Source organism: Gluconacetobacter entanii, assembly GCF_003206495.1.
Taxonomy (GTDB): Bacteria; Pseudomonadota; Alphaproteobacteria; order Acetobacterales; family Acetobacteraceae; genus Novacetimonas; species Novacetimonas entanii.
The window spans coordinates 115,344-171,986 of the sequence record NZ_NKUF01000003.1 but is presented as its reverse complement, the minus strand read 5'-3'; the positions used below and the strand labels follow the sequence as shown (position 1 = coordinate 171,986).

The 56,643-nt window shown below is 64.1% G+C and carries 55 protein-coding genes, 2 tRNA genes and 1 pseudogene (1 of these 58 cut by a window edge); 27 read left to right on the top strand and 31 right to left on the bottom strand.

What is annotated here, in order from left to right:
• Positions 1-330: 330 nt before the first annotated feature.
• The 3 genes from CFR72_RS02825 to CFR72_RS02815 form a co-directional block, all read right to left on the bottom strand.
• The gene (locus CFR72_RS02825) at positions 331-855 is read right to left on the bottom strand and encodes a DUF192 domain-containing protein (protein ID WP_233044456.1); all 525 of its coding nucleotides are present in this window, start codon (positions 853-855) and stop codon (positions 331-333) included.
• 32 nt (positions 856-887) lie between these two features.
• A complete protein-coding gene (locus CFR72_RS02820; protein ID WP_110912527.1) occupies positions 888-1,556 on the bottom strand; it encodes an MBL fold metallo-hydrolase in 669 nt (222 codons plus the stop codon).
• An 81-nt stretch (positions 1,557-1,637) separates the two neighbouring features.
• Positions 1,638-2,018: a baeRF12 domain-containing protein gene (locus CFR72_RS02815; protein ID WP_110912526.1), complete on the bottom strand. Its 381-nt coding sequence runs from the start codon at positions 2,016-2,018 to the stop codon at positions 1,638-1,640.
• A gap of 147 nt (positions 2,019-2,165) precedes the next feature.
• Here CFR72_RS02815 and CFR72_RS02810 point away from each other — a divergent pair, with 147 nt between their 5' ends.
• The 4 genes from CFR72_RS02810 (at position 2,166) to CFR72_RS02795 (ending at position 5,454) form a co-directional block, all read left to right on the top strand.
• Entirely contained in the window at positions 2,166-3,263 is a 1,098-nt protein-coding gene (locus CFR72_RS02810; RefSeq protein WP_110912525.1) for an XdhC family protein, read from the top strand.
• On the top strand, positions 3,260-3,898 hold the full coding sequence (locus CFR72_RS02805; RefSeq protein WP_110912524.1) for a nucleotidyltransferase family protein: 639 nt from the start codon (positions 3,260-3,262) through the stop codon (positions 3,896-3,898). Before CFR72_RS02810 ends, CFR72_RS02805 begins: the two co-directional genes overlap by 4 nt.
• A gap of 104 nt (positions 3,899-4,002) precedes the next feature.
• The gene (locus CFR72_RS02800) at positions 4,003-4,353 is read left to right on the top strand and encodes a RidA family protein (protein WP_110095492.1); all 351 of its coding nucleotides are present in this window, start codon (positions 4,003-4,005) and stop codon (positions 4,351-4,353) included.
• A 327-nt stretch (positions 4,354-4,680) separates the two neighbouring features.
• On the top strand, positions 4,681-5,454 hold the full coding sequence (locus tag CFR72_RS02795) for a CHAP domain-containing protein (RefSeq protein ID WP_110912523.1): 774 nt from the start codon (positions 4,681-4,683) through the stop codon (positions 5,452-5,454).
• Positions 5,455-5,607: 153 nt separating this feature from the next.
• On the opposite strand, the gene CFR72_RS02790 is transcribed toward CFR72_RS02795, so the two are convergent.
• From CFR72_RS02790 to rfaD, 14 genes are all read right to left on the bottom strand, one after another.
• Positions 5,608-6,063 (bottom strand): 23S rRNA (pseudouridine(1915)-N(3))-methyltransferase RlmH, encoded by a 456-nt coding sequence (locus tag CFR72_RS02790; RefSeq protein WP_193714028.1) that lies wholly within the window; start codon positions 6,061-6,063, stop codon positions 5,608-5,610.
• A 16-nt stretch (positions 6,064-6,079) separates the two neighbouring features.
• Positions 6,080-6,535 (bottom strand): ribosome silencing factor, encoded by a 456-nt coding sequence (gene rsfS / locus CFR72_RS02785; protein ID WP_110912521.1) that lies wholly within the window; start codon positions 6,533-6,535, stop codon positions 6,080-6,082.
• Between the two features lie 124 nt (positions 6,536-6,659).
• On the bottom strand, positions 6,660-7,286 hold the full coding sequence (locus CFR72_RS02780) for a nicotinate-nucleotide adenylyltransferase (protein WP_110912520.1): 627 nt from the start codon (positions 7,284-7,286) through the stop codon (positions 6,660-6,662).
• A 19-nt stretch (positions 7,287-7,305) separates the two neighbouring features.
• Positions 7,306-8,574, bottom strand: a complete 1,269-nt coding sequence (locus CFR72_RS02775) for a glutamate-5-semialdehyde dehydrogenase (protein ID WP_110912519.1) — start codon at positions 8,572-8,574, stop codon at positions 7,306-7,308.
• Between the two features lie 91 nt (positions 8,575-8,665).
• Positions 8,666-9,760 (bottom strand): redox-regulated ATPase YchF, encoded by a 1,095-nt coding sequence (ychF, locus tag CFR72_RS02770; RefSeq protein ID WP_110912518.1) that lies wholly within the window; start codon positions 9,758-9,760, stop codon positions 8,666-8,668.
• Between the two features lie 5 nt (positions 9,761-9,765).
• Entirely contained in the window at positions 9,766-10,338 is a 573-nt protein-coding gene (gene pth, locus CFR72_RS02765; RefSeq protein ID WP_110912517.1) for an aminoacyl-tRNA hydrolase, read from the bottom strand.
• A 32-nt stretch (positions 10,339-10,370) separates the two neighbouring features.
• Entirely contained in the window at positions 10,371-10,991 is a 621-nt protein-coding gene (locus CFR72_RS02760) for a 50S ribosomal protein L25/general stress protein Ctc (RefSeq protein ID WP_110912516.1), read from the bottom strand.
• A 265-nt stretch (positions 10,992-11,256) separates the two neighbouring features.
• On the bottom strand, positions 11,257-11,847 hold the full coding sequence (locus tag CFR72_RS02755; protein WP_110912515.1) for a histidine phosphatase family protein: 591 nt from the start codon (positions 11,845-11,847) through the stop codon (positions 11,257-11,259).
• 123 nt (positions 11,848-11,970) lie between these two features.
• The gene (locus CFR72_RS02750) at positions 11,971-12,954 is read right to left on the bottom strand and encodes a ribose-phosphate pyrophosphokinase (protein WP_110912514.1); all 984 of its coding nucleotides are present in this window, start codon (positions 12,952-12,954) and stop codon (positions 11,971-11,973) included.
• A 199-nt stretch (positions 12,955-13,153) separates the two neighbouring features.
• Positions 13,154-14,527 (bottom strand): hypothetical protein, encoded by a 1,374-nt coding sequence (locus CFR72_RS02745; protein ID WP_110912555.1) that lies wholly within the window; start codon positions 14,525-14,527, stop codon positions 13,154-13,156.
• A gap of 7 nt (positions 14,528-14,534) precedes the next feature.
• Positions 14,535-15,341: a peptidoglycan editing factor PgeF gene (pgeF, locus tag CFR72_RS02740; RefSeq protein WP_167400282.1), complete on the bottom strand. Its 807-nt coding sequence runs from the start codon at positions 15,339-15,341 to the stop codon at positions 14,535-14,537.
• Between the two features lie 5 nt (positions 15,342-15,346).
• Positions 15,347-16,420 carry a class I SAM-dependent methyltransferase gene (locus tag CFR72_RS02735; RefSeq protein WP_110912513.1) on the bottom strand — a complete coding sequence of 358 codons (1,074 nt, stop codon included), beginning with the start codon at positions 16,418-16,420 and terminating at the stop codon, positions 15,347-15,349.
• Positions 16,417-17,277 carry a prolipoprotein diacylglyceryl transferase gene (gene lgt, locus CFR72_RS02730; protein ID WP_110912512.1) on the bottom strand — a complete coding sequence of 287 codons (861 nt, stop codon included), beginning with the start codon at positions 17,275-17,277 and terminating at the stop codon, positions 16,417-16,419. Before lgt ends, CFR72_RS02735 begins: the two co-directional genes overlap by 4 nt.
• Positions 17,278-17,488: 211 nt before the next feature.
• Positions 17,489-18,469, bottom strand: a complete 981-nt coding sequence (gene rfaD, locus CFR72_RS02725; protein ID WP_110912511.1) for an ADP-glyceromanno-heptose 6-epimerase — start codon at positions 18,467-18,469, stop codon at positions 17,489-17,491.
• Positions 18,470-18,675: 206 nt separating this feature from the next.
• Here rfaD and CFR72_RS02720 point away from each other — a divergent pair, with 206 nt between their 5' ends.
• The 6 genes and pseudogenes from CFR72_RS02720 to CFR72_RS02695 all read left to right on the top strand — a co-directional run.
• On the top strand, positions 18,676-18,969 hold the full coding sequence (locus tag CFR72_RS02720; protein ID WP_110912510.1) for an accessory factor UbiK family protein: 294 nt from the start codon (positions 18,676-18,678) through the stop codon (positions 18,967-18,969).
• Positions 18,970-19,218: 249 nt separating this feature from the next.
• Entirely contained in the window at positions 19,219-19,722 is a 504-nt protein-coding gene (locus tag CFR72_RS02715; RefSeq protein WP_110095508.1) for a type III secretion system chaperone family protein, read from the top strand.
• On the top strand, positions 19,722-20,552 hold the full coding sequence (gene proC / locus CFR72_RS02710) for a pyrroline-5-carboxylate reductase (protein ID WP_110912509.1): 831 nt from the start codon (positions 19,722-19,724) through the stop codon (positions 20,550-20,552). The genes CFR72_RS02715 and proC overlap by 1 nt, the downstream gene beginning before the upstream one ends.
• A gap of 124 nt (positions 20,553-20,676) precedes the next feature.
• On the top strand, positions 20,677-21,333 hold the full coding sequence (locus tag CFR72_RS02705; RefSeq protein WP_110912553.1) for a TetR family transcriptional regulator: 657 nt from the start codon (positions 20,677-20,679) through the stop codon (positions 21,331-21,333).
• A gap of 107 nt (positions 21,334-21,440) precedes the next feature.
• A tRNA-Gln gene (locus CFR72_RS02700) sits at positions 21,441-21,515 on the top strand.
• A 785-nt stretch (positions 21,516-22,300) separates the two neighbouring features.
• Positions 22,301-24,817: pseudogene (locus CFR72_RS02695) on the top strand (EAL domain-containing protein); the annotation flags it as partial.
• Positions 24,818-24,889: 72 nt separating this feature from the next.
• On the opposite strand, the gene CFR72_RS02690 reads toward CFR72_RS02695, so the two are convergent.
• Positions 24,890-25,933 carry an alpha-E domain-containing protein gene (locus CFR72_RS02690; RefSeq protein ID WP_110912507.1) on the bottom strand — a complete coding sequence of 348 codons (1,044 nt, stop codon included), beginning with the start codon at positions 25,931-25,933 and terminating at the stop codon, positions 24,890-24,892.
• A complete protein-coding gene (locus CFR72_RS02685) occupies positions 25,915-27,387 on the bottom strand; it encodes a circularly permuted type 2 ATP-grasp protein (RefSeq protein WP_110912506.1) in 1,473 nt (490 codons plus the stop codon). The genes CFR72_RS02690 and CFR72_RS02685 overlap by 19 nt, the downstream gene beginning before the upstream one ends.
• 297 nt (positions 27,388-27,684) lie before the next feature.
• Between CFR72_RS02685 and CFR72_RS02680 the strand changes: the two genes are divergently transcribed.
• The 3 genes from CFR72_RS02680 to CFR72_RS17090 all read left to right on the top strand — a co-directional run bounded on the left by CFR72_RS02680 (position 27,685) and on the right by CFR72_RS17090 (position 30,159).
• Complete coding sequence (locus tag CFR72_RS02680; protein ID WP_110912552.1) at positions 27,685-28,524, top strand: transglutaminase family protein; 840 nt, start codon at positions 27,685-27,687, stop codon at positions 28,522-28,524.
• 100 nt (positions 28,525-28,624) lie between these two features.
• Complete coding sequence (locus CFR72_RS02675; RefSeq protein WP_110912505.1) at positions 28,625-29,701, top strand: zinc-binding metallopeptidase family protein; 1,077 nt, start codon at positions 28,625-28,627, stop codon at positions 29,699-29,701.
• A gap of 194 nt (positions 29,702-29,895) precedes the next feature.
• On the top strand, positions 29,896-30,159 hold the full coding sequence (locus tag CFR72_RS17090; protein ID WP_146220639.1) for a hypothetical protein: 264 nt from the start codon (positions 29,896-29,898) through the stop codon (positions 30,157-30,159).
• A gap of 82 nt (positions 30,160-30,241) precedes the next feature.
• Here CFR72_RS17090 and CFR72_RS02665 read toward each other — a convergent pair whose 3' ends face one another.
• Positions 30,242-31,168 (bottom strand): LysR family transcriptional regulator, encoded by a 927-nt coding sequence (locus tag CFR72_RS02665; RefSeq protein ID WP_110912503.1) that lies wholly within the window; start codon positions 31,166-31,168, stop codon positions 30,242-30,244.
• 102 nt (positions 31,169-31,270) lie between these two features.
• Here CFR72_RS02665 and CFR72_RS02660 point away from each other — a divergent pair, with 102 nt between their 5' ends.
• From CFR72_RS02660 to CFR72_RS02650, 3 genes are read left to right on the top strand one after another with little or no spacing between them, the layout of a single operon-like run.
• The gene (locus CFR72_RS02660; protein WP_110912502.1) at positions 31,271-32,014 is read left to right on the top strand and encodes a (Fe-S)-binding protein; all 744 of its coding nucleotides are present in this window, start codon (positions 31,271-31,273) and stop codon (positions 32,012-32,014) included.
• Positions 32,011-33,417, top strand: a complete 1,407-nt coding sequence (locus tag CFR72_RS02655; RefSeq protein WP_110912501.1) for a lactate utilization protein B — start codon at positions 32,011-32,013, stop codon at positions 33,415-33,417. The genes CFR72_RS02660 and CFR72_RS02655 overlap by 4 nt, the downstream gene beginning before the upstream one ends.
• Entirely contained in the window at positions 33,414-33,998 is a 585-nt protein-coding gene (locus CFR72_RS02650; RefSeq protein ID WP_110912500.1) for a LutC/YkgG family protein, read from the top strand. Before CFR72_RS02655 ends, CFR72_RS02650 begins: the two co-directional genes overlap by 4 nt.
• Positions 33,999-34,079: 81 nt before the next feature.
• Here the strand turns inward: CFR72_RS02650 and CFR72_RS02645 are convergent, their stop codons facing one another.
• From CFR72_RS02645 to CFR72_RS02635, 3 genes are all read right to left on the bottom strand, one after another.
• Positions 34,080-34,349: an HU family DNA-binding protein gene (locus CFR72_RS02645; protein ID WP_003617455.1), complete on the bottom strand. Its 270-nt coding sequence runs from the start codon at positions 34,347-34,349 to the stop codon at positions 34,080-34,082.
• Positions 34,350-34,792: 443 nt separating this feature from the next.
• A complete protein-coding gene (locus tag CFR72_RS02640) occupies positions 34,793-36,244 on the bottom strand; it encodes a hypothetical protein (RefSeq protein ID WP_146220638.1) in 1,452 nt (483 codons plus the stop codon).
• 162 nt (positions 36,245-36,406) lie between these two features.
• The gene (locus CFR72_RS02635; protein WP_110912551.1) at positions 36,407-38,452 is read right to left on the bottom strand and encodes an NAD(+) synthase; all 2,046 of its coding nucleotides are present in this window, start codon (positions 38,450-38,452) and stop codon (positions 36,407-36,409) included.
• Between the two features lie 235 nt (positions 38,453-38,687).
• On the opposite strand from CFR72_RS02635, the gene CFR72_RS02630 reads away from it, so the two are divergent.
• Positions 38,688-38,864 carry a DUF1328 domain-containing protein gene (locus tag CFR72_RS02630; RefSeq protein ID WP_003617451.1) on the top strand — a complete coding sequence of 59 codons (177 nt, stop codon included), beginning with the start codon at positions 38,688-38,690 and terminating at the stop codon, positions 38,862-38,864.
• On the opposite strand, the gene CFR72_RS02625 is transcribed toward CFR72_RS02630, so the two are convergent.
• The 7 genes from CFR72_RS02625 to CFR72_RS02595 all read right to left on the bottom strand — a co-directional run bounded on the left by CFR72_RS02625 (position 38,821) and on the right by CFR72_RS02595 (position 43,482).
• Entirely contained in the window at positions 38,821-39,306 is a 486-nt protein-coding gene (locus CFR72_RS02625) for a disulfide bond formation protein B (RefSeq protein ID WP_110912498.1), read from the bottom strand. The genes CFR72_RS02630 and CFR72_RS02625 overlap by 44 nt on opposite strands.
• Before the next feature lie 27 nt (positions 39,307-39,333).
• Entirely contained in the window at positions 39,334-40,686 is a 1,353-nt protein-coding gene (locus CFR72_RS02620; protein ID WP_110912497.1) for an alpha,alpha-trehalose-phosphate synthase (UDP-forming), read from the bottom strand.
• Positions 40,674-41,426, bottom strand: a complete 753-nt coding sequence (gene otsB, locus CFR72_RS02615; protein ID WP_110912496.1) for a trehalose-phosphatase — start codon at positions 41,424-41,426, stop codon at positions 40,674-40,676. Before otsB ends, CFR72_RS02620 begins: the two co-directional genes overlap by 13 nt.
• Positions 41,427-41,533: 107 nt before the next feature.
• Complete coding sequence (locus tag CFR72_RS02610; protein WP_110912495.1) at positions 41,534-42,217, bottom strand: DUF2155 domain-containing protein; 684 nt, start codon at positions 42,215-42,217, stop codon at positions 41,534-41,536.
• A complete protein-coding gene (locus CFR72_RS02605; protein WP_110912494.1) occupies positions 42,214-42,444 on the bottom strand; it encodes a hypothetical protein in 231 nt (76 codons plus the stop codon). Before CFR72_RS02605 ends, CFR72_RS02610 begins: the two co-directional genes overlap by 4 nt.
• A gap of 2 nt (positions 42,445-42,446) precedes the next feature.
• On the bottom strand, positions 42,447-43,055 hold the full coding sequence (gene mlaD, locus CFR72_RS02600; RefSeq protein ID WP_110912493.1) for an outer membrane lipid asymmetry maintenance protein MlaD: 609 nt from the start codon (positions 43,053-43,055) through the stop codon (positions 42,447-42,449).
• A 58-nt stretch (positions 43,056-43,113) separates the two neighbouring features.
• The gene (locus CFR72_RS02595) at positions 43,114-43,482 is read right to left on the bottom strand and encodes an NADH:ubiquinone oxidoreductase subunit NDUFA12 (protein WP_110912492.1); all 369 of its coding nucleotides are present in this window, start codon (positions 43,480-43,482) and stop codon (positions 43,114-43,116) included.
• Positions 43,483-43,768: 286 nt separating this feature from the next.
• On the opposite strand from CFR72_RS02595, the gene CFR72_RS02590 reads away from it, so the two are divergent.
• From CFR72_RS02590 to CFR72_RS02570, 5 genes are all read left to right on the top strand, one after another.
• Positions 43,769-45,337 (top strand): TSCPD domain-containing protein, encoded by a 1,569-nt coding sequence (locus CFR72_RS02590; RefSeq protein WP_233044468.1) that lies wholly within the window; start codon positions 43,769-43,771, stop codon positions 45,335-45,337.
• Between the two features lie 37 nt (positions 45,338-45,374).
• The gene (locus CFR72_RS02585) at positions 45,375-45,842 is read left to right on the top strand and encodes a RidA family protein (protein ID WP_110912490.1); all 468 of its coding nucleotides are present in this window, start codon (positions 45,375-45,377) and stop codon (positions 45,840-45,842) included.
• A 75-nt stretch (positions 45,843-45,917) separates the two neighbouring features.
• Positions 45,918-47,090 carry a GNAT family N-acetyltransferase gene (locus CFR72_RS02580; RefSeq protein WP_167400281.1) on the top strand — a complete coding sequence of 391 codons (1,173 nt, stop codon included), beginning with the start codon at positions 45,918-45,920 and terminating at the stop codon, positions 47,088-47,090.
• A 126-nt stretch (positions 47,091-47,216) separates the two neighbouring features.
• Complete coding sequence (locus tag CFR72_RS02575) at positions 47,217-48,203, top strand: zinc-dependent alcohol dehydrogenase family protein (protein WP_110912489.1); 987 nt, start codon at positions 47,217-47,219, stop codon at positions 48,201-48,203.
• A 293-nt stretch (positions 48,204-48,496) separates the two neighbouring features.
• Positions 48,497-50,269 (top strand): DEAD/DEAH box helicase, encoded by a 1,773-nt coding sequence (locus CFR72_RS02570; protein ID WP_110912488.1) that lies wholly within the window; start codon positions 48,497-48,499, stop codon positions 50,267-50,269.
• A 150-nt stretch (positions 50,270-50,419) separates the two neighbouring features.
• Here CFR72_RS02570 and CFR72_RS02565 read toward each other — a convergent pair whose 3' ends face one another.
• Positions 50,420-50,815 carry a hypothetical protein gene (locus CFR72_RS02565; RefSeq protein WP_227744598.1) on the bottom strand — a complete coding sequence of 132 codons (396 nt, stop codon included), beginning with the start codon at positions 50,813-50,815 and terminating at the stop codon, positions 50,420-50,422.
• A gap of 468 nt (positions 50,816-51,283) precedes the next feature.
• Between CFR72_RS02565 and CFR72_RS02560 the strand changes: the two genes are divergently transcribed.
• The 5 genes from CFR72_RS02560 to CFR72_RS02540 form a co-directional block, all read left to right on the top strand.
• Complete coding sequence (locus CFR72_RS02560) at positions 51,284-51,499, top strand: hypothetical protein (protein WP_110912549.1); 216 nt, start codon at positions 51,284-51,286, stop codon at positions 51,497-51,499.
• A 1-nt stretch (position 51,500) separates the two neighbouring features.
• Positions 51,501-52,166 carry a helix-turn-helix transcriptional regulator gene (locus CFR72_RS02555; protein ID WP_110912486.1) on the top strand — a complete coding sequence of 222 codons (666 nt, stop codon included), beginning with the start codon at positions 51,501-51,503 and terminating at the stop codon, positions 52,164-52,166.
• A 96-nt stretch (positions 52,167-52,262) separates the two neighbouring features.
• Entirely contained in the window at positions 52,263-54,068 is a 1,806-nt protein-coding gene (gene lepA / locus CFR72_RS02550; RefSeq protein ID WP_110912485.1) for a translation elongation factor 4, read from the top strand.
• 132 nt (positions 54,069-54,200) lie between these two features.
• Positions 54,201-54,291 (top strand) — tRNA-Ser (locus CFR72_RS02545).
• A 726-nt stretch (positions 54,292-55,017) separates the two neighbouring features.
• Positions 55,018-56,643, top strand: the 5' portion of a protein-coding gene (locus CFR72_RS02540) for a lytic transglycosylase domain-containing protein (RefSeq protein ID WP_244182139.1). The gene runs 54 nt beyond the window's last position; only the first 1,626 of its 1,680 coding nucleotides appear in the window; its start codon is at positions 55,018-55,020; its stop codon lies off the right edge, out of view.

Genomic DNA, 56,643 nt, shown 5'->3' with positions numbered 1-56,643 from the left:
GTCACCCAATCCAACCGCACCTCCACCGCATCTACTCAACGCAGACACAGCAAAACGCCGCCAACATATCCCTTCCAGTCTCTATTCTATTGTCAATGAACCCCGGTCACCTAAACCGTCAACCCAACCGGGCCAAACACTCTAGAAAACCAGCCCGCTAAACTCAAGAACTTTCTGCCCCCGAAGCGGTGAACGGGGATATAGGCCCCTCACCAAAAACCGTCAATCCAAAAATGAAAAAAAGCGGCTTCTTTTTTCACATCGCCAGACAAAATCAGGAAGAAACAGCGGGAAACCGCCATTTCTTTTGATTTTCATAAAGTTGGCGAATCAGGGGGCGGCGTTTTTCGTATCTGACAGGGCGGCAGATTCGACCTTGTCCCCCACAACGATTCCCAGCTTTTCCGTCAGGCCACCCTGCAGTTCCAGCGTCGCGCGCACCGGCCCATGGCTGCTGATATGCGCAAGGCTGAGCGGGACGGCATTTTCAACGATGGAGGAAATCTGGTTATCCGCGCCGATAAAGACGATGTCGAGCGGCACAAGCGTGTGCTGCATCCACATGTCGCTCTGGCGTGGAAAGGACCAGACAAAGATCATGCCGCCATCCGCGGGCACGGATTTGCGATACATCTCCCCCACCTGCTGTTCGCGTGGGGTCATGGCCTTTTCCACTGAAAAGACATGCCGCACATTGTCATGGCCCGTGATGGTCAGTGCGACCTTGGGCAATTCCGCCTGTGCGTGGGTGGGTTCGCCCGTTTCCTGCGCATGCGTGGCAATCGGACCGCACAGCAACAGCCCACACAGACACGCGCCGACAATCCGGGCGGGCGTCATCACGGATGACTTCATCAATTCTCTCTCCAGCAATCGGTCCCTCCCGATCAGCGCAGAAAGAGGTTGCCCTGCCGTTCCGCCCCGATCGTGGTGGTCGGTCCATGACCGGGCAGGATCGTGACATCATCGCCAAGTGGAAGCAATTGCCGCACGATGGCTTCCTTCAGCACATCCGCATCGCCATAGGGGAAATCGGTGCGCCCGACCGATCCCTGGAACAGCGTATCGCCGACAAAGGCGAAGCGGGTCTGCGGATTGAAAAAGACGACATGCCCCGGCGTATGGCCGGGCACGTGCAGCACCCGGAATTCATGCCCGAGCAGTTCCAGACGTTCCCCATCGGTGACGAAACGATCGACATGGGCGTCATGCATGCCCTCCACGCCAAAGCGGGCGGCCTGCTGCGTTATGCTTTCAAGCAGGAACTGGTCGCGTGCATCCGGCCCGATCAGGGGAACCGTCTCCCCTCCCTGCCGCTCGCTGAGGGCTTTCCGCAGGGCATCGGCACCACCGGCATGGTCAAGGTGACCATGGGTCAGGATGATCGCATCGACCGTCAGGTTCCGGTCCGCGATCACCTGCAGCAGGCGGGGCACATCCCCCCCCGGATCGACGACAACCGCATGGCGCGAGCGCCGGTCCCACAGGATGGAACAGTTCTGGGCAAAGGCCGTAACCGGGACGACCTCCAGCGCAAGTGACGATGGCTGCGACATCTCGGGGCTACTCCTGTGGATCCATGTTGAGTGGATGGTCCCGTCATTGAGCCATAAACAGGCCGACGGGACCACCGTTTATCAGCGGATCTTGGGCAGCGGCCACCCCGTTGCGGGAATATCGAAGTGGGACGCCAGATTGTGATCGGGGATGTTGGTCAGATCCTTCTCCAGCTTTGCGACCACGGCGGGACGCGCCTCGACATCCAGATGGGCGATGATCTGGTGCATCACTTCGCCCGGCGCGGCGATGGCGAGGCCCGGGGCCTCCTTCTTGCGCACGGCGTCGTTCAGGTACGCCGCGATCACATTGCCATAGGCACCGTCATGGGGCGCCGTGGGGCCTTTCGCGTCATCGCTCTTGAGATGGGCGATCGTCGCAAGCCCATGTTCGCCATGCTTGAGGATACGGGCATGCAGGCTGTCGGCGACGACGTACCAGACGGGATCAACATAATTCATGAAATATCAACTCCTTGATATGGAACAAAACGCAGAGGACATGAAACCTCACGCCAGTGCGAGCGCACAGGCACGAACATGGAGACGAACGCAGGATATTTCCAGCAGGTGACGCCCCCGTATCCGTGCTGATAGAGTAGCCCTGCCATGACACAGACCCTCACCTCCCATGATCCGCTGGACCTCGCCATTGCGTGGGCCCGCACCGGACAGGCCACCGCCCTTGCCTGCGTCACCTCCACCTGGGGCAGTTCCCCGCGCCCCGCCGGCAGCATGATGAGTGTCAGCGCCACCGGCCGCATCGAAGGATCGGTCAGCGGTGGCTGCGTCGAAGGGGCGGTGATCGAGGAAGCGCGCGAGGTCATGCGCGACGGCCTGCCGCGCAGCCTGTCCTATGGCGTCAGCAGCGAGGACGCATGGTCCGTGGGGCTGGCCTGCGGCGGCCTGCTCGACGTGTATGTCGAATCGGTACGCACGCCCGAACATCCCGTCGGCACCCTGTCGCTCGACCTGCTTGAACAGATTTCCACCCTGCGCCGCGCGCGCCGGTCCATCATCCTTGCGACACGCCTGTCGGATGGGCGGCACATCATCCTGACCCGCACGGCCGATGGCGTGGAGGCACCCGATGCGTTGCCTGAGGATGCTGGTCATGTCGCCTCCCTGCGTGAAACAGCACGGCAGGCCTTCCACGCCGGCCGCAGCCTGCGTCATACCGACGCGCAGGAGGAGGCATGGTTCCTCCACCTCATCCCGATGCAGCCGCACCTGATGATCGTGGGCGCGGTCCATATCGCGCAGGTGCTGGCCCCCATGGCGCAGGCGGCGGGCTTTGCCGTGACGGTCATCGACCCGCGCACGCAACTGGCTACAGTGGAACGCTTCCCCGGCATCGCGCTGGATACACAATGGCCGGACGAAGCCCTCGACCATCTGCGCATCGACAACCAGACCGCGATCGTCACCCTGACGCATGACGCAAAGCTCGATGACCCGACGCTGCGCCATGCCCTGCGCGGGCCGGCCTTCTACATAGGGGCGCTGGGGTCGCGCAAGACACAGGCATCGCGGCTGGCGCGGCTGAAGGAAGACGGGTTTTCCGAGGACCAGGTCCGCCGCATCCATGGTCCCGTCGGGCTGGCCATCGGGGCGATCGGGGCGGCGGAAATCGCGCTGTCCATCCTGGCGGAAATCGTCGCGGTCCGCCGCAACGCGCCGCTGGGCCGTCATCCCGGCTGGGCATGATCGCCGACGCGCCCTGCGCCACGGACGCCGTCGTCCTTGCCGCGGGGCTGTCACGCCGGACATTTCCACGACACAAGCTGCTGGCCCGCGATGCGAATGGCCGCCCCATGATCGCGACGACCATCCGGCGCATACAGGCCAGCACCGTGCGGCGCATCATTATCGTGCTGGGCCACCGCGCGGATGAAGTGCACGACGCGCTCATGCCATGGCTGGATGCGCACCGTCCCCTCCCCCACCTGATCCATGCGCCTGATCATGCACGCGGCCTGTCCGCCAGCCTGTGCGCCGGGATCGAAGCCGCGCAGGCGGGCAGGGCGGATGCGGCGCTCATCTGCCTTGCCGACATGCCGCTGGTGCCGACGGGACTGCTGGACCGCATGATCGCGACCCATGCCGCCTGCCATCCATCCGCCGTCACGGTCATGCATGACGGGCGGCGCGGCCATCCCGTCCTGTGGGACCGGCGGATGTTTCCCGACCTGCTGCGGATTGATGGAGACCGTGGCGCGCGCGACCTGCTGCGCCGGATGGGCCACGGACTGCTGCAACTGGAGGCCGGGCCGGAAATCCATGAGGATTTCGACACGCCCGCACGGCTGGAGCGATTCTCCACCCTGTCGCCCGTTTCCTGAACACCCCGCTGCTCTCTTGACCTCGGGCGCGCGCATGGCACACAGGACGGGCGAGCGGGCGGCCATTCAGGCGATCGCTCCTTCACCACCCAGGGAACAGAACCATGAGCAAGATTATCCGCAGCGATTCGAACGACATCCTGTCCAAGGTCGTCGAATATCACGGCTTCCTCTTCACGCAGGGATTCGTGGCGCGCGACCTGTCCGCCGACATCACCGGGCAGACCAAGGACGTGCTGGAACAGATCGACGCCGCACTTGAGGCACACGGCACCGACAACACCCGCCTGCTGCAGGCCCAGATCTGGGTGAAGGACATCACCGAGCGCGACGCCCTGAACAAGGTCTGGAGCGCATGGCTGCCCAAGGGTGGCGCCCCGGCCCGCGCCTGCGTCGAAGCCAAGATGGCCCATCCCGACGTGCGCGTCGAAATCATGATCATCTGCACGAAATAATCCGTTCCGGCGGACCATGGCGAAGGGTGGCGGGGCACGAATCAAGTGTCACATTTATGCCACTCTTCGTCTCTACATGCTGATCTTCCCGTAGTGCGAATCAAGACATAAAGCCGTGAAAAGTGGCGCTGAAAGCAGATGTTTTTAGTCCTGTTAAGGAATATGTTCCTATTTTTTGGTTTCTGAGAGGCTTTTCTGCGAAAACTTGCGCACTCGTGATCGAGATGCGCCGCACAGGCTTGTCAGGATTGCAAACAGCTTGCTACTTCACATGGGCGGGATGCAACGACCCCTACGGCATAACCCAGAGGCGGAGACTTTAAGAGAATGCGGATCGGCAGTCTGAAGCGTGGCTTTTACCTATCCGCCTTTACAGCCTCTTTCGGGTTGCTGATATCGGGCACCACACAGGCCCGCACCGTTCGCCATGCCGCATCCCATCACACGGTCCCGCATGTCACGCATGCCGCAACCACGCATCGCAGCAGCATGTATCATGCGACCTACCGCACCCACCGTCATGAAACCGGCCACGTCATCCAGTGCGTTGCCTTCGCCAAGAGCGCGTCCAACGTCATGATCCGCGGCAACGCGGCCGACTGGTGGCGTAACGCCGCAGGCCGCTATGCCCGTGGCAACACGCCCGAGGAAGGCAGCATCCTGAACTTCCGCGCCACGCGCCGGATGCCGCTGGGCCATGTCGCCGTTGTCCGGCAACTGGTGGACAGCCGGACGGTCATCATCGACCAGTCGCATTGGGGACAACGCGGCGTCAGCCGGAATGTTTCCGTCATCGACGTCTCCCCCAACAATGACTGGTCCGCCGTGCGCGTTGCACTCAACAGCCGCAACGGCGCATTCGGCAGCATCTATCCCACCTATGGCTTCATCTATGGCCGCCCCGAAGGCAGCGGCCGTGGCAACACCAGCCAGCAGGTCGATATGATGACCGCCTACCAGCAGGTTGACCGCCAGCCCATCGCCACCAGCCGCAAGGGCCATCATGCGGTGACCGAAATCGCGGAAGCCCCCGAACCCGTTTCCACGGATTCGTCCTCCCTCGCCTTCGAAGACGACGCACCCAACCGTTCCTGGGAATAACCGGGAACGCGGCAGCGCTGGCGCGCCGCACTTCGACGTCGGGTCAGGATATAGCCTGAAGTCATGAAAGTTTCTGGATGCCGCCTTTTTTAAAAAAGGCGGCATTCTTTTTAAAGCTTTTACGACGTCATCAGCCGAATCAAGCGATGGCTGTCACACACCGGGCCGTCCGGCCCGGTGATAGGGATGGCCGGTCGCGATCGCCCGTGCACGATACAACTGCTCCGCCAGAAGCCCCCGCACCAGCATGTGCGGCCATGTCATCGCCCCCAGCGACAGGGTTTCATCCGCGCGTTCGATGACGCAGCCATCAAGCCCTTCCGCCCCACCGATCAGGAAACAGATGGGACGTGACAGGCCCATCCAGCGTTCCAGCGCCCGGGCGAAGGACAGGCTGTCATAGGTGCTGCCGCCCTCATCCATCGCCACGACCTGCGCACGCGCGGGCAGCGCCGCCAGCAGCGCCTGCCCCTCACGTCGCTTGGCCTCTCCCGCCGCACCACGCCCTTCGGGCACTTCCGTCAGCTTGAGGCGCGGGGAAAGACGTTCGGCATAGCGGTTGAACAGGTCCTTTTCGACCCGGTCCTTCATCCGCCCGATGGCAATCATGTGCAGCAAGGCTGTATCAGCCCAGCGGATCGACAGGCTCTTCGGGGGGGGTATCGAGTTCCTTGCCCCACATCCGTTCCAGGCCATACATCTCGCGCGCTTCGGCCTTGAACAGGTGGACGATGATGTCGCCTGCGTCGATCAGGACCCAGTCGGACCCGTTGGCCCCCTCGATCAGCACGCGCTTGAGCCCGACTTCGCGCAGCTTGCGCTCGATATGCGACGCCATGGCCGTGATCTGGCGGTCCGCAACACCGGTGGCGATCACCATGCGATCGGCAAAGGCCGCGCGCCCGCGCAGGTCCAGCACGACGATATCCTCGCCCTTGTCATCGGACAGGCTGTTCGTGATGATCTCCAGATAGGTCTCGACCTTCGGGTCGATCACCGGTTCGCGCTGTTCCGATGCGGCAGGGCCGGCGACGGCGGCTTTCTTGCGCGGGGTGCCCGGCGCGGTGACCGCACTGCCCAACGGGGCGACGGATGCTGCTGCGGTCTTGGTGCCCGTACGGCGTTTTGCACCCGTTTCGGCTGAAGGCTTCCTGATGATGGCTCTCACTCCTGTCGGGGTGCCCGCGCATGCCCGGCAGGCATGGTCAGGCCGGGCGGTGGCCAGATGCACGTATTTCTGTCGCTGATATAGCGTTCTGCGGCGCGGGAAGAAAGACCCATGCGCATCCGCCATATCGTGTCAGGACCGGCGCTTCACGCGCGGGACGGCGCGCCGACGCCATATAGCGCGCGACCAGCCCCCGCAATGCCGCCGGATTATAGCCCGGGCGCGGCAGGATCGCGACCGGCACAAGCTGCATGATCCGCCGCCACTGCCGCCAGCGCGCCATCTGCGCCAGGCCATCCGCCCCCATCAGCCAGACAAAGCGGGCACAGGGAAAACGCCGTCTCAACTGCGTAATCGTATCAACCGTGTAACGGGTTCCCATGCGGCTTTCGATATCCGTGGCGATGATCCGCCGCCCGAACGGGGCGACACGCCTACGGGCCTGTTCCAGCCGCTGCTTCTGCGGGGCCATGCCCGCCACGGGCTTCAGCGGATTCCCCGGCGACACGAGCAGCCAGACCTGATCAAGAGCCAACTGCCGCAGCGCACGGCAGGCCAGTTGGATATGTCCCTCATGGATGGGATTGAACGACCCGCCCAGCAGCCCGATACGCGTCCGGCGACGATCCCCGCGCACGGGTATGGTGGAAGAAGCCTCCGTCATGCCACAGACATCGCGCGTTTCAGGGACGGACCTGTCCGGTGCCGATCACCTCGTAACGGAACGTGGTCAACTGCTCCAGCCCGACAGGGCCGCGGGCATGGAAACGCCCGGTGGCGATGCCGATTTCCGCCCCGAACCCGAACTCCCCCCCGTCACAGAACTGGGTGGAGGCATTCCACATGACCACCGCGCTGTCGGTTTCATTCAGGAAACGCGTCGCGACAGCAGCATCTTCGGTAATGATGGCCTCGGTATGGGAACTGCCATAACGCACGATATGGGCCAGCGCGTCATCAATCCCGTCCACCACGGCAACCGACATGACCGCATCGAGCCATTCGGTGGCGAAATCCTGCTCCGTCGCGGGCGGCAGGTCGGGCACGATGGCGCGTGCGCGTGCATCGGCACGGAACGTACAGCCCTTCGTCGCCAGGTCCTCCACCAGTCCGGGCAGAAGCATCGGGGCGATCGCGCTGTCGATCAGCAGCGTCTCCGTCGCACCACAGATGCCCGTGCGCCGCATCTTGGCGTTAAGCACGATGCGCCGCGCCATTTCAGGGTCGGCGGCGGCATGGATATAGGTATGGCACAGCCCTTCGGCATGGGACAGGACCGGCACGCGGGCTTCGCGGCACACGCGCTCCACCAGTGACTTGCCCCCGCGCGGGATCAGCAGGTCGATCAGGCCGGATGCCGCCAGCATGTCGGCCACATGGCGGCGGTCGGCATCGGGAGGGATCTGCACCGCATCCACCGGCAGGCCGGCCGCCCGCAGGCCCGCCTGCATCGCAGCGTGGATCACGCGCGCGCTGTTGAGGCTGTCGGACCCGCCGCGCAGGATCACCGCATTGCCCGACTTGATGCACAGGGCGGCGGCATCGGCCCCCACGTTGGGGCGGCTTTCGTAAATCATGCCGATCACACCGACCGGCGTTGCGACACGGCGTATTTTCAGCCCGTTGGGGCGGCTCCATTCCGACAGCACGCGGCCGACCGGATCAGGCAATTGCGCGACATCTTCCAGCCCCTTTGCCATCGCCTCGATCCGTGCATCATCAAGGGTCAGGCGATCGCGGAAGGAAGCCGCGCCGGAAAACGCCGCCACGTCGCGCGCATTGGCCGCCAGCAGTTCGGCGCGCGCCGCACGCAGCGCCGTCGCCGCATGGCGCAGGGCCGCATTACGCTGCTCCGTCGGGCTGTGGCCCAGCATACGGCCCGCAGCGCGGGCGCGCCGGGCCATGTCGGCCACAACCGTGGGCGCGCTCTCGGGAACCGGGGCATGATCCATGGATGTGGACGTGGTGGAAGTCGTCATGCCCGTGGGTTTCCCTGTCATTTACTGCAGGATGCGGATCACCGGACCCCCATCCCACCCTGCCTCAGACGTTGAAGCGGAACAGCAGGACGTCGCCATCCTGCACCACATAGTCACGTCCTTCGATTCGCAGCTTGCCGGCCTCTTTCGCGCCAGCTTCGCCATTGCACTGGATATAGTCGTCATACGCAACGGTTTCGCAGGCGATGAAGCCACGTTCGAAATCATTGTGAATGACGGCGGCGGCCTGTGGCGCGCGCATCCCGGCCGTAATCGTCCACGCCCGCGTCTCCTTCGGGCCGACCGTGAAGTACGTCCGCAGGCCCAGCAGGCGGTACCCCGCCGCGATCACGCGATCCAGTCCGCTGTCACTCAGGCCCAGCCCTTCGAGGAATTCGGTGCGGTCCTCGGCGCCCAACTGGCTGACTTCCGCCTCGATCGCGGCGGAAACGACCACCACGGCCGCCCCTTCGGCCTCGGCACGGGCGCGGACGCTGTCGGAAAATGCATTGCCGGTCGCGGCCGATCCCTCGTCCACGTTGCAGACATACAGCACCGGCTTGGACGTCATCAGGTTCAGGCGGCGCACCGCTTCTTCCTGCCCCTCGGGGATGGCGCTGCGGGCGGGCCTGCCCTCACGCAGGGCGGCGATCAGCGGTTCCATCAGTTCGACCTGGGCCGCCGCCTCACGGTCGTTGCCGCGCGCCTTCTTCTGCAGCGCGACGATCCGCTTTTCCAGCGACTCGAGGTCGGCCAGCATCAGTTCCGTCTCGATGATCTCCGCATCGCGCAGCGGATCGACCCCGCCCTCGACATGGGTGATGTCATCGTCCTCGAAACAGCGCAGGACGTGGATGATGGCGTCAACCTCGCGGATATTGGCCAGGAACTGGTTGCCCAGCCCCTCGCCACGCGATGCGCCACGCACAAGGCCCGCGATATCGACGAATTCAAGGCTGGTCGGCAGGATCTTCTGCGACTTGCCGATACGCGCCAGTTCCGCCAGCCTCGGGTCGGGCACGGCGACACGCCCGACATTCGGCTCGATGGTGCAGAAGGGATAATTCGCCGCCTGCGCCGAGGCCGTTTCGGTCAAGGCGTTGAACAGCGTGGACTTGCCGACATTCGGCAGCCCCACGATCCCGCAGTTGAAGCCCATATCCCCTATTCCCCCGTATGGCTGGCCATTCTGGTCATGAACAGTTCCGGCTGCCCGTCCGCAAGCAGCGCCGCCGTATCCGACAGCGCATCAAGCATGGGGTCGAGCCACAGCCGGTCATCGCGCGAAAAATCGCCCAGCACATGCCCCGTCACCCTCTCCCGGGAGCCGGGATGGCCGATACCGATCCGCACACGCCAGTAATCCTGTGTGCCAAGCATGCGGTCCATGGACCGCAGCCCGTTATGTCCTGCCGCCCCGCCACCGCGCTTGACGCGGATACGGCCGGGGGCAAGGTCAAGTTCATCATGAAATGCCGTGATGGCATCGGCCGACAGCTTGTAGAAGGCCGCCGCCTGCTGAACACTCTCACCCGAGAGGTTCATATAGGTCTGCGGCTTGAGGAGCATGACCTTGTGGCGGCCGATATGCCCTTCGCTGACCTCGCCGCGAAAGCGCTTGCGCCACGGGGAGAACCCGTGGCGCTCGGCGATCCGGTCAACGGCCATGAACCCGACATTGTGGCGATTCCGGCTCATCCCCGGTTCGGGGTTCCCCAATCCGGTCCAGAGGAGCATGGCGTCTCTCCAGTCGTGTCAGGTTCGCGTTATCAGCCAGCGGCTTCCGGGGTCTCGGCTTCCGCAGCCTCTTCCTCGACATCGACGGTCGGCGCGGCGATCGTGGCAATGACGAAGTTCGGGATGTGCTGGACCGGCACGACATGTTCCGTGCCCTTGAGGTCTTCCCAGCGCACGTTGTCATGGATGTCGAGCTTCGACAGGTCCGCGCTGAAGCCTTCGGGCATGTTGGCGGGGTCGGCCACGACGTCCACGGTGTGACGCACGATGTTCAGCACGCCGCCGCGCTTGATGCCGGGGGAGGTTTCTTCACCGGTGAAGGTGATGGCCACTTCGACATGCACCTTCTGCCCTTCGGCAAGGCGCTGGTAGTCAACATGCAGCGGGGCATCGGACACCGGGTGCAACTGGATTTCGCGCAGCAGCGCGTGCTCCGTCTTGCTGCCGTCGATGGAGATGTCATAGATGCGCGAACGCCAGCCCGGCTTGTGCAGTTCGCGCGCCACGATGCGCGGATCAAGCGCGATCAGCGCGGCTTCCTGCTTGCCACCATAGATGACACCGGGAACAAGCCCGGCACGTCTCGTCGCCCGCGCTGCCCCCTTACCAGCCTTCGCGCGCGAAGAAACATCGATTTTCGTGAATTTGGTCACTTGTCTGCTCCTGAAACACAAGGCGCGCCGGCCTCCAGGGGTGCCAGCGCGTGCGCGGCCTTTAACGGAAAAAGCCGCCAGATGCAACGCCAGCCCGCATTTTCACGCCATCCGGCCGGGCAGTGCGTTTCAGGACATCTTTCAGACCAACCACTTGATAAAAATAACAGTTTCCGGGCACCGCCTTTTGATCGAAAAAGGCGGCATTCTTCGAAGCTTTCTGAAAAAAGCTTCACCGGAAACTTCTTTACGATTTATCGGGCCTTCAGGAAAACGCCGTCAGTTCCCACGGCTTTCCCTCGCCCTCGGGCTGTGCCCACATCGGCGTGGCGTTGGGCAGGCGCACATTGGGCTTCAGCCCCATTGCCGCGCGCAGGGCGCGGAACATGCCGCCATGACACACGACAAGCGGCACACCGGGCGCCTGTGTGGCGCGATTGATGGCCGAGACCGCGCGTTCACGCAGTTCGGCAAAGCTTTCGCCGTCGGCGGGGGTATATTTACCGGCAATCCAGCTATCGTACCAGTCCCCCATCGGCTTGCCTTCCTCCGCGCCGAAGCAGACTTCCTTCAGCCCGTCGTCAAGCTGCACCTCGAACCGGGGTGCGCCATGCTGCGCCAGCACCTCCGCCACGATTTCGGCCGTGCGCCGGGCACGGCCCAGCGGGGAGGAAACGATACGCGCGATCGGATGTGCGCCCAGATGCCGCGACAGCACCAACCCGGCCTGCCGCGCCTGCTCCACCCCCCGGGCATTGAGCGGGATGTCGGTCCGGCCCTGTGAACGCCCTTCGGCATTCCAGTCCGTCTCCCCATGTCGCAGATACCAGTAGGGCCGTGCGAGCAGGTCCGTCATCAGCAGGTTCCTTCTTGAGTGGCTCTGTGGGCGATAGCCTCCACATGGCTGGGGGTCAATTCAATCCCCCGACACACTATGAAATAAATCTGTCCCGGTCAGTGACGCCGGTCAATGGCGGCATCAGTCGAACAGCGACGACACCGAACTTTCATCGGACACCGCGCGCATCGCGCGCGACAGCAGGTTGGCGGTGCTGATCTGGCGGATATTGTGCGACTGGCGCACGTCTTCCGTCTTGGCGATGCTGTCGGTCAGGGTCAGCATCTGCAGCGGCGACTGCCCGATGCGGCTGACCGCCCCCCCCGTCAGCACGCCATGGGTCACATACGCCTCCACCGCCGCGGCGCCATGGCGCATCAGCGCTTCGGCCGCATTGCACAGCGACCCGCCGCTATCGACGATATCGTCCACAAGGACGCAGTACCGGCCGCGCACGTCACCGATCACGTTCATCACCTCCGACACGCCCGCGCGCTCACGCCGCTTGTCGATGATGGCAAGATCCACGTTCAGGCGCTGCGCCAGCTGGCGCGCCCGCACCACGCCGCCCACGTCGGGGGAGACGATCATCAGGTTGTGCGGGCCGCCGGGGATGTTGAGATCCGGCGCTTCGTAAGGCAGCGGCGCCTCCTGCCCCATCCGGCCCTTGATGTCGCGGGTGAACAGCGGGGCGGCATACAGGTTGTCCACGGGAATGTCGAAGAACCCCTGGATCTGCATGGCGTGCAGGTCCATCGTCAGGATGCGGTTGGCCCCGGCTTCGACCAGGATGTTGGCGACCAGTTTCGCGCTGATGGGGGTGCGGGGGCCGGATTTGCGATCCTGCCGGGCATAGCCGAAATAGGGCATGACCGCCGTGATGCGCCGGGCCGAGCCACGACGCAGCGCGTCGAGCATGATCAGCAGTTCCATCAGGTTGTCATTGGTGGGCGAGCAGGTGCTCTGGATGACAAACACATCCTCGCCACGCACGTTCTCATGGATCTCGACAAAGATTTCCATGTCGGCGAAGCGACGGACGGTCACGTCGCACAAGGGCATCCCCAGTTCGACCGCAACTTTTTCAGCAAGGGGCAGATTACTGTTACAGGCGACGATTTTCATCTTGCGACGTTCCCGGACGACGTGAGGCGAAGCGGCCGTGGCAGGCCACTTCCGTTTTCATGGATCGGCCGGGTTCTAGCAATCGCGCCAGTCCCTGTCACCACCGCACCCCCCGAAGATGGGCCTGAACACATCAACGCGGACCTGCGTCGCGAACACGCCTGTCCATCGTGGCGTGGCGGCCACACTCCGCCCGCCATTACCGCGTGGGCGGAAGCGTGACCCCAGGCAGGCGCCGCGCGGGCGCGGCCTGGGTGGGGGCGGCCGGGGCGGGGGCGACCGGGGCGCTCGGGGTGGTAACGGGGACTGTCGTGGCGGGCGCTGCCACCGCAGGCGGCGTCGTGACGGTCGGGGTAACGGGCGCGGGGGCCACCGGCATGGCAGGTGCAGGCGTCACGGGCGCAGACGGCATGGCGGGCGCGGGTGTTGCCGGAGCAGAGGCCACGGGTGCTGCCTTTATGGATGTGGGCGATGCGGAAGCAACCGGGGTCGTTGCCACCGGGACCACGGGCGGCTTTGGCGCGACCGGGGCGGAAGCCGCCGGCACGGTGGGCGCGGTAGCGGGCGCCCCTGCCGTGACGGGCGGAACGACGCGCGTACGGCGCGTCACGGCGGGATGTGTGGCAGCACCCGCCGGGGGGGCACCAACGGGGACGTTGGCTGGCGCGGCACTGGCCGACAGCGGCGCATTGTCGCGCCCGGAATAACGCGTGATGATCTGCCGCACGCCACCGGCCGCTTCCTCGCCCGCAGCTTCGGCGGCGTCGCCCCATTTCCCGTCGAGCGTATGCGCGGCGATATCATGGATCTGGGTCGCCGCCCCGGCTTCCTTGCCGTGCGGGTCGGTCACGCGCCATGTCAGCGTCAGGCGCTGGCGTGCCGGGCCCGTGGCGGGCAACTGGGTCACGACCACGGTGCACAGGACGGTGAAATCGGCACCGCCCTGCGTATGCTGGACCTGGTCATGCGCATCGCGCAGGGAGGCGGAAAAGGCACGCGCAAGGGCCGCATCCCCATCGCCCGGCGCGCCCCGGACCCCCTGGAAGAACACATGGGCGGGCCGGTTCTTCAGGCTGTTGGGATCCTTCTGCATCTGGGCGGCCTGAATACCGGTCAGCAGGGCCGCAACCTCCGGCGCGGCCTGTGCCGCGGACGTCTGCATCACCGCGTCGGACCCGGCGGACCATGACGCGGCGGGCACGGGCGCGCCACTGGTCTGGCCCCGTACTTCGCCCTTGGGGGTAATCACGGCATAGGTCGGGACGACCACGTTTCCCTGCAGGCTCGCGGTCATGCGCAGCCACCAGTCCCCGGCCTTTGCAGGTTGTCCCACGGCGGGAACCGACTGGTCCAGCATGGCGGCGACCATGTCCTTCTGCCATGTCTGCGCGGCCATGTTGACCAGCAGCGCCTGCGTCGGCAGCGGTACCGCAAGGCGCGCCGGCGGTGCATTCGCAAGCTGCGACTGGCCCGCGCCACGGAATGGATGCGGCACGTCGAGACACCCGGCAAGAAGGCACAGGCCCGACATCGTCAGGGCCCTTACGCCATGCCTGAAAAACTTTACCCTCATGACGGCATCATACATGGGGTATGGTGATTACTGAAATCTGGTGCCCGATCTTTCCCCCACCGGCCAGCGTGCGGCGGCGATGGCTGAAGAACCGCGCCTCGTCCGTCAGGGTATCGATACCCAGCGCGTCGGCCTGTCCCACACCCGCACGGTGCAGGCGCGCCACGCAATAGCCGGCCAGGTCGAACTGGTAATGCCCCTCCCGCCGTGCGGGGGTGAAGAACATTTCCCCTGCGCCATCAAGCGCCAGCACGGCGTCGCGCATGTCCGCGCCCACCTCGTAACTGTCACGCGCAATGCACGGGCCGACAACGGCGCGGATGTCCATGGCGCGGCTTCCCAGCGCGCACATCGCGGCAACCGTCGCCTCCAGCACGCCTGCCGCCGCCCCGCGCCATCCGGCATGCGCCGCCCCCACCACATGCCCCCGCGCATCGGCGAACAGCACCGGCGCGCAATCGGCGGTAATGACCCCCAGCGCAAGGCCCGGGCGGGCACAGACCATGGCATCGGCCCGCGCGCCCTGCCCTTCTTCCCATGGGGCAGTCACGCTGACGACGTCATTGCCATGCACCTGCGTCACGCCGAGGAGGTTTTCGGCCGCGACCCCGACCGTACGGGCGACCCGCGCACGGTTTTCACGCAGGGCGGCAGGATCGTCACCGCTGCGCATGGAGCAGTTCAGCGATGCATACGGTCCCGTCGAAACCCCGCCAAGGCGGGTGAAAAACCCGTGCGGCACGTGATCGAGCAGTCCGGCACGCACGACCGGCCCATCCAGTTGATCCTGTCCCAGTTGACCTTCCCCCTCCATGCGCGTCATCCGCCCTTTCCCATGTCCGCAGGCGACGGCGCAATGGGCGCGCATCCCTCGAACCCCGCCAGTTCCGTCATGCCGGGCGGTGTCATCGCCATGACGCGGAACAGGCCACCCATGCGGTCCGGGGCGGCAAGGCGCTGCGCGGCCTCGCTGACCTGTCGCGCGACCTCGGGCGACTGGTTGCGCGCAAGTTGCGCCGCACGGGGAAACAGGCCCAGCGCGGACAGGAACGCACCCTGCGTCACGCTGCCCCATGTGGCGCACCCGCCCGCGCGGGCCGCTGCCCCCAGCGCCGCGAAATCGACATGCGCCGTCAGGTCCGCCATGCCGGGGCGGGCCAGCGGCCAAGCCGGACGCCCGTCACGCAGCGCCTGCAGCGTATCGCCCCATCCCGGCCCGTCATATCCGTAATCGATGAACAGGGCGGCACCTTGCCCCTGCGCCAGCCGCCGTCCCAACTGGCGCGCAATCACCAGCGCGCCTTCGCAGGTTTCCAGCACCTCGCCTTCCGGAACGTCGCGTGTCGCAAGCGGGCCGCCAACGGGCAGGTCGGTGGCCGGGGCGGTGACGAACACCTCGCCCACAACACTGCGCTCGTCCCATCCCTGTGCGGTGCGCACGAACTGCCGGATGGGCAGCGCGTCAAGGAACTCATTGGCCAGCAGGATCATCGGCCCCGGCGGCAGGTCGGCCACCGCGTCGCACCAGACAGGGGTGACAGCATCGGCATGGGGCGCCAGCGCCGTCGCCTGCGCGTCACGCAGGCGGGGGGACGTTTCGACCATGTGCACCCGCGCCGCCGCGTAACAGGCCGGGGCCACGCGCGCCAGCAGGCGCAGCGCATCGGCCATCAGCGTCCCGCGCCCCGGCCCGGCCTCCGCCAGCACGAAGGGCGCGGGCGCACCCATGCCCTGCCATGTCACCGCCACCCATGCCCCCAGCAGTTCGCCAAACATCTGCGAGATTTCGGGCGCGGTGATGAAATCGGCAAATGGGTCGCACCCACTGTAATAGGCCGCATTGGCGCGCGCCATGAACCGGTCCAGCCTGACAGGCGTGGCGGGGGCGGTCATCGCGCGGTGTCCCCGTCCTCCAGTTCCGGGGCATCGGGGGGCATCAGTTCCGTGCGCGCGGGACGCAGGCAGGCATTGAGCATCAGGCCCAGCCCGCCGATCGCCATGGGCACGCACAGGACCTGCCCCATGGTGACGCCAAATGGCAGGAATCCGATGAAGGAATCCGGTTCGCGGAACAGTTCGCACACCGTCCGCGCAATGGCGTAGCCGAACAGGAACAGCCCGGCGAGGAAGCCGGGATGCTCACGCACCTTCTGGCTGCGCGAGACCAGCCACATCACGCTGAACAGCACCAGCCCTTCGGCGAAGGCTTCATACAGTTCGGAAGGATGGCGTGGGATCGGGCCCGCGTCGGGGAAGACCATCGCCCATGGCAGGGAGGCCGGGGCCTCGCGTCCCCACAGTTCGCCATTGATGAAATTGGCGATCCGCCCCAGCCCGAGCCCGATGGGCACCACCGTGGTGATCCGGTCCGAAAAGCCGAGGAAGCTGAGATTGTTGCGCCACGTAAAGACGATCAGCGCGATAATCACGCCCGCCGCCCCGCCATGGAACGACATTCCCCCATGCCAGACCTCCAGGATCGCCTGCGGGTGGGTGATGTAATATCCCGGCTGATAGAACAGGATGTAACCCAGCCGCCCCCCCAGCACCACGCCCAGCGTCGCCCATGTCAGGAAGTCATCGACCTGCAGCGCCGTGGCCGCGCGCGGCGGCAGCGCGACAAGGCGGCGCGCCACCCGCCATCCGACCACCAGCGCCACGATATAGGCCATCGCATACCAGCGCAGGCCGAACGGCCCGAAATGCACCATGACCGGGTCAAATTGCGGAAACATCAGGACAGGCAGCATGCAGCGACTTTCGCGATCAGGAATTGACGGGCGCGGGAGGTGACTACGCCTTAAGGCTTTGAAATAATCCGCCGATCAGAAATTCCAAAAGTTTCGGGGTGCCGTCTTTTTTCCAAAAAGGAGGCGTCCGCTGGAGCTTTTTGAAAAAAGCTTCACCAAGAACTTTTATACTCTTCGGGATGTCATTGTGGACGACTTTTCAGGCAGTCTCTTAAAGATAGGGATCAGCGGCGGCAAGATAGTCGCGGACATAGTGTTTCACCCCCTGTGCCAGCGGTGTGAAGGGCTGCGCATATCCCGCCGTGCGCAGGCGCGTCATGTCGGCGCAGGTATAGGACTGGTACTGTCCATGCAGGGCGGCGGGCATGTCGATGAATTCGACCCGCCGCGCGACACCTGCGGCATCGCACACCGCATCGACAAGTTCGAGGCAGGTCCGCGCCACCCCGGTCCCGCAATTGAACAGCCCATGGACATGCTGATGGTCCAGCAGCCACAGCATGACCGACACCACATCGCCCACCCATATGAAATCGCGCGCCTGATGCCCGTCGGCCACCTCCGGCCGGTCGGAACGGAACAGTCGCGCCGGGCCACCTGCATGGATCTCGGCATATTTGGCATAGACCAGCGAGGCCATGGCCCCCTTGTGATATTCATTGGGACCATAGACGTTGAACAGCTTCAGCCCCGCCCATGACAGCCCCTGCAGATCCCCCTGCGCCAGGCGGCGCTGCAGCAGGCAGTCGAAGGCATGCTTGGACCATCCATACAGGCTGGTCGGGCGCAGCGTGGCCAGGTGCGCCGGGTCATCGGAAAACATCCCCGGCCGGTCCGCCGCGCCATAGGTCGCGGCGGAGGAGGCATAGATGAAACGCGCTTCCTCCCGCGCGCACCATTCCAGCAGCCGCAGCGACAGGTCCACGTTGGTGCGCCATACCCGATCGCCATCGGCGGCAGTGGTGTCGTTGATCGCGCCAAGGTGGAAGACCGCCGTCACGTCGGGGCGACTGTCGAGGAAAGCGTCAAGCTCCCCCGGCGCGATCAGGAAATCCGGCACGTGCTTGCACAGATTATGCCACTTCCCGCCATTTCCCAGCGAATCGACAATGGCTGTCTGTTCCCCGCGCGCCTGCAATGCCTGATGCAGGCACGACCCGATGCACCCCGCCCCGCCCGTGATGATGATCATTGAACCACAAAATCCCATATGCCCGCGAACACCGCGACACCATGCCACAAACCGCAACAAAGACACCCCCCATGTCGGCATGGCGCGTTCCCCGCCGCCATGGCGCACGGATGACTTCGCGGCGGGTATGGGTCTATACTTGTGCCCTGCACGCCGCGACCCGGCGTGCCCCACCCATCCGGCCCATGCCTTAGGAGTTACGCGCGATGTCCGCCAGACCACGCATTTTTGATGATCTTGCCGGTGTTGCCGGCGGTGCCTTTTCCGCCCTCTCCGGCGTGCGCGAGGAAATCGGCGCCATGGTCCGCGCCCGCGTTGACGAGGCGCTGGCCAACCTGAACCTTGTCCGTCGCGACGAATTCGAGGTCGTGCGTGAAATGGCGACCCGCGCGCGAATCGCACAGGAAGCCATGGAAAAGCGGGTCGCGACCCTTGAAACCCGTGTCGCCGACCTCGAAGCCAGCATGACCACGCCCGCCGCCACCTCCTATCGCGGCTGAGAGCGACCGGCCATCCGACGTGGTACGCGCCATCGCGGGCGGCGCGGCCCCGCGCGGCGGTTCCCCACGGGCCATGCGCCCGGCCATGCACACGCCGCCGCGTCGTCACAGGCTTGCCACCACGCCCATACCGGCAATAGGGTGAAAAGACGTCCCCGCGCTTCCATTGTGGCGGGGGACGGGTTGCAGACGCTCGGGATCCAGCAGAGATGCCGGATTCCCTCCACGACGGCTTCGGGGAGTCCCACAATGCCTGCCTTGAATTTCACGACAACGCCCAAGGACTCCAACCCGCTCGATCTGATGGAACAGATCGTCGGCGGGTATGAATGGGCATTCGACCGGCGCAATGATTCGGAAATGGCGGCCGAGGCACCGGGCAAATGGTGCGATTACGGCCTGTTCTTCTCCTGGTCGCGCGAAGTCAGTGCGATGCATTTCACCTGCACCTTCGACCTGAAGGTGCCGCATGCACAGAGGCGCAACCTGTTCGAACTGGTCGCGCTGGCGAACGAACGCCTGTGGATCGGGCATTTCGGCATGGACCTCGACAATGGCATGCCCCTGTTCCGCCATGCGGTGCTGCTGCGCGGCGCGCCGGGTGCTTCGGTCGAAAGCCTCGAGGACATGATCGACATCGCCCTGACGGAGTGTGAGCGTTTCTATCCCGCGTTCCAGTTCGTGCTGTGGGGGGGCAAGTCCCCGGCCGAGGCGCTCGAGGCGGCGATGCTCGACTGCGCGGGAATGGCGTGATGGCGGACGCGCAGGCCCCTTCGCTTCCGCCGGTCCTGCTGGTGGGATGCGGGAAGATGGGCGGTGCGATGCTGGAGGGATGGCTGGCGGAGGGGCTGGCCCCTTCCGTCGTCGTCGATCGGCATCGCGACACGCTGCCCGCGCCGCACCGCCTCGTCCGTGACGTGGCGGAGCTGCCGGCGGATTTCCGCCCCGGCCTGATCGTGCTGGCCATGAAACCGCAGAAGGTGGCGGCGGCAATCGCCGCCATCGCGCCGTTCGCCACGCACGCACCGGTGCTGTCGGTGCTGGCGGGCAGGACGGTGGGCGGCCTGACGGACGCCCTGCGCGCCCACATGCCCGCCGGGGCGCAACCCGTGGTCATCCGCGCGATGCCCAACACCCCGGCGGCGGTGGGCGAAGGCATGACCGTCTCCTATGCCCCGCCCTGCGCCACGGCGGCGCAGCGCAGCCTGTGCGACCGTGTCCTGTCGGCGATCGGCCAGACCGCCTGGGTCGAACGTGAAGACGAAATCGACGTCGTGACCGCGATCTCCGGCAGTGGTCCGGCCTACATCTTCCTGCTTGCGGAACTTCTGGAACAGGCCGGCGTAGAAGGGGGACTGCCCCCTGCCCTTGCCCGCCAGATCGCGCGCCAGACGGTTTCGGGAGCGGGCGTACTGATGCAGCGCAGCGGACTCGACGCGGAACAGTTGCGCCGCAATGTCACCAGCCCCAATGGCACCACGGCGCAGGCGCTGTCGGTGCTGATGGCCCCGGACGCATGGCCCGCCACGCTGCGCGCGGCGATCCGGGCGGCAAGCCAGCGGGCGCGTGAACTTGCATCCTGAGACACGCGCAATATAACGACGGCAACCCGGCGGAACCTTTCGCCATTTCAAACCGGCGTCCGGCCCGTACCGTGCGGACATGGCGCGCCCTGGCAAACAAGACATCCGGAAGATCGTAATTTCCATGGACAACGACCAGTTTGACGATGCCCTTCTCCGCTCCGCGATGGAGCGTGCCGCCCTTTATGGCTGGCGGCGACTGACGGTTGTCGATGCCGCACGCGATGCGGGACTGAGTCTGGATGTCGCGCGCAAGCGCTTTCCGTTCAAGGCGAATATCCTGCTGACGCTGGGCCGGCTTGCGGACGAGGCCGCGCTGGTGGATGACGGGTCAACCGGTACGCCGCGTGAAAAGCTGTTTGACCTGCTGATGCGGCGCATCGACGTGTTCCAGCAGTACCGCGCCGGTGTGCGTGCCGCGCTGCGCGCGCTGCCGTTCGATCCGCCACTGGCGCTGCTGCTGGGTGGGGCGACGGTCGAGAGCATGAAATGGATGCTCAGCGCCGCGGGCCTTGAGGTCGGCGGACTGGCGGGAGCGCTGCGCGTGCAGGCGCTGCTGGGGGCATGGACCGTGACGCTGCGCGCATGGGACAAGGATGACAGCATGGACATGGGCACCACCATGGCCACGCTGGACAAGGCGCTCGACAAGGCGCTGCGTTTCAGCGCGCTGCCCGGTGGGGCGAAGGCCGCAGGCGCGGCGGAAGGCCTTGGCGGTCTGGGCGGACAGGATTTCTCCACGGATCCCAGCGTGGACCTGCCGCTGGAACCGTCTGTCTGAAACCGCTCCTGAAACGCCTTTCCTGTGGATGTATGCTGTTGCCCCTTTACGCGAACCCGCTTCGCGCTCTAGAAGGGCGACAGCACTGACGAATCGGTCGTAACGATTGGGGCGTAGCCAAGCGGTAAGGCAGCGGATTTTGATTCCGCCATGCGGAGGTTCGAATCCTCCCGCCCCAGCCAGCCGGTTTTCCATGAAATGAATATCCCCCGCAGGATCGGGGATACGCGCCCTGCCTGCCATGGCCGGATCATGCTGACCGCAGGCTGCCTCCTCATCAGGACGGCGGCGTTTTTGAAGCTTTTAAAAAAGCGTCACCAAGACCTTCCCCGTAATTGTGCGACGCCTTCCCTGCCCCAGTCCGCCATCGGGCCGCACGATCCATCCGCAGGGTAGCCAACCGTATGGAAAACGCGGGCGGCGCTGTTTGCGGTCCCGTATCGAATCGCGCGCAATGGCAGGCCATCGCCACTTCGCTTTGCGGCGCAATGCCATTGGGGATGCAGGAAACAGGACTTTTCCGGTACCAATTTTCTTATGTCTGATATGCACCTACCGCATTGATCTTACAGGTGTTCATATTTCACGCTGCCCCACATACACGATCGGGACAGGCAGAAAATATCCCACAAGACTGCCGCCCATCCATGACATGCCCGTCCTGTCCGCAGGCATCGTGCGGTCATGTCCCGGCCATGTGCAGCAGGATATTCAGGACATGATGTAACAGCGTCACAAGATTGTGATTTAATCTGCCCGGAACACTTATTAAGCTTTTTTAAACTTATAAAGCAGATCATAAGTTTTTGATATTATTTCACGAATTTACAAGTCTACTTCTGGTGCCATGACAAAATCAGACTGTTGGATGCCGCTTTACGGCAATCAGTATCTTATTGGCCTTTTACAGCACCATGACCGTCCGTGCCGGGTCGGGTCCTGCGACCTGGATACGGACCCATGATGGCCTGCCCTTGAACAGACCATTCTGGGGGTCGTCCTTATTGATGAGACCAACACGGTCACATTCTTCAACAGCGCGGCCGAACGGCTGTGGAACTGCACGCGCGCGGATGTCCTGGGCCGCAACGTCAACGTGCTGGTCCCGCGCAAGATCCGCTCATCCCACGACGACCTGATCAAGCATAACCGCGACACCGGCATCAACAAGATCGTCGGCACCTCGCGCGAAGTGCAGGTGGAACGCTTCGACGGCACCAGTTTCTGGGCGGAACTGTCGCTGTCGCGCACCTCCGTCAGTGGCAAGATCGGCTACATGGCGCTGATCCGCGACATCTCGCAGGAGGTGGCGGACCGCGAGAAGATCCGCCTGCTCTCGCTCGTGGTACGCGAAACCGACCGTGGCGTGGTCATCCTCGATCCCGAATTCCGGCTGATCTACGTCAACCGCGCCTTTACCGACATGTTCGGCTATGAACCCAGCCACGTCATCGGCCATGGGCTGTCGGTCATCCTTGCGGGGGACACGACGGACATCAGCACGCTGAACCAGCTTCATAGCGGCGCGCAGAATGACAAGGGGTTCAACCTCGACATCCGCGCGCGGCACAAGAACGGGCGCGACATCTGGGTTTCGGCCACGATGAACCCGGTGTTCGAGGACCACGGCGATATCGAGAACATCGTCGTCGTGCTGACGGACATCACGGAAAACCACTTCCTCGAGACGCTGCAGCGCGATGCGCTCGAGGCGATCTCCAGCGATCTCAGCCTGCGCGAGATCATGGATTTCATCTGCCGCCGCATCGAAAACAACGGCCTCGACGTGATGCCCGCCATCTTTACGGTGGACAACAATTCCAAGCTGAAATGCGTGGGCCGCGCCAGCCTGCCGATGTCGCTTGTCGAACTGTTCGATTCCCTGGAAATCGGGCCGGATGTCGGCAGCAGCGGGGTCGCCGCCTATACCGGCAAGAGCATCACCTCCCCCGATATCGAGATCGACCCCAAATGGCTGACGCTGCGTTCGGCGGCGATGCGCAATGGCATCCGCGCCGCATGGGCCACGCCCATCGTGCTGCGTGGTGGCCGGGTGGCCGGGGTGTTCACCCTGTATTTCCGCACCAAGCGCCAGCCGCAGGCCTGGTGCCAGAAGGCCGTCAATGCCAGCCTGCATCTGTGCACGCTGGCGCTGGAACGGTACGAGGCGAAGGAACATATCGCCAAGCTGTCGCATTTCGATACGCTGACGGGCCTGCCGAACCGGCTGTGGCTGCGCCAGCACCTCGACAAGATGCTGCGCCGTCCCACGCGCGGCAATTTCATGCTGCTGTCGCTGGGGCTGGATAATTTCAAGAACATCAATGACGTGTTCGGCCATGCGGCGGGCGACGACCTGATTTCCTACATCGCGACGCAACTGCGCGATGCGATCGGCATTGACGACACCATCGTGCGCTCTGGCGGGGACCAGTTCACGATCATCACCAGCGGCATCCAGCAGCATGCATCATCCCTGTCGGACATGATCCTGCGCCTGCTGTCACAGCCGATGCAGGTGGGTGATGTCTCCGTCACATTTTCCGCCAGCATCGGGATCAGTGTCTATCCCGAAAATGGCGAGACGGGGGAGACGCTGCTCAAGCATGCCGAAACGGCGATGTTCCAGGCAAAGGCGCATGGCGGGGGCAATTACTGCTTCTTCAGCCCCAAGATGAACCAGCAGGCGACCGATCGTCTGATCCTTGCGGCGGCGCTGCGCGATGCGATCGCCCATGACCGGCTACGCCTTGTCTATCAGCCACAGGTGCATGCCCGCACGGGCAAGATGTACGGGGTGGAGGCCCTGTCGCGCTGGAACGACCCGACGCTGGGCTTCATCTCGCCCGCGCGCTTCATTGCCGTGGCGGAGGAAACCGGACAGATTGAGGCAATCGGCAAGTGGTCGATGCGCGCGGCATGCCGCCAGATGGCCGAATGGATCCGCAACGGGATCGACATTCCCACCGTGTCGGTCAACCTGTCGCCGCTGCATTTCCGCGATGAGAAACTGCCCGAATTCGTGGCCGAAGTGCTGGAGGAAACGGGAATCCCGCCGGCACGCCTGATGGTGGAAATCACCGAAAGCACGATGATCGACAACTATGACCGCACCATCAAGGCCGCGCAGGCGCTGCGTGAACTGGGGGTGGGCATGTCGATGGACGATTTCGGGACCGGGTTCTCCAGCCTGTCGAACCTTGCGGGCCTGCCGGTCAACGAGGTGAAGATCGACCGCAGCTTCATGAACGGACTGGAAACCGTGGACAAGGTCCGCTCGGTCGTCACTGCGGTGATCCGCATTGGCCAGAGCCTTGGCATGACCGTGGTGGCCGAAGGGGTGGAGCACGAGGAACAGCGCCAGATCCTCGTCAACATGGATTGCGATGTGCTGCAGGGCTACATGTTCTCCAAGCCCCTCGCCTCCGAAGACCTCATCACATGGCTTGCCAGCTATACGCCCAAGGAAATCGCCCCGACCTGAGGGGAACTGGATAACGGATCAAAGTTTTTTGGGCGCCGCCTTTTTTCCAAGAAAGGCGGCGTCCCGCCGGGGTTACTGCGCCTGCCCCTGCGCCATGCCGACCGGCATGGGGGCCGCGGGCCAGTACGCCTGCACGATTTCCTCCTGGATCTGGCGCAACTGGCACTGGATCCATTCCATGTATTCATGCAGGCCGCGACTGATGATCTCCTCGGCGGTCTGTTCCGCCAGGGTCACGCGCAACTCCTCCACCCGTTCAAGGATGTGGCTGCCATGGCGCAGGCGGTATTCCCCCGCCAGCAGGCCCAGCGCGGAATGGACCTGACGCAGGCTGGTGGATAGCGAGCGCGGGAACCCGTCATTCTTGAGCAGGAACCCCACGATGTTCACCGGCGTCATCCCCGATGGCAGCACACGGCGGAATGCGTGGTAGGCCGCGGCCGACCGCAGGACGGAGGTCCACTGGCTGATATCAATGTCCGACCCGACATCCGCCCCACGCGGCAGCAGCGTGTGGTATTTGATGTCCAGCAGGCGGGTGATCTGGTCCGCGCGCTCAAGGTGCTTGCCAAGGACATAGAACAGCCACGCCTGATCGCGGTACAGCGTGCCTTCGGTAATGCCGAAATGGGTCTGGCATTCCTGTTTCAGGCGCGTGCAGATGCCAGACAGGCTGCCCGCACGGATGTCGGTCGGCGTCAGGTCACGCACCCATTGCGTAAAGACGTTGAGGTGCATCCACATTTCGGTGGAAATCAGCGGCCGCAGCGCGCGGGCATTTTCGCGCACCGCATGCGCCATCCCGGCGATGGAGCCGGGATTGTCGCGTTCGGTGATATAGAACCCCACCACCGCATGTTCCGATGCCTGTTCATGCATGGCGAAGAACCGGGCTTCGTCCGCGTTGATCTGCAGCACGGAATCCCATCCCGCATGGCCATTGCGCGGGCGGACAAAGGTGCCCGTGACCTCGATCAGGCGGGCAAGGTTTTCGATGCGCTCCATATAACGCGCCATCCATGTCATGCTCTCGGCATAACGTGACAGCAGGTTATGCAGCCCTGGCAGGACGGGCGTGGGAAAAACCGAAAGATTTGTCATGACGCAAGCACCCATGTGTCCTTTGACCCACCCCCCTGGGAGGAGTTGACCACCAGCGATCCCTTGCGCAGCGCCACGCGCGACAGGCCACCGGGCAGCACCCATGTCTCCTTGCCCGTCACGGCGAAGGGCCGCAGGTCAACATGTCGCGCCTCCAGCCCCGCCGGGCACAGCGTGGGGGAGACCGACAGGTTGATGACGGGCTGGCTGATGTAATTCGCGGGATCGGCCTGCAGGCGCGCACGGAAATCCTCAAGCTCGGCCAAGGTGGCGTGCGGGCCGATCAGCAGGCCATACCCACCGGATTCCCCGACCGGCTTGACCACCAGTTGGTCCAGATTCGCCAGCGTGTAGTCCAGTCCCGCCTTCTCCGCACAGATATGGGTCTCCACATTGTCAAGGATCGGGTCCTGGTCCAGATAGTAGCGGATGATGCGCGGCATGTAGGCATAGACCGCCTTGTCATCGGCAACGCCCGTCCCGATGGCGTTGGCAATGGTGACGTTCCCCCGGCGATAGGCGTCCACCAGTCCCGGCACGCCCAGCAGGCTGTCGGGATTGAAGACCTGCGGGTCGAGGAAATCATCATTCAGGCGGCGATAGATTGTATGGACCGGCGACAGGCCGGCGACCGTGCGCATGAAGACGCGGCCCTCGACCACCACGAGGTCGCGCCCCTCCACCAGCGGGATGCCCATTTCACGCGCAAGGAAGACATGTTCGAAATACGCGGCGTTATAGATGCCCGGCGACAGCAGCACGACCTGCGGGTCGGCCACGCCATCGGGCGCGGTCTCCGCCAGCGCGCGGTGCAGGCGCAGGCCGTATTCGTCAACCGGGCGGATATCCAGCCCGGAGGCAAGGTCCGGCATCATGCGCAGCATCATATGCCGGTTTTCAATGACATAGGACACACCCGACGGCGTGCGGGCATTATCTTCGAGGATCAGGAAACGCCCGGCCGGATCACGCACGAGGTCGGTGCCGTTGACATGGACATAGACCCCGCCTGGCACGTCAAGCCCCACCATCGCGTCGCAGTAATTGGCGTTGCCCAGCACCATTTCCGACGGGATGATCCCGTCACGCAGGATATGGCGGTCATGGTAGATGTCCCACAGGAACAGGTTGATCGCCTGCACGCGCTGGCGCACGCCGCGTTCCACATGGTCCCATTCCGCCGCCGTCAGGACGCGGGGCACCACGTCGAAGGGCAGGATGCGGTCGATGGCCTGGTTGTCGGTATAGACGGTAAAGGTGATGCCAAGGCGGTAAAGCTGCGCCTCCACCGCTGCGGTGCGACGGCGCAGTTCATCGAGGTCGAAATGCGCCAGCCGGTCACGCACGCAGCGCAGGCCGGGAGTGGCAAGGTCGGCACGGTTCATCAGTTCGCAAAAGGACGATGGCACGTCATATGTCGCAAACAGCCCGGCACCCCGTGTCTGGGTGCGTCCTACCGTATCATTCATGCCCCTGCTCCCGTACCCATGGCGGAAGGAGGATCAGGCGTGACGGAAACATGCCCACCCACCTGCCATTTCGTTACGCTGGTGACTTAGCGGAGCAAGAAAACACGTCCTTGCCAAGGTAAAATCTGCATTCCATTTTCTTTTTCGCCATTCCATCGACGAAATGACCGCCGCGTATGGCGCTGGCCGCAAACTCATGCAATGCATGGGGATCGCATGCCTGATACACGGTGCATGGCGGCCCGGGAACATGATGCCTTTGCTTGCACGACCTGCTTTCATGAAAGCACCCCTGTGATGAACCGGCCCGTTACGCTGGTTCACCGGACAAGCTACCGTTACGACCGCCCGGTTTCCCTTGGCCCGCAGACCATCCGCCTGCGGCCGGATGCGACATGCCCGACACCCATCCTGTCCTATGGCATGGACATCCAGCCCCACGGCCACCAGCGGACATGGCGGCAGGATGATTTCGGCAATCACGAGGCCTGCGTCACGTTCGACCGCAAGGTCCGGCATTTCGACATCACGGTACGCCTGACGGCGGACCTTGCCCCCGTGCCCGCACCTCTGCACACCGATGCGCGCCCCGCCCCGCCCGTGGCCTTCACACAGCCGCTTCCCGCAGGCCCGTACCTGCGCGCCCTGCTGGCCGAGATGGCAGGGATCCGGCATCCCGACCCGCTGGCGCGGCTGGAGGCGATCAACCGGATGATCGCCGCGCGCATCACCTACCGCACCCGCATGGAGGCCGGTGTCTGGGATGCGGAGGAAACCCTGACCCGCCAGACGGGGTCATGCCGTGACAGCGCGTGGCTGTTCATACAGGTCCTGCGCCATATGGGCATCGCCGCGCGCTTCGTGTCGGGATACCTGATCCAGCCCGATATCGACGACGCGACCTGCGACCTGCATGCTTGGGCACAGGCCCATGTCCCCGGCAGGGGATGGGTCGGATTCGACACCACATCGGGACTGCTGGCGTCACAGGGGCATATTCCCCTTGCGGCGGCGCTGGAGCCGGGACAGGTCGCCCCGGTCTCCGGACTGCTCGACAGTTGCAACGCGACACTCGACGTTTCAATGACGCTCCATCATGGCGACGACACGAAGATCACTGATCTTAAAGGTCAATGAGATATAAGGGCTGTCAGGACCCACACGGGAATGCCATATCCTGACTTTCCCCATGGGGGTATGGCACATGCCCCCTTCGCGTTACGGAAAGCAAACAGCCGTGCAACTCTTTTCCTGCCAGTCCTGCGATCAGGTCCTGTTCTTCGAAAACACGGCCTGCGAACGCTGCGGGCACAAGCTGGGCTATATCCCGACCATCAACAGCCTGTCCGCGCTGACACCCGCCGATGATGGCCATGCATGGCATGCACTCGACCCACAGGCGGATGACGGCCCCTACCGTTTCTGCGCCAACCATGCACATGACGCCTGCAACTGGCTGATCCCCGCCAGCCAGCCCGGGCAGGAATTCTGCATCGCGTGCCAGTTCAACCGCACCATCCACAACCTGTCGGTGCCTGGCAACCTGGAACGGTGGCGCAAGATCGAGGTCGCGAAGCACCGGCTGTTCTACACGCTGCTGCGCCTGCACCTACCGATGCACACCCGGCGGCAGGACCCGCGCGACGGTCTGGTCTTCGATTTCCTGGATGATGTTCCCGACGGCGCGCCGGTCATGACCGGGCACCAGAACGGCCTGATCACCATTGCCCTGCGCGAAGCCGATGATGCGCAGCGCGAGAAGATGCGCATGGAAATGGGGGAGCATTACCGCACGCTGCTGGGCCATTTCCGCCACGAGATCGGGCATTATTACTGGAACCTGCTGGTGCGCGACGGGCCGTGGCTGACGGAATGCCGGGCCATTTTCGGCGATGACCGCATGGATTACCAGCAGGCGCTGCAACGCCATTACGAAAACGGGCCACCGCAGGGATGGCGCACGCAGTATGTCAGCGAATACGCCACCTGCCACCCGTGGGAAGACTTCGCCGAGACATGGGCGCATTACCTGCACATCGTCTCCACGCTGGAGACGGCATGGGCCTATGGCATGACGGTGCGCGAACAGCCCGGCAATCCGCAGTCCCTGCGGGCGATGATGACCGACAACCCCTATGACGTGGCGACATTCGACATCATCGCGCAGGGATGGCTGCCGCTGACCTATGCGGTCAACAGCCTCAACCGCTCCATGGGGCTGGCGGATTTCTACCCGTTCGTGCTGACACCGGCCATCCTGCGCAAACTGGCGTTCATCCACCAACTGGTACATGCCGCCCGCACGGAACAATAGAATGGGACCATTAAAAAAAACAGGGCAGGAATATCTGCCGTGCATAGCTAAGAGCCGCTATTGATGTCAGATTTATTAAAATAATGTGAAAGCAGTTTTTTGATTGCATCCATCTGTAACATTTGTACACATTAAAGACACTATAAGGTCGCGTTCGCAATGCCTTATTGTGTCGTAAACAGGAGGTACATTTTATGAAGTTCACACGTTTTCTGATGATTGCCGGTGTTGCTGGTGCCCTCGGCGCGTATGGCGTTCCCGCAATGGCGCAGGACAACACCAACAACAACGATCATCATGAATATCATCATGACGAGCAGGGTGATCACGGCGAACATCGCGATCATGAAGGCGAAAATGGCAATGAACACCGCGAAGGTGAGCACCATGAGGGTGAACACCACGAAGGCAAGCATCGCCATGGCCACCATGGTCACGACGAAAACAAGAGCAACTGATATGGCATGACCCCGCCCACCGGCGGGTCATGACTGACGGTGAAGGGGGAACTTCCTTATGGGGGTTCCCCCTTTTGCTATTTCAGGGACCGGTTTCATCCCCGGCAGGCAATTGCATGTCACGGCAGGCATCGCGCAGGATCGCCACGAAATGCGAAATCAGCGGGGAATGCTGCCCCGCGCGCATGGCGATCGCCAGGTCCGCCTTTGGCGCCTTCGGCCCGAGCGAGTGATAGGTCACCCCCCCCGAATGGATCTGGTGCAGCGATTGCGGCACCACGGAAATGCCAAGCCCCGCCGCGACAAGCGGCACGGTGGAGGCGATCTGCGGCGCCTGCTGCCCCATGCGCGGGGTGAACCCCGCATTCTGGCAGGCCGACAGGATGGCGTCATGAAATCCCGGCCCGAGTTCACGCGGGAAGATGATCAGCGGTTCATCGGCCAGCATCTCAAGCTCCAGACGCGGGCGGGAGGCCAGCGCGTGCCCCTTGGGCAGCGCCACGACCGTCGGTTCCGCCAGCAGGGGGGACACGATCAGTCCCTCCCCCCCGTCGGGCACGGGCGGGCGGACGATCGCGATATCTATGGCCCGGTCATGCAGCGCCTTGCGCAGGGCAGGCGTATTGCTTTCCTCCAGCGAGATGGTGACATCGGGCCATTCCTCGCGGAAGCGGCGCACGGTCTGCGGGATCAGCGGCAGCAGCGACACCGCCCCCGCCAGTCCGACCCGCAGGTGCCCGCGCTCACCACGGGCAAGGCCGGTCGCAATGGACAGGAACTGCTGCTGCATGCCAAGAATGGCCTTGGCCTGGTCCATCAGGACAACCCCCACATCCGTCAGGCGCACCCCGCGCGTCAGGCGCTGGAACAGCAGCACGCCAAGTTCATTTTCGAACTGCTTGATCTGCTGGCTCAGGGGGGGCTGTTCTATGCCCAGCTGTTCCGCCGCGCGTGTGAAACTGCCGTTTTCCGCGACGGCGACAAAATAGCGAAGGTGTCTTAGATCCATTTGGCATATAAATAATATATGGAAACCTAGTTCAATATATATTTGACGCCATAACATACCATGCGCCACGTTCCCCCATCTGCTAAGGATGAGTGCTCCCTGATGAAGATTGGCCTGTTTATCCCCTGTTATATCGATGCTTTCTACCCGCAGGCCGGCATTGCCACGCTGGAGTTGCTGGAAAAGCTGGGACAGGATGTCGAATATCCGCTGGACCAGACATGCTGTGGGCAGCCGATGGGAAATTCCGGCTGCAATTCCGATGCCGCCGCCGCCGAAGCGCTGTTCGTGCGCAACTTCGCCCGGTTTGACAAGATCGTCATGCCGTCCGGCAGTTGCACACATCACGTACGCGACAATTTCGACGCCATCCCCCAGACCGACGAAGTCCGCCATGTGCGCGAAAACACCTATGAACTGGTGGAATTCCTGCATGACATCCTGAAGGTGGAGGAATTCCCGTGGGCGGAATTCAACCACACCGTCGGCCTGCACAACAGTTGCGGCACCCTGCGCGCGCTGCGCACCGCAAGCATGTCGGAACTGGGCGAAAAGCCGTTCTCCAAGCCGATGGACCTGCTGACGAAGGTCAAGGGCATCCGCTTCGTCACCCCGAAGCGGCCTGACGAATGCTGCGGCTTTGGCGGCACCTTCTCCGTCACGGAAGAGGCGGTGTCCGCACGGATGGGCGTGGACAAGGTGCGCGACCATTACCAGGCGGGCGCGGATTACATCGTTTCGGCGGATTCGTCATGCGTCATGCACCAGCAGGGCTGCGCCGAACGTGCCGGTATCCCGATCCGCTTCATCCATATCGCACAGATCCTGAACGGAGCACGGTCATGAGCAACAGGCCGGTCAACCACGCCAGAGCCGCCGAAAAGTTCCTGGAAGACGCCCCCCACCTGAAGTTCCATGACGAACGCCTGTGGGACATGCGCCAGAAGCGTGACGACCAGATGCACATGCTGCCCGAATGGCAGGAACTGCGCACCGAGGCGTCACGCATCAAGGAACACACGCTCGCCCGCCTGCCCGAATACCTGGAGCAGTTCGAGGAAAACGCCAAGAAGAACGGTATCCACGTCCACTGGGCGCGTGACGGGGCGGAACATAACCGCATCGTGGGCGAGATCCTGCAGGCGCACAATGCACGCAGCCTGATCAAGAGCAAGTCGATGGTCACCGAGGAATGTGACATGCGGCCCTATCTTGAAAAGCGCGGCGTCACCGTCACCGAAACCGACCTTGGCGAACGCATCCAGCAGCTTGACGACCAGCTTCCCAGCCACATCGTCGTGCCCGCCGTGCATAAGCTGACATCGGATGTCGCGCGCATCTTCGCCAAGGATTACAAGACCGATCCCGGCATCCGCGACCCTCACCTGCTGGCCGAGGCACAGCGCCAGGCCGCGCGTCCCGTGATCCTGCATGCCGATGCGGGCATGACCGGCGGCAATTTCGTCGTTGCGGAAACCGGCACCTTCGTCGTATGCACCAACGAAGGCAATGCCGACCTCAGCGCGACCGTGCCCAACCTGCATATCGCGACCATCGGCATCGAACGCCTCGTGCCGCGCATGGCCGACCTTGGCGTGTTCATCCGCCTGCTGTCACGCAGCGCGCTGGGTTCGCCGATCACGCAGTACACCTCCCACTTCCGCGGGCCGCAGAAAGGCGGGGAGATGCATGTCATCCTCGTCGATAACGGGCGTTCGGCGCGACTGGGGATGAGCGAGTTCTGGACCTCGCTCAAATGCATCCGCTGCGGGGCGTGCATGAACACCTGCCCGGTCTATCGCCGTTCGGGCGGCCTGTCCTATGGCGCGGTCTATTCCGGGCCGATCGGGGCGATCATCGACCCGACCTTCAACGAACGCAAATACAGCACCCTGCCCTATGCCTCCACGATGAACGGCAGTTGCACCAATGTCTGCCCGGTCAAGATCAACATCCACGAACAGCTTTACAAATGGCGCCGCGTGCTGGTGCAGCACCATGAAATGCCGTTCGTCAAGCGTGAGATCATGCACATGGCGGGCAAGCTGATGGGGCAGCCGAAGCTGTACCGCGCCGCCATCAACGCCACGGAAACATCGCTGAGCACGCTGCCGCGCTTTGCGCTGTACAACTGGCTCAACCCGTGGGGCAAGCACCGCGAAAACCCCCATCCGGTCAAGCAGACGTTCCATTCGTGGTACAAGGCCAACCGGACGAACAAGGCCAGCAAGACCGAGGAAACACGATGAGCGCGCGCGATACAATCCTTCAGGCCCTGCGCACCAACCGCCCCTCCCCCGAGCAGTATCCCCTGCCGCCGGTCGCGACCCTTGGCGACCTTGACGCCAGCAGGGAACGCTTCATCACCTCGCTGAAGATCCTCGGCGGTGACGTGCTGGAACGCCAGGGAGATGAAACGCTCGACGCGGCGATCGCGCGACGTTTCCCCGATGCGAGGAATGTCTGCTCCGCCGTGCCGGAAACCAACGGCACGATGCGCGCGGAAACGCTGAAGACCCCGCAGGACGCCAAGGATGTGGACATTGCCGTCGTGCGCGCGGCCTTCGGCATCGCGGAGACGGGATCAATTTTCCTGAGCGAGAAGCAGTTGCCCCTCAATTCGCTGGCCCATCTGGCGCAGCATATCGTCATCCTGCTGTCGCCGGAGGAAATCACGGCGAACATGCACACGGCATATCAGAAGCGCCCGGAATTCCGCAGCGCGAATTATGGCGTGCTGATGAGCGGCCCCTCCGCCACGGCGGATATCCAGGGGGTGCTGATTCGTGGCGCGCAGGGCGTGCGCAGCCTGAGCGTCTGGTTCTGCTGAACCGGGCGTCCGGCCCTGCCGGAAGGAACATGACCGCCCGCCGGTTCCCCATTACGGGGCAATCGGCGGGCGGAACTGTATTCAGACAGCCTTTTTCAGGTTGGGGCTCGCCTTGAACCGGACGGTCTTGCCCGCCTTGACCTTGACCGGTTCACCGGTGCGGGGGTTCAGCGCCTTGCGCGCCTTGGTTTTCTTGACGGTAAAGGTACCGAATGACGGCAGGGTGAAACCACCTTCGCGCTTCAGTTCCTTGATAATGGCTTCCATCAGATCCGAAGCAGCCTGGTTGGCGGCCACGCCAGTGCAATCGATCGAATCCTGAATCACGGCGGCAATAAAGGCTTTGCTCATCGAGACTGTCTGCTCCTTTCAAACCATGCTGTATAAAATTAGGACATATCCTGATCCCACCCGTAACGGTGCATGAACCATCAGGCCGGGCGGTCGCGGCTTGTAACGCAGCAGATAAACTTACGCCAGCGAATTTTTGTCATTACATGCCAAATCTTGCTGTCCAGATCAGCAAAAGCTCCGTCCCTTGCCTAAGTGGCCGATATGATACCAACTTTGGCGAAGATGGAATGTTTTATATCGAATCTGTATCATTATTTCACATGCCTGTCATCTTCGCCGGCATGAAAACCATCGCAAAAGCCCTGATATGACGGGCAGGATGGCGAAACCGTTTTACCCGCCACCTTACCGGATCACGGATATGAAAAATCCGCCCCGGCCACATCCGGGGCGGATCATATATGGATCGGCGGACAGGCGCGGGGCCGTGTCAATCGCCCCTATGCCTTGAAATTCTGCGCGCCGAGGTCGGTCACGCCCACGAATGTCACGCGCGTATGGTCCGACAGGGATATTGTCGTGTTGCCGCCCGTCACGGTAGCGTTGGCAAGCATGTCCTGCAGCGACGCCTGCGTCATGTTGTAGCCGCTGAGTTCGACAACATTGGCCGAGGACTTGCCAAAGTCCTTGATGATGTCCTGGCCGCCCGCATGGCCATTGATGAAGATGAAATCGTTGATGCCATTCGCACCGGACAGGGTGTTGTTGCCACTGCCACCGATCAGGGTGTTGTTGCCGCTGCCACCGACGGCGTCGATGTCGCCCGTCGAATTCGCGCCATCGAACACCTCGTTGCCCGATCCCTGGCTGCCGTCGAAATCGGTATAGGTATCATCGCTGGCGGTGATGTTCAGGTCATCCGTCCCCGCGGAGCCATAGATGGTGCTGCGCCATGCGCTGACGGTGGCGGTGCCGCGGGCATTGAGGAACCGCAGGCAGCCATCGACACTGACATCGCCGCCGGTCGGGTCATTGATCGTCACGAATCCGGTGGCGGAAATCGTATCGCCCGCCTCGCTGTTCATCGTCTGCGCCTCCAGCAGGTCCTCAAGCCCGTACAGGCCCTGCTGGTTCATCAGCGTCACGCTGTCATCCGTGCCGCCGGTCACCGTGCTGCCACCATGCACGGTCATGCTGTTGCCGCTGCCGGTATCGGTCACATGCGACTTGGCGCCGAGGTCGAGGCTGGCGCTGCCGGAGACCGAACTCCTGGTCTCGAGCGTGACATCCTGCGCCGCACGATCGGCGCCATAGACCGTATCCGCGCCCTGCAGGTCCAGCGTGTTGTTCGCGGCGGCGAGGTAGATCGCGGCGGCGCCGATCCCGGCATTGATCGTGTCCTGCCCGGTCCCGGTGCTGATGGTATCGCGCCCCGCACCCGTATTGATGACGTAATCGCCCGACCCGCCGGAAAAGACATTGTTGCCCGCTGCCGCCGTGAAAACCCCGGACTCGCTTCCGGCGGTATAGGTGACGCCGCCAAGGTCGCCTGCAATCACGTTCACCGGCGTCGTGACGCCCGTGGCGTTGACCGACACCGCCTGGCTGAGTGACTGGCCATTCAGGCCGCCGATGACGATGCCCGTATCGCTGCCATCAAGGGTATAGGTCCCGCCCGACGTGATATCGACAAAGGTGCGCGCGGCGCTGGACTGGTCCGTGCCGGGCGTCCCGGCGACCATGGTGTCGCTCGACAGCGTCGCGGTCACCTGCTGCGCATACTGCTGGGCAAGGGTATTGGTAAATGTGCTGTCCGTGGCGATGGATACGGTCGTACCTTGCGCACCCGTGATGCTTACAGCCTGCATGCTTTCCGCTCCCTGTTCCGTGTTGCGGACATGGGCCATGCGCGCCCCGCCACCAACCAGTTCCAACCTGCGGGGGGCCTGCATGCGCCGTGGACCAACAACCGCCTGCATCCCACCATGGAAGGGACCGCCGCCATCACCGGCACGGCACGTCCGATCCCGCACGCAGGAATAGACAGAAGGAAGTTAACAATTCTCCAAGACGGGCGGCCTGCGCGATGGATTACGCGCATTGTCCGCCATGCGTCACTTCAGGGGCACGGACCGCTCGATTTCCTCGATCCACAGTCGCGCATTCCCGTCCGATGGCGCGCGCCAGTCCCCGCGCGGCGACAGCGCGCCGCCCGCCAGAACCTTGGGACCGTTGGGCATGGCCGAACGCTTGAACTGGCTGAAGCCGAAGAAACGCTCGACAAAGACCAGCAGCCAGCGGCGTATCTCCTCCAGGGGATAGGCGACCTTGCGCTCCTCGGGGAATCCGGGGGGCCATGCGCCGTGCGCCGCGTCACGCCATGCATGATGCGCCATGAACGCGATGCGCGACGGGCGGAAGCCGTGGCGCAGGACGTAATACAGGTTGAAATCCTGCAGGGCATAGGGGCCGATTCGCGCCTCCGTGCTCTGGACCGGGTGGCCTTCATGCGCGGGGATCAGTTCGGGCGAGATCTCGGTCTCGAGGATATCGCGCAGGATGGCGCAGGTCCGCGCCTCCTCCCCGCCACTGGACATGACCCAGCGGATCAGGTGCTGGATCAGCGTCTTGGGCAGGCCCGCATTGACGTTGTAATGCGACATCTGGTCACCCACGCCATAGGTGCACCACCCCAACGCCAGTTCGGACAGGTCGCCGGTGCCGATCACGATGCCGCCCGACTGGTTCGCCAGACGGAACAGGAAATCGGTGCGCAGCCCGGCCTGCACGTTTTCAAACGTGACGTCATAGACCGCCTCCCCATCTGCAAAGGGATGGCCCATCTGCTCCAGCATCATCCGCGCGGTCGGGCGGATGTCGATTTCCGCCGCCGTAACGCCCAGCGCCTCCATCAGCGCCAGCGCGTTCGTGCGCGTCCCCGCCGTGGTGCCAAAGCCGGGCATGGTGTAGCCCATCACCACATCACGCCCCAGCCCCAGTTCATCGGCCGCCCTGACCGCGACCAGCAGCGCATGCGTGGAATCCAGCCCCCCCGAAATGCCGATCACCATGCGCCGCGCGCCCGACGTGCGTATCCGCTGCTTCAGGGCGGACACCTGGATGGCGAACGCCTCGTAACAGTCCTGCTCAAGCTGGGCGGGGTCTGACGGCACGAAGGGAAAGCGTGCGATGTTACGCCGAAGCCCGAGGTCGCGCATCGGCGGGTCAAGGACAAAGCCCACGCGCCGCCATGCCCCGTCATCAGCCGTGGCGCGGCGGTTGTCGCCAAAGGTGCCCATGCGCATGCGTTCCTGGCGCAGCAGGTCAAGGTCGATATCCGCCACCGCACGGACGGGACCGGTCGGGAAGCGGTCGCTCCGTGCAAGGACGACGCCATTTTCAAACACCGAGACCTGACCGTCCCATGCAAGGTCGGTGGTCGATTCCCCCTCCCCCGCCGCGGCATAGACATAGGCGCACAGGCACCGCGCCGCATGGGCCTGACACAGCAGGGTGCGGGTCTGCGCCTTGCCCACGGTGATGTCGCTGGCGGACAGGTTGGCGATCACGCTGGCCCAGGCCAGTGCGGCGCGGGTGCTGGGAGGCTGGGGCACCCACATGTCCTCGCAGATCTCCACCCCCAGCGTCAGGCCCGCGACGTCGCGCGCCTCGAACACAAGGTCGGTGCCGAACGGCGCCTCCTGCCCGCCCACGCGGATATGCGCGCCGCGCACGCCCACACCGGGGGCGAACTGCCGTGCCTCATAGAACTCGCGGTAATTGGGCAGGTAGGATTTGGGCACCACACCAAGGACCTGCCCACGATGGATCACGACGGCGCAGTTATACAGTTCGTCGCCATGCCGCAGCGGCGCGCCCACGACCAGCACCGGCAGCAACCCCGCGCTGCCCGCCGCCAGTTCGGCCACCGCCGCGTCCACACGTTCGAGCACGACATCCTGCTGGCGCAGATCCTCGATGGCGTAGCCCGAGAGGCCGAGTTCGGGGAACACGGCAATCGCAACCCCGTCCGCATCGCAGACCTGCGCCTGCTGCAGGGTGCGCAGGACATTGGCCTGCGGGTCCGCCAGCGCCACCGGCAGCGTGCAGGCCGCGACCCGCGCGAACCCATGACGATAGAGTGCGTCAAAATCCGTCATGAAACTGCCTCCGCCTGATGTCGCGACCCGGCCACGCATCGCCCCCGGGGAACGCCGCATGCACGGATCGCCTGATGGTCAGATGTACTCCCACATCCCGTCCGCCACAAACCCCGCACCTTCACGATCTGCCCATCGCGATGAACTTCGCCGGACGTGAAACATTTACATTACACGCATGGACGCCAGCGGCCGACAGGCCCCATGCGACACACCAACTGAAGGAGCGCAAGATATGGACCTGTTACGCTGGACCATCACCTTCCTCGTCCTGGCCCTGATCGCTGCGGTTTTCGGGTTTGGCGGGATTTCATCGACCTTCGCCTATTTCGGGAAGGTCCTGTTCTTCATCTTCATCATACTGTTCGTCATTGGATTGTTTTTCGGCCGCGGCCGCGGAAGCGTCCCTTGACCTTCAGCCCACGTGGCACAAGCCACAGCAGCATGAAGGCATAAAGGCCGCTTAGCGCGGTCATGGAGACCGGCAGCCATACGATCAGGTAGGTCGGGGCGTCACATGGCTTGGCCGGGCGTGCAGGCATCGAGGCCAGCCGTTCGGCAAAGGTGCCGCCGTGGAAGGTGGGGGCCCGGCATTCCGGCAGCGGGCTGGGCCACCATCCCTGCTCCACCCCGACATGCAGGACCGACAGCCCGCATGAGACCAGCAGCACCGGCATGCAGCACCACAGCACGGGACGGGCGGCGTCACGGGGCAGCACCATCGCCCCGATCCCCAGACCCACCAGCACGCGATAGGGCCATCTTTCCCACAGGCACAACCCGCACGGGACATGGCCCAGCGCGTGCTCCGTCCACCATGCCAGAGCAAGCGCCAGCGAACCCGCCAGCGCCATCACAAATCCCGTGCCTCTCATCATGCCTTACGAAGAGACAGAAACGGGTGCCCCGTCAAGCGCCTGAAGGAAATCATTGGCCCAACTGACCGCTGTCGTGCGGCTGACTTCCTTCTCCAGCGCGATCCAGCGGGTCTGGCGTTCCGGGCGCTGCATCGTCAGCGCCTGGTGCAGCGCATCGGCAATTTCGTCCGTGTCGTAGGGATTGACCAGAATCGCCTCGTCCAGTTCGGGGGCGGCGCCGGCGAAATGCGACAGGATCAGCACACCCGGGTCCGCCGGGTCCTGGGCCGCGACATATTCCTTGGCCACCAGGTTCATCCCGTCACGCAGCGGGGTGATCAGCGCGACATCCGCCATGCGATAGAACCCGGCCAGCACATCGCGCGAGATCGGGCGGGTGATGTAGCGGATCGGCGTCCAGTCGAATTCGGAATAGGCCCCGTTGATCCGTCCCGTCAGTTCGTCAAGCTGGCAGCGCAACTGGCGGTATTCCTCCACATTCCCGCGTGAGATCGGGGCGACCTGCAGGAACGTGACCCTGCCGCGATGTTCGGGATAGCGCGACAGCAGCGCCTCGTACCCCTTGAAGCGTTCGGGCAGGCCCTTAGAATAATCCAGCCGGTCCACACCCAGCACCAGTTGCGCCCCGCGCAGGCTGTCACGCAGGCGACTGACCTCCGGCCCTTCCATGCTGGCTTCGGCCTGCGCGCGGAATTCCACCGGGTCGATGCCGATCGGGAATGCCTGCCCGCGTTCGGCCATGTGGTTCATGCGCAGCGCGTGGTTGAGGTTTTCCGCATCCTCGGGCGTCTGCACGCCGACAAGGTCATAACTCTGCATGTCCTCAAGCAGCAGTTCCGCACCCGGCAGGGCGCGCACCAGGCTCCATGGCGGGAACGGGATATGCAGGAAGAAGCCGATCCGGCACTTCACCCCGAGGTCACGCAGCGCCTGCCCAAGGGGGAACAGGTGATAGTCATGGATCCAGATCGTGTCGTCAGGCCGCAGGAGCGGCCGCAGCGTGCGCGCGAACATCGCGTTGACGCCAAGATACATTTCCCAGTCCATGCGGGAATAGTTCATCAGCCCGACACGGTAATGGAACAGCGGCCACAGGATGCCGTTGGAGAAATTCTGGTAGAACCCGGCATGCTGCGCGCGGGTCAGGTCTATGGTGGCATAGGTGACGTTCTTCACCTGGTCGATGCTGGGTGTGGGATCGCCATCCATATGGTCCACCTGCCGCCCGGACCAGCCGAACCACAGGGCGTCCCCTTCGCGCAGCGCATCCTTCAGCCCGACGGCAAGGCCCCCTGCGGGCTGGTTGCGATCACGCGGGGCGGGAACGCGGTTCGATACGATAATCAGGCGCCCCATGCGTCATCCCCCCCACATGCCAGCGTCCCGAGCCACGCCCGCACGGCGGCGGGGTCGGCAAAGTCGCGCGGGATGCGCAGGCCGATCCCGCCCAGCGCAACCGCCGCGCGGATCCCGTCCTCGTCCGTTACGTCATCGCCGATGAACACCGGGTAACGCCCCGCGAACGGCGCGGCCTTCATCAGGTCGCGCACCGCATGGCCCTTGTCGATGCCGGCGGGACGGATTTCCCACGCCATCTTGGCCTCCTGCACATGAAAGCGCGGGTCCGACGCCACCCAGCCATCGGCAACCTCACGCAGGGCCGGGCCGGCATCGGGCGCGCCCCGGAAATGCAGGACGACGGCCGCCTTCTTGCGCTCGATCCGCACGCCGGGATATTTCGCCGCCAGCGCATCCGCCTGCGCCAGCCACGCGGACGGCACGGCGGGCAGGTTGGCGCGGTGGATGATGCCGCCGGGACTGCGCCGCACGGCGATGCCATGTTCCCCCGCCACGGCATAGGGCACATCGCCCAGGAAAAAATCGATCTGTTCAATGGGGCGGCCCGAAATGACCGCCACCGCGTCCGCGCATTTCGCCCGCAACCGCCGCAGGCTCGCCAGCAGCCCGGCCTGTACCTTCACCGATTCGGGCGTTGGCGCGATTTCCACCAGCGTACCATCGAAATCCAGCAGGAACGCGGTCTTGTCGGGAGGGGGCATGTCGCCGTGGCCAGGCAGGGAAGACATCAGGCTCATAATGGTTCAGACCTCCGGGAAACCGAACGGGCAGGGATATCGACGCAAGGGCGGGGAACGGCGACGCCGGTTCCCCGTTTTACGTGGCGTCGGGGTATGCTTGCATATCAATGCAGCAAGAGTGGGGCAGCGGCCGAACCATCCTCGGCCGCCGGTGGCGGGGCGGGTACCGGCGCGGCCGGACGCGCCACGGGCTGCGGTGGCGGCAGCATGGGTGGTGGCGGCGGCAGGGCCGTCGTCCCCTGCGGCGGCGGGGCGGCCGCGGTCACGGGGGCCGGTGCCGTGGACTCCGCACCGGGCGTCACGGGTGGCGCGGCCTGCTGCTGCTGCACCACGGCAAGCGGCGGCGGGATGGGGGCGACATCCGCCCCGCCACACCCGACGACCTGCACGTCGTAAAGCGGGTTCTGGAAGACGCCGAGTGCCGGTTCCTGACGCAGCATCCAGCCATCGAACGGCATCATCCCCTCATGCGCATCATGCACCGAAAGCCACGCGGCCGTGTCGGCGGCCAGCGTCGGCGGCCGTTCGAGGCAGGCGCGCGCATGCAGCGTCAGGCTCTTGTAGGTCGCATCCTGCCCGGCGGGGATATCGAGGACCTGCACATGGGCATCAAGCTTGTCGAGGATCCGCACCACCGCGCTCCCGCGGCCCTTCCACGTGTCGGGCGGGTACATCGCGGGCGGCGGCAGCCATTGCGGCGCATCGGCACGGGCAACAGGAACCCAAGGGGCCGCAACCCCGCCCAGCAGGGAAACGGCAAGGGCCGCGGCACGCATCTGTCGCCTCATGCGTGGGGACTCCGCATCCTGTGGACCAGTTCGATCAGGATACGCCGCATCTGCGCCTCATCCACACCCATCAGGATCGCATCCTCGAACGCATCGCGCATGACATCATGCAGTTCGACATAGTTTTCACGCAGCACCAGCAGTTTCTCACGGCACGACACAGGCTCCCCGTCGCGCTGGGGCCAGATCGTGGGAATGGCGTCGTCCTGGCTGTCACCCTGTCCCATCCTTATGGCTCCCTGCCCGATGCGGGCGCATCAGGTGGCGCAAGGGGCGCCGGGGCTGGCGCAGAAGCGGGGGCGGGCGTCGCCGGGGCGTCCGTCGCGCCGGACTGCTGCGCATGGGCGCGGGCCTGGTTGGCCTGCGTCAGGGTGTCGGTGACGGAGAAGATGAACTTGCTGAGCAACTGTTCAAGGCTGATGGAGCCCTGCGTCTCCCCGATCGTGGCGCCGGGTTTCAGCATCCTGTCATCCCCACCGGGGGAGAGCGCGATGTATTTCCCTCCAAGCAGGCTGTCGCTGGTGATGATGGCCGCCGTATCGTCGGGCAGCTTTATGTCCGGGCGCACCGTGAACGTCACGCCTGCGGCGAACGTCTTCGGGTTCACCCGTTCATCGACGACCTGCCCCACCGTGATCCCGGCAAGGCGCACGTCCGAACCGACGGCAAGCCCGTCGATATGCGCGAATGTCGCATTCAGGCGGTATCCGCTTTCGGCCGGGCGTCCCTTGTCGATCACGGCATAGGCCAGAAAGCCGCCCAGCAGTGCAAGGACCGCGAACCCGGCCAGAAGATCCGCCGGTTTCCGTTCCGGACGTGCTGAAACCCCAGCAACCATGACGCGATGCTTTCCCAAAATCGATCAGCATCACCCATAACAGGTTATGCCGTGCGTTTCACCCTTCGGGGAACCATGCATCATAATCGCTGGTGGTTGAAGCCCGCTGTCCCCCGCGATAGTCGCTGCCGGGCGGGCGATAGGCGTCGGGGGTCCCGGTCTGGTTGGGCTGGTACGGGATCTGCCACGACCTGCGCGCGCTTTCAGGCAGGGGGGCGTCGTCGATATGGTGCAGCCATCCCCACCATTCCGGCGGGACGGCGGACGCATCCTCCCCCTTGTGATAGATGACCCAGCGTTCGTGCCGCTTCAGACCTCCACCGGTCCGGTTGGCCGTGCGGGCCTCATAATAGCACCGGCCATCGGCATCCTTGCCAACCAGCCGGCCCTTGAATCTGGTATAGATACGGGTGCCGAGATTTGCCATGGCCCGCAGCCTAGCGGCATTTCGCGCGAACACGGCGTCACATCTGCGGGATCACGCCCATATCGCGCAAGTAACGTCGCGACCTTCGTGCCCGTGACGGGCAACCGCCATGCCCGTTACCATCACCGGCGGCGTCATGCGCGCCATTCACACAAAGTTATCCCCCATATCCACGATATACAGTGGAATGTATAGTTGCGACTCCCCTCCGTGCGGGTTCCGGGGCGGTGACGCGCGGGGATAGACTGCCCCCATGACAGCACGAAGCCACTGGAACGGCGTTCGCATGCGTACCGTGCAGGCCGCCGCGGACCCCGACGATGCCCCCCGCACCGTCACACTTCCCGCCGATTGGGACGATACGGCGGCGGAGGCGCTTGCGCGGCTGACGCCGGGCCACCGTCCCGTCGATCTGGCGCACGAGGCGGCGCGATGGGTCGATGACCTGTGCGCGGGCGAGATCGCACGCCCCGTCATCGAACCGGTCGCGCGCTCGCTCTCCTGCCTGCTGCTGCTGCGCCAGGCCGCCCCGACGGAGGCGCTGTGGCACGGGCATTTCGACCGCAGGCCTGGATTCATCGTCAACCTCGCCGCGTTCGTGCATCCGGACATCGGCTTTCGCGCCGATGATTTCGTCGCGGCCCTGCGCCTGCTCGCCCGGGTGCTGCGCACCATCGCGCAGCAGAAGGCGGCGCTGCGCAACGGGGAACTGCCGCTCAACGACCCCGCCGCCCCGCCCGCCGCAGCCAGCGTGGACGACATGGCCGGCACGCGCACGATGGTCGCGGGGGAAATCCTGCTGACCAACCTTGACGCCTGCCTTGCGGGGCTGGGCCTCGATTATGACAGCGAGGGCGGGCGTGACGCGGCGTGCAGCCTTGTCGCGCTGGCAACGCTGGTGGCCCATGCGGGCGAGGGCGCGGACGCCCTGCCCCTGCCGCCCGTGCGCAGCATCGTCCCCGGCGTGAACCAGATCGCGCGTACCGTATGGCAGGATGCGGCGGTGGAAACCGAACATCCCATGGCGCGGGTGGAAACCGGGTTTTCCGCCCCCGGCCCGATCGACGCCCTGCTGGGGGTGGAGGCCTGCGGACTGGCCCCGGCCTTCTCCCCCCTGCGTCCCGACGGACGGCTGGCGACCAGCACGCTGTCGCGCCTGGCCTGCCGTGGCCTGACGCTGGAGGCCGCGTTCGCCGCCATGCTGGCGGGTGAGGTCGTCCTCCCCCTGCCCGATGCGTCCTCCCACCAGGCGATGTATCGCGCGCTGGCCGGTTTCATCGACCGCATGCCACCGCGCCCCGATTCCATGCGCGACACGCTGCAGACCCGCGCGGTGCTGGAACGTGGCGTGCGCCGCGCCTTGCCGCCGCGCCATGGCGGCTTCACGCAGAAGGCCAGCGTGGGTGGCCACCGGCTGTACCTGCGCACCGGCGAGTATGAGGACGGGACGCTGGGTGAAATCTCCATCACCCCCACGCGCGAAAGCCCGATGACGCGCGGCCTGATGGACAGCCTGGGACAGGCCGTCAGCATCGGCCTGCAATATGGCGCGCCACTGGAAATCTATGTCGATGCGTTTGCCTACAGCCATTTCGGCCCGGCCGGGACGGTGGAGGGCGACGCGGTTGCATCCTATGCGACATCCATGCTGGATTATGCGTTCCGGGCGCTGTCCGATGCCTATCTTGGCCGCAGGCTGCCTGATGCCCCGCATGAGGACAGCCTGACGCCGGCGCCATCGCCCATGCTGCCGCTGGACCTTCCGACACGGGACCAGCCGGCCCACGGGCGTTCGGGTGGCGACAATGACGAAACGCCGCCGCCGCGACGCGGCAGGCTGCGGCTGGTTGTATGACGGCGCATGCGCGCCATGGAAAACAGGAACTGAACCGATGTCCGCACATACCCCCGAAGACCGCCTCAAGCAGCTTGGCATCGTCCTGCCGACGCCCGCCGCACCGGTCGCCAACTATGTCGCCGCCGTCATCAGCGGCTCCTCCCTTGTCGTATCGGGGCAGCTTCCGCTGGTGGACGGGAAGCTGTATGCCAGCGGCAAGCTGGGCGACAGCGTGGCGGTCGAACTCGCGGTGGAAGCCGCACGCTACAGCATGATCAACGTCATCGCGCAGGTGAAGGCCGCCATCGGCGACCTGTCGCGCGTCAGGCGGGTCGTGCGGCTGGGTGGCTTCATCGCCTGCACGCCCGACTTCACGCAGCATGCCAGCGTCATGAATGGCGCATCCGACCTGTCCGTTGCCGTGTTCGGCGATGCGGGACGCCATGCGCGCTCCACCGTGGGCGTGCCGTCCCTGCCGCTGGATTCGGCAGTCGAGGTCGAGGGCCTGTTCGAAATCGCCTGATCCGTCCTCCCATCCCGGCCGCGCGCCTGTCTGCCCGTGCAAGGGGCGGCGGCACACCGTCATGGGGATCGTGCGATGCCTGACACCGACCCATCCGCAGGGCTGAGCCTGAGCCTGCACCGCCGCATCGCGGAAATCCCCGCGGCGCAGTGGGACCTGTGCGCGGGCGGGGACAACCCGTTCGTCAGCCATGCCTTCCTGTCCGCGCTGGAAGATAGCGGGTCGGTCGATGCGCGCACCGGATGGCTGCCGCAGCACGCCGTCCTGCGCACGGCGGACGGGTCGGTGGTGGCGGTGGCCCCGATGTATGCGAAATCCCATTCCTTCGGCGAATATGTGTTCGACCAGCAATGGGCCCGCGCGTTCGAGCAGGCGGGCGGGCAGTACTACCCAAAATTGCAGGTCGCCGTTCCCTTCTCCCCCGTGCCCGGCCCGCGCCTTTTGCTGCGCGCGGACCGGCGCGATGACCGGCCGCTTGCCCGCGCGCTGGTCGGTGCGCTGCGGCAGGCCTGCGGCGAACTGGGCCTGTCCTCCACCCATGTGACGTTCTGCGAACAGGGCGAATATGACCTGATGGGGGACGAAGGCTGGCTGCGGCGACTGGGGGTGCAGTATCACTGGGACAATCCCGGCTATGCCAGCTTTGACGATTTCCTCGACGCCCTTGCCTCGCGCAAGCGCAAGACGCTGCGGCGTGAACGGCGCGACGCCAATGGCTGCGGCCTGACGTTCGATGTGGTGCGCGGCCCCGACATTACCGAGGACCTGTGGGACCATTTCTACCGCTTCTATCTCTCCACCGTGGACCGCAAATGGGGCAGCGCCTATCTGCGCCGCCCGTTCTTCTCCCTCCTGTCGCAGCGGCTGGGCGCGCGGGTGGTGCTGATGATCGCGCGCCAGGACGGGACACCCGTGGCGGGCGCGCTGAACCTGATGGGGCGCGACACGCTGTATGGCCGCAACTGGGGCTGTGACCGGGGCGACTGGCCGTTCCTGCATTTCGAACTGTGCTACTACCGCGCGATGGACTTCGCCATCAGCCACGGCCTGCGCCGGGTGGAGGCGGGCGCGCAGGGGGAGCACAAGCTGCAGCGTGGCTATCGCCCCTGCCTGACCCATTCCGCGCACTGGATCGAACATCCCGGCCTGCGCCATGCGGTGGCGGAATTCCTGGAGCATGAACGCACCGCCGTCCTGGGCGAGATGGAGGTGCTCGACGCCATGACCCCCTACCGCACGCAAAGCTGAACATCCCCTGCGCCCCCACGGGTGATGCAGGTCATGCGCACGCCCGCCCCATGGTGATAGGATACGTCCCTGCGACCGCGCGTGCCCCGCACGCACGGACCTGACGATGAGGGAGGAATACCCGCCATGCATGCCATGAGACTGAACGCCCCGCATACCCCGTTGCAATGGACGGAACTGCCGGACCCCGAACCGGGACCGGGGCAGATCCGGGTCAAGGTCGGGGCCTGTGGCGTGTGCCGCACCGACCTGCATGTCGTCGATGCGGACCTGCCTTTCCCCGGCCATCCGCTGACACCGGGGCATGAGATCGTCGGGCGCATCGATGCACTCGGCCCCAATGTCACCGACCTGCATATCGGGCAGCGCGTCGGCATCCCATGGCTGGGCCATACGTGCGGGCACTGCCATTACTGCGACACCGGGCGGGAAAACCTGTGCGACCATCCGCTGTTCACCGGCTATACCCGCGATGGCGGTTACGCCACGATGGCAGTGGCGGATGCGCATTTCACCTTCCCCCTGCCCGATGGCACCGATGACGTGGCCACCGCGCCGCTGCTGTGCGCGGGCCTGATCGGGTGGCGTTCGCTGGTGATCGCGGGCAAGGACGCGCAGACCATCGGTCTGTACGGCTTTGGCGCCGCTGCCCACATCATCGCACAGGTCGCACTGTGGCAGGGGCGCAAGGTCTATGCCTTCACCCGGCCGGGCGATACGAAGACACAGCAATTCGCCCGTGACCTCGGCGCGACATGGGCGGGTGGATCGGATGAACTCCCGCCCGAGCAGCTTGACGCCACGATCATCTTCGCCCCCGTGGGCGCGCTGGTGCCTGCCGCGCTGAAGGCCGTGCACAAGGCCGGGCGCGTCGTGTGCGCGGGCATCCATATGAGCGAGATCCCGGCATTTTCGTACGACCTGCTGTGGGAGGAGCGGCAGCTTGTCTCGGTCGCGAACCTGACACGGCAGGACGGGATCGACTTCCTTGAACTCGTCCCCCGGGTGGGGGTGCGTACGACAACGACCCCCTATCCCCTGCGGGACGCCAACCGTGCGCTTGACGACCTGCGCCACGGGCGCTTCGAAGGGGCCGCCGTCCTGGTTCCTTAAGAACAACTCCCTGATAAAATAAACAAAAGTTCCCGGACGCCGCCTTTTTCCCAAAAAGGCGGCGTGCCCTTGGCGCTTTTTGACAAAAAACGTCACCAAAAACTTCCATTCATCAGCTTTCCCGGCCTGCACGACCTCCCCGCGCGAAAGGGGTGTTCGACAGGCTCCATCATTATTGCTGGCATTTCAGGCCATCTTTCTTTATGCACCCCCATTCCCCCATGACGCATGAAGGGCCGGCGGCCTCTCCTCCTGCGTCGCCCTGAATTTATCTGCCCGGATTGCTTCATCACATGTCGTTTCCTGAGACCCATCCCGCACTTCAACGCGCGCTGGACGAGCGGGGGTATGAAAACCCCACGCCCGTACAGACCGCAGTCCTCGACGTTGCCGCCGACGGGCGTGACCTCCTCGTCTCGGCCCAGACCGGGTCGGGCAAGACGGTCGCCTTTGGCCTGGCGATGGCCGATACGCTGCTGGGCGGTGACGAACGCCTTGGCCCGGCGGGTCCGCCGCTTGCGGTCATCATCGCGCCCACGCGCGAACTGGCCATGCAGGTCACGCGCGAACTGACGTGGCTTTATGCCCCTGCCGGCGCGCGCATCGTATCGTGCATCGGCGGGATGGACGCCCGGCGTGAGGCGCGTGCCCTGCAGATGGGTGCCCATATCGTCGTCGGCACGCCCGGACGCCTGTGCGATCACCTCTCACGCGGGCGTCTGGTGATGACGGACCTGCGGGTCGTCGTGCTCGACGAAGCGGACGAGATGCTTGACCTCGGCTTCCGCGACGAACTCGAACAACTGCTCGACGCGATGCCCAAGACGCGGCGCACGCTGCTGTTTTCCGCCACGATCGCGCGTGAGATCGCCTCGCTGGCCAAGCGTTACCAGCATGACGCCCTGCGCATCGACACCCTTTCGGGCAGCAAGCAGCACGCGGACATCGAATATCGCGCGCTGCTGACGGATGCGCGGGAAATCATTCCCTCGGTCGTCAACGTCCTGCGTGAAACCGACAGCCCGACGACGATGGTGTTCTGCGCCACGCGTGAACTGGTCCGCCACATGCAGTCGGCACTGGTGGAACGTGGTTTCTCCTCCGTTGCGCTGTCGGGCGAACTGGGGCAGGCCGAACGCACCCGCGCCATCGACAGCCTGCGCAAGGGGCAGGCCAGCGTCTGTGTCGCGACCGACGTGGCCGCGCGCGGCATCGACATCCCGGCACTTGCGCTGGTGGTGCATGCCTCCCTGCCGACCGACCCTGCCACCCTGCTGCACCGTTCGGGCCGGACCGGCCGTGCGGGGCGCAAGGGCGTGTGCGTGCTGATGGTGCCCGTCTCGCAGCGCCGCCGCGCCGAACGCCTGATGATGGGGGCCAAGATTTCGGCCACATGGTCCGCCGTGCCCAGCGCGGAAGAAATCCGCGTGCTCGACACGCAGCGCCTGCTGGCGGACCCGGCCCTGTCGGAAGAAGTGCCCGAGGCGGATCGCGAACTGATTTCGCGCCTGACCGAAGCCCATTCGCCCGAACAGTTGGCCGCGGCCCTGCTGCGCACCTATCGCGCGCACCTGCCGCAGCCGGAAAACGTGCGCCAGATCACGCCCGACAGCCGTCCGCCCCGCGCCGAAGGCCCGCGTGCCCCGCGTGAAAGCCGCGATTACGCCCCGCGCGAACCGGGGGAATGGTTCTCCATGAGTGTCGGGCGGCAGGACAAGGCCGACCCGAAATGGCTGGTGCCGCTGATCTGCCGCCTTGGCGGGGTGCGCAAGTCCGATATCGGCGCGATCCGCATTGCCGATACGCAGACGCTGTTCGAGATCGCACCGGATACGGCGGAAAAGTTCCGCTCCTGCATCGCTGCGATCGATAATGACGAGGTCCAGGTCGCCCCGGCCTCTGCGCCCGCCGGTGGTGCGGGTCCGCGCCGGGCACCGGGGCCGCGCGGTCCGCGTCCGCCCGCAGGTGGCCGTCGCCCGCGTCCCTTTGGCGGTGGTGGCGGGCATGGCGGCCCGCGCGGTGGCGCGCATGGTTCGTCGCGCAAGCGCAGCGCCCGCCCGGCCTGATCCCGCACATGACCGGTCCGGCCTGACGTCGGATCGGTCAAAAAAAGAAATGGCGCGTGTGCCGGTTTTTCCCCGGTACACGCGCCATTGTCATTTCAGGCCCCGTAACGTGCGGCCCGCCCCTAGCCCAAAGGCAAGGGAGGCAGGATATTACTGCCCACCACCCAGAAGGCTGTCCACGTCGGAACGCGTCTGGTTGCGCATGTTGTCCCAGTTCTGCCGCTCCGTATTGCCGGCATTGCGCAACTGGTCCATCTTCTGCTGTGGGGCATTGCGGATCGCATCAAGGCGATCGCGGCCAGCCTGCAGCTTTTCCTCACCCGCTTCACGGGCCCGGTCGAGGCGGCCGGTCGTGTCGTTGCGCAACTGGTCTTCCTTGTTCCGCAGCGCCTGCTCACGCTGCTGCATGCGCTCGTCGCTCTTCTCACGATAGTTCTGCAGACGGTTGTTCGCGCAATCCGTCGCATTCGCCGCACGACCGAGCACGTCCCAGCCCGGCGTGGAGGAATTCTGGCTGCAATCCGTGGCGTGTGCTGCAGGAGACATGGCCAGAACAGCACCGGACAGACTCGCTACAAGAAAAAAACGATTGAAATTCATTACTATCCTCATCAACTGCAAGATAAGCTGACCCGACAGGAAACAACCATGGACTTATGGCCGCATTTGGACGGAGTTGTGACAAAATCCCTTCCCGTCCCTTTTCACCTCACATAATCCTCCCCATCCCCCGATGGGAGTCCTCCTGACACATGGCTGCCTTTTCCGGGACACAGGGGGCGCAAAACCGGCCTGATCCGGTTATATTGAAAAATAGCATATTCATTAAAATATTGTGATGATATATACTGCGCATACGTTATTGAAAGTGACACATTTTCTTATCGCCATTCATGATGTTACGTCCTTCATGCGGCCACGGATGCGGATTTTGCGTCCACGGGCCATGCCGGTCCGGCCACAGCCACGTGGCCATGCCCGGTGTTATGCCCATGCGATGCGGTGACTGAGGCCATGTGGGACCAGCCCTACCTCGAGACGTGCTGCCGTTCGGCGCTGCACCGCCTATGCCTGAGCGCACAGGCAGGCCGCCCGGCGGACGTGCCCGACGCCCCCTGCCTGAAACGGATGGCGGGGATGGGCCTGGCCCTGCAGCGCGATGACGGACGGTTTGTAATTTCAGCAACGGGGACCACACGGCATTGCAGCGAAATCCTGAAACGGCCCTGACATGATCAGCCACGAAGACATCTGGCGGGCGCTGGATCTTCTGGCGACAGAACGTGGCATGACCCCATCTGGGCTGGCCCGCGCGGCAGGCCTGGACAGCACGACCTTCAACCCGTCCAAGCGCATGACACCCGCCGGGCGGCCACGCTGGCCCGGCACCGAAAGCCTGGCGCGCACGCTGTCGGCCACCGGCATCTCGCTAGAGGGGTTCGGGCGGCTGATGAACGGGCATGGGGACAGGCCGGGCGGGGCGCATCACGCGCATCTCAGGATCGTGCCATTTTCCGAGCTGGGACAGGCAGAACTGTTTGATGAATCCGGCCTGCCCTGTGGCGATCGGTGGGAGACATGGGATTTCCATGGCCTGGCGGACCATCACTCGTACGCCGTGCTGGTCGATTCCGACAACATGGAGCCTGTCTTTCGCAACGGGGCCGTCCTTGTCGTCTCCCCCACCGCCGCGATCCGGCAGCATGACCGGGTGCTGCTGCATGGCCCCGATTCCCACCCGTTCTGCGGGATCGTGACCGACCGCTGGCACGACGCCCTGCCGAGTGCGCCGCTGCATGAACGAATCCGCATCCGTGGCGTTGGGCGCATAGAGGGGGAAACCATCGAAATGGATGGCGACACGCGTGTTCACCGCATTGCGATGGCCTGCCTGTAACCCTTGTCGCCGGATCGGGCACGACAGCCGCGCAAAACAGGATGAATTCATGATCTTCCGGCTGACTTTTGGCAATTTTTACCTTATGTCTCGCGCATGACCGACACGCCCCTTTCCCTGATCCGCAATTTCTCGATCATTGCCCATATCGACCATGGGAAATCGACGCTGGCCGATCGCCTGATCCAGGCCTGCGGCGCGCTGACGCAGCGCGAGATGACGAACCAGGTCCTCGACAACATGGACCTTGAGCGCGAACGCGGCATCACCATCAAGGCGCAGACCGTGCGCCTGACCTATCCGGCGAAGGATGGGAAGACCTATGTCCTCAACCTGATGGACACGCCGGGCCATGTCGATTTCGCCTATGAGGTCAGCCGGTCGCTGGCCGCGTGCGAGGGATCGCTGCTGGTGGTCGATGCGTCACAGGGGGTGGAGGCGCAGACGCTGGCCAACGTGTACCAGGCCATCGACGCCGATCATGAGATCGTGCCGGTCCTGAACAAGGTGGACCTGCCAGCCGCCGACTGCGAACGCGTCAAGGCGCAGATCGAGGAAGTCGTGGGCATCGACGCCGAGGACGCGGTGGAAGTGTCCGCCAAGACCGGACTGAACATCGAAGCCGTGCTGGAGGCGCTGGTCACGCGCCTGCCGCCGCCAAAGGGCGATGCCGAAGCGCCGCTCAAGGCGCTGCTGGTCGATAGCTGGTACGATCCCTATCTCGGGGTCATCACGCTGGTGCGCGTCAAGGAAGGCCGCCTGAAGAAGGGCATGCGTATCCGCATGATGTCCACCGGCGTTGTCCATAATGTGGACCAGGTGGGCGTGTTCGCCCCGCGCCTGACCCCGGTGGAGGAGCTTGGCCCCGGGGAGATCGGCTACATCAACGCGGCGATCAAGACGGTGGCCGACTGCAACGTGGGCGATACCCTGACCGACGACCGTCGTCCCGCCGACAAGCCGCTGGCGGGGTTCAAGCCGTCCGTGCCGGTCGTGTGGTGCGGACTGTATCCCGTCGTCGCCGACGATTTCGAGAAGCTGCGCGACAGCCTTGCCAAGCTGCGGCTGAACGATGCGTCGTTCCATTACGAGGCCGAGACCTCGGCCGCGCTGGGCTTCGGGTTCCGCTGCGGGTTCCTCGGGCTTCTGCATCTGGAAATCATCCAGGAACGCCTCAGCCGTGAATTCAACCTCGACCTGATCGCGACCGCCCCCTCGGTCGTCTATCGCCTGTGGCGCACCAATGGCGAGATGGAAGAGTTGCACAATCCCGCCGACATGCCCGACGGTTCCCTGATCGAACGGATCGAGGAGCCGTGGATCAAGGCGACCATCATGGTGCCGGACGAATATCTGGGCGCGGTGCTGACGCTGTGCACGGAACGGCGTGGGGTGCAGCAGGACCTGACCTATGTCGGCAACCGTGCGATGGCGGTCTATCGCCTGCCGCTCAACGAAGTGGTCTTCGACTTCTACGACCGGCTGAAATCCGTCTCCCGCGGGTATGCCAGCTTCGACTACCAGATGGACAATTACGAGGAGAGCGACCTTGTGCGCATCTCCATCCTTGTCAATCAGGAGCCTGTGGATGCGCTGTCCTTCATCGCGCACCGTTCGGCGGCGGAAACGCGGGGACGTGCAATCTGCGCGAAGCTGAAAGACCTGATCCCGCGCCAGTTGTTCAAGATCGCGATCCAGGCCTCCATCGGCAGCCGGATCATCGCGCGCGAAACACTTGGCGCGATGTCGAAGGACGTGACGGCCAAATGTTATGGCGGCGACATCTCGCGCAAGCGCAAGCTGCTGGAAAAGCAGAAGGAAGGCAAGAAGCGCATGCGCCAGTTCGGCAATGTGGAAATCCCCCAGAGCGCATTCCTTGCCGCGCTGAAGATGGACCAGTAACGACGGGTGCGACATAGCGCGATTATCCCGCAAATGAAGGGGATAATCGTGCTGTTCCCCCTTGCGCTTGCACGAATTGCTGCTATGTTCCGCATCCGTCAGGCAGGATTTCAGTCCCGCTCCTGACCGGCTGGAGAGATGGCCGAGCGGCTTAAGGCGCACGCTTGGAAAGCGTGTGTACGTTAATAGCGTACCGTGGGTTCGAATCCCACTCTCTCCGCCATGTTCTATTTTCCCCTATAAAATCAGTCACTTAGCGACCTCTGCCGTTACAGTCTTGTATGGTGCAGTTACATGTGCAGCGTGAGTGCCGCACGGATGTTGGCAGGGCTTTCGGTGCCACGAGTGGGCATAAGGCGGACGTGGTCAGGACGCTGCACACAATCGACCGCAATGAAGCGATGGGCCGCCGTGCAGAGGCAATCGGGCAGATACGCCGTGATATAGACACGCTCCTGCAAGCCATCGGCCTGCCGTCCCCCGTATGATGGCTGATAACCCGAATGGGCCTTTGCATGGGCGGTAAAAGACAATGCGGACCAGTAAACGGATCTGAAAGATCAGCGATATGTCCGGACAGAATGCTGGCCCATATATCGACCTGTTCAGGTCCGTTGCTCTGGGCGAAGTGACGCCTCTGCTTCGGGCGTCAATCCCTGACACGACGCGACCACGGGCCTGAAGCGCACCCGGGCAACACGGGGCTTGCCGGTTTTCATGGTCCTGCAACCCCGGCATGGATGGGGTGTTCTGTATCCACGACTATCTGCGGGCCCGTGGCGCGACAGCCAGAAATGGCCCGCAATCACACCATCAATCGCCAATCATCATTCATCACCAGTCCCCATTGTAACTGGCATGCCATGAATTTCCCTGCATAACCGCCGGGACGGCCCATCCCGCATTTCCACCCGAATATTACTGGTCTGCCAGAGTGGAATTCGGATGTTTGTCCATTTTAAGATATATGTTATTGGCAACAATCATGCGGTATATTTTGCCCCCCATGAAGCACCGGATATTAACACTTTTTTCTGTTGCTTCTATTGCCATTTTTTCTTTGCCAACAACACTTTGCCGGGCCGCCTGGACTTTGGACCCTTCGACCCCGGCAGATGAGGTGGCCATGGCTGTGCCCATGCAGGGGGGGCAGGCAGCCCTGCTCCATCCGCTTTCCCCCAGCGATGCCGCCCGTATCCGTACTGCCCTGGCAAGCCAGTCCGCAGGCAATTTCGACAGGGCCGATGCCCAATTGCAGCAGGTAAGGGATGGCAGCCTGACCGGCACCGTCTTGGCCGAACGGTGCATGTATGCGTCGTACGCCTGTTCCACGCCCATGCTGGAAAACTGGCTGGCACATTACCCGGACCTTCCGGCAGCACCCATGATGCAGGCATTGCTGGAATCCCATAACGATGTGCCTACGAATGTATCGGCAGGATACCCGATAACCGCCTCCACCAGCGCAAACAGGGCCTCTGGTGGCGCCATCACTGCCGTTGATGCGCAGAACCTTTATATACAGGGCCGGGACCAGTTCCTCCTCGACAGGGCTTTGGCCACGCCCGTATCTCGGGATACCGACGGCAAGGTGGCGTTTTACGCGGGCCTGTCCGCCTGGCGGTTGGGTGAGATACCGCAGGCACAACTCCTGTTCGCGTGGGCCGCCAGTGCTGACAGGGGATCGAGGGACCAGCACAGCGCGGCCGCCTGGTGGGCGGGCCACGCCGCAGGACAGGTTGGCAACAGGAAAGATGCGTTGCGCTGGCTTGTGCAAAGCGCCCGTTGCCGGGACTGTTTTTATGGGGTGCTCGCACGCCATACCCTCAACAGGAACGACGGACAGATACATGATGCCGGCGTACCGACGGCCACGGACATCACGACAGTGTCCGCCCGGCCCGCAGGCCACCGGGCGCTGGCCCTTCTTCAGGTCGGTCGTGTGGATCTGGCGGAAGCGGAACTGCGTAGTGACTGGGCGGATGCAGGCAATCCCGATGCGCGCCAGTCCATAGGCGTTGTCGCGCACGCGGTCGGGGACGTGGCCGAAATTTCGGATGTACCAGCCAGTCGCACGGAACCTAGCAGGCTTGTCCACGGCCACACCATTGACCTTCCGCAGCGCTTTACGCCACGCGGTGGGTTCGTGGTGGACCCGGCACTCATATACGCAATCATTTCCATTGAGTCGCGTTTCCAGCCAGGGGTCGTCTCCAGAAGCGGCGCAAGGGGACTGATGCAGCTCATGCCGCGTACGGCAGCGAATTTCGCCGGTGGCCGAAAGGAGGATTTAAGCAATCCCTCCGTCAATCTGCTGATCGGACAACGCTACCTGATGGCGCTTGCCCAGGATGAGCATATCAACAATCATCTTATCCGTCTGCTGGCGAGTTATGCTGTCGGCCATACTGCGGTCGCCCACTGGAACGCTTCTGCACAAAGCGAGAATGAGTCCCTTGCTTTTCTGGAGGCCATTCCCAACCCGCAGGTCCGCAAATGGATCGAGACAGTTCTTCTGCATAGCTGGATGTATTCAGAAAAACTCAACCGCCGCCCTGTAAGCCTTGACCTGCTT

Bases quoted from the DNA above. Each gene is read 5' to 3' on its own strand.
- CFR72_RS02825 (WP_233044456.1), bottom strand. From the start codon at position 855: ATGAAGTCATCCGTGATGACGCCCGCCCGGATTGTCGGCGCGTGTCTG.
- CFR72_RS02820 (WP_110912527.1), bottom strand. From the start codon at position 1,556: ATGTCGCAGCCATCGTCACTTGCGCTGGAGGTCGTCCCGGTTACGGCC.
- CFR72_RS02815 (WP_110912526.1), bottom strand. From the start codon at position 2,018: ATGAATTATGTTGATCCCGTCTGGTACGTCGTCGCCGACAGCCTGCAT.
- CFR72_RS02810 (WP_110912525.1), top strand. From the start codon at position 2,166: ATGACACAGACCCTCACCTCCCATGATCCGCTGGACCTCGCCATTGCG.
- CFR72_RS02805 (WP_110912524.1), top strand. From the start codon at position 3,260: ATGATCGCCGACGCGCCCTGCGCCACGGACGCCGTCGTCCTTGCCGCG.
- CFR72_RS02800 (WP_110095492.1), top strand. From the start codon at position 4,003: ATGAGCAAGATTATCCGCAGCGATTCGAACGACATCCTGTCCAAGGTC.
- CFR72_RS02795 (WP_110912523.1), top strand. From the start codon at position 4,681: ATGCGGATCGGCAGTCTGAAGCGTGGCTTTTACCTATCCGCCTTTACA.
- CFR72_RS02790 (WP_193714028.1), bottom strand. From the start codon at position 6,063: ATGATTGCCATCGGGCGGATGAAGGACCGGGTCGAAAAGGACCTGTTC.
- CFR72_RS02780 (WP_110912520.1), bottom strand. From the start codon at position 7,286: ATGACGGAGGCTTCTTCCACCATACCCGTGCGCGGGGATCGTCGCCGG.
- CFR72_RS02775 (WP_110912519.1), bottom strand. From the start codon at position 8,574: ATGGATCATGCCCCGGTTCCCGAGAGCGCGCCCACGGTTGTGGCCGAC.
- ychF (WP_110912518.1), bottom strand. From the start codon at position 9,760: ATGGGCTTCAACTGCGGGATCGTGGGGCTGCCGAATGTCGGCAAGTCC.
- pth (WP_110912517.1), bottom strand. From the start codon at position 10,338: ATGCTCCTCTGGACCGGATTGGGGAACCCCGAACCGGGGATGAGCCGG.
- CFR72_RS02755 (WP_110912515.1), bottom strand. From the start codon at position 11,847: ATGACGGACCTGCTCGCACGGCCCTACTGGTATCTGCGACATGGGGAG.
- CFR72_RS02750 (WP_110912514.1), bottom strand. From the start codon at position 12,954: ATGAAAATCGTCGCCTGTAACAGTAATCTGCCCCTTGCTGAAAAAGTT.
- CFR72_RS02745 (WP_110912555.1), bottom strand. From the start codon at position 14,527: ATGAGGGTAAAGTTTTTCAGGCATGGCGTAAGGGCCCTGACGATGTCG.
- pgeF (WP_167400282.1), bottom strand. From the start codon at position 15,341: ATGGAGGGGGAAGGTCAACTGGGACAGGATCAACTGGATGGGCCGGTC.
- CFR72_RS02735 (WP_110912513.1), bottom strand. From the start codon at position 16,420: ATGACCGCCCCCGCCACGCCTGTCAGGCTGGACCGGTTCATGGCGCGC.
- lgt (WP_110912512.1), bottom strand. From the start codon at position 17,277: ATGCTGCCTGTCCTGATGTTTCCGCAATTTGACCCGGTCATGGTGCAT.
- rfaD (WP_110912511.1), bottom strand. From the start codon at position 18,469: ATGATCATCATCACGGGCGGGGCGGGGTGCATCGGGTCGTGCCTGCAT.
- CFR72_RS02720 (WP_110912510.1), top strand. From the start codon at position 18,676: ATGTCCGCCAGACCACGCATTTTTGATGATCTTGCCGGTGTTGCCGGC.
- CFR72_RS02715 (WP_110095508.1), top strand. From the start codon at position 19,219: ATGCCTGCCTTGAATTTCACGACAACGCCCAAGGACTCCAACCCGCTC.
- proC (WP_110912509.1), top strand. From the start codon at position 19,722: ATGGCGGACGCGCAGGCCCCTTCGCTTCCGCCGGTCCTGCTGGTGGGA.
- CFR72_RS02705 (WP_110912553.1), top strand. From the start codon at position 20,677: ATGGACAACGACCAGTTTGACGATGCCCTTCTCCGCTCCGCGATGGAG.
- CFR72_RS02690 (WP_110912507.1), bottom strand. From the start codon at position 25,933: ATGGGTGCTTGCGTCATGACAAATCTTTCGGTTTTTCCCACGCCCGTC.
- CFR72_RS02685 (WP_110912506.1), bottom strand. From the start codon at position 27,387: ATGAATGATACGGTAGGACGCACCCAGACACGGGGTGCCGGGCTGTTT.
- CFR72_RS02680 (WP_110912552.1), top strand. From the start codon at position 27,685: ATGAACCGGCCCGTTACGCTGGTTCACCGGACAAGCTACCGTTACGAC.
- CFR72_RS17090 (WP_146220639.1), top strand. From the start codon at position 29,896: ATGAAGTTCACACGTTTTCTGATGATTGCCGGTGTTGCTGGTGCCCTC.
- CFR72_RS02665 (WP_110912503.1), bottom strand. From the start codon at position 31,168: ATGGATCTAAGACACCTTCGCTATTTTGTCGCCGTCGCGGAAAACGGC.
- CFR72_RS02660 (WP_110912502.1), top strand. From the start codon at position 31,271: ATGAAGATTGGCCTGTTTATCCCCTGTTATATCGATGCTTTCTACCCG.
- CFR72_RS02655 (WP_110912501.1), top strand. From the start codon at position 32,011: ATGAGCAACAGGCCGGTCAACCACGCCAGAGCCGCCGAAAAGTTCCTG.
- CFR72_RS02650 (WP_110912500.1), top strand. From the start codon at position 33,414: ATGAGCGCGCGCGATACAATCCTTCAGGCCCTGCGCACCAACCGCCCC.
- CFR72_RS02645 (WP_003617455.1), bottom strand. From the start codon at position 34,349: ATGAGCAAAGCCTTTATTGCCGCCGTGATTCAGGATTCGATCGATTGC.
- CFR72_RS02640 (WP_146220638.1), bottom strand. From the start codon at position 36,244: ATGCAGGCCCCCCGCAGGTTGGAACTGGTTGGTGGCGGGGCGCGCATG.
- CFR72_RS02635 (WP_110912551.1), bottom strand. From the start codon at position 38,452: ATGACGGATTTTGACGCACTCTATCGTCATGGGTTCGCGCGGGTCGCG.
- CFR72_RS02630 (WP_003617451.1), top strand. From the start codon at position 38,688: ATGGACCTGTTACGCTGGACCATCACCTTCCTCGTCCTGGCCCTGATC.
- CFR72_RS02625 (WP_110912498.1), bottom strand. From the start codon at position 39,306: ATGGCGCTGGCGGGTTCGCTGGCGCTTGCTCTGGCATGGTGGACGGAG.
- CFR72_RS02620 (WP_110912497.1), bottom strand. From the start codon at position 40,686: ATGGGGCGCCTGATTATCGTATCGAACCGCGTTCCCGCCCCGCGTGAT.
- otsB (WP_110912496.1), bottom strand. From the start codon at position 41,426: ATGAGCCTGATGTCTTCCCTGCCTGGCCACGGCGACATGCCCCCTCCC.
- CFR72_RS02610 (WP_110912495.1), bottom strand. From the start codon at position 42,217: ATGAGGCGACAGATGCGTGCCGCGGCCCTTGCCGTTTCCCTGCTGGGC.
- CFR72_RS02605 (WP_110912494.1), bottom strand. From the start codon at position 42,444: ATGGGACAGGGTGACAGCCAGGACGACGCCATTCCCACGATCTGGCCC.
- mlaD (WP_110912493.1), bottom strand. From the start codon at position 43,055: ATGGTTGCTGGGGTTTCAGCACGTCCGGAACGGAAACCGGCGGATCTT.
- CFR72_RS02595 (WP_110912492.1), bottom strand. From the start codon at position 43,482: ATGGCAAATCTCGGCACCCGTATCTATACCAGATTCAAGGGCCGGCTG.
- CFR72_RS02590 (WP_233044468.1), top strand. From the start codon at position 43,769: ATGCGTACCGTGCAGGCCGCCGCGGACCCCGACGATGCCCCCCGCACC.
- CFR72_RS02585 (WP_110912490.1), top strand. From the start codon at position 45,375: ATGTCCGCACATACCCCCGAAGACCGCCTCAAGCAGCTTGGCATCGTC.
- CFR72_RS02580 (WP_167400281.1), top strand. From the start codon at position 45,918: ATGCCTGACACCGACCCATCCGCAGGGCTGAGCCTGAGCCTGCACCGC.
- CFR72_RS02575 (WP_110912489.1), top strand. From the start codon at position 47,217: ATGCATGCCATGAGACTGAACGCCCCGCATACCCCGTTGCAATGGACG.
- CFR72_RS02570 (WP_110912488.1), top strand. From the start codon at position 48,497: ATGTCGTTTCCTGAGACCCATCCCGCACTTCAACGCGCGCTGGACGAG.
- CFR72_RS02565 (WP_227744598.1), bottom strand. From the start codon at position 50,815: ATGTCTCCTGCAGCACACGCCACGGATTGCAGCCAGAATTCCTCCACG.
- CFR72_RS02560 (WP_110912549.1), top strand. From the start codon at position 51,284: ATGTGGGACCAGCCCTACCTCGAGACGTGCTGCCGTTCGGCGCTGCAC.
- CFR72_RS02555 (WP_110912486.1), top strand. From the start codon at position 51,501: ATGATCAGCCACGAAGACATCTGGCGGGCGCTGGATCTTCTGGCGACA.
- lepA (WP_110912485.1), top strand. From the start codon at position 52,263: ATGACCGACACGCCCCTTTCCCTGATCCGCAATTTCTCGATCATTGCC.